At 39.3% G+C, this 52,211-nt stretch carries 37 protein-coding genes and 1 riboswitch (1 of these 38 running past the window's edge); of the genes, 10 read left to right on the top strand and 27 right to left on the bottom strand.

Annotated elements, in window-relative coordinates:
- Window positions 1-240 precede the first annotated feature (240 nt).
- From H4J61_RS15645 to H4J61_RS15635, 3 genes are read right to left on the bottom strand one after another with little or no spacing between them, the layout of a single operon-like run.
- The gene (locus H4J61_RS15645) at window positions 241-642 is read right to left on the bottom strand and encodes a hypothetical protein (protein WP_182186031.1); all 402 of its coding nucleotides are present in this window, start codon (window positions 640-642) and stop codon (window positions 241-243) included.
- A 31-nt stretch (window positions 643-673) separates the two neighbouring features.
- Window positions 674-4,462: a translocation/assembly module TamB domain-containing protein gene (locus tag H4J61_RS15640; protein WP_182186029.1), complete on the bottom strand. Its 3,789-nt coding sequence runs from the start codon at window positions 4,460-4,462 to the stop codon at window positions 674-676.
- A complete protein-coding gene (locus tag H4J61_RS15635) occupies window positions 4,459-6,228 on the bottom strand; it encodes a BamA/TamA family outer membrane protein (protein ID WP_310650070.1) in 1,770 nt (589 codons plus the stop codon). The genes H4J61_RS15640 and H4J61_RS15635 overlap by 4 nt, the downstream gene beginning before the upstream one ends.
- Window positions 6,229-6,578: 350 nt before the next feature.
- Between H4J61_RS15635 and H4J61_RS15630 the strand changes: the two genes are divergently transcribed.
- The gene (locus H4J61_RS15630) at window positions 6,579-7,739 is read left to right on the top strand and encodes a cation:proton antiporter (RefSeq protein WP_182186025.1); all 1,161 of its coding nucleotides are present in this window, start codon (window positions 6,579-6,581) and stop codon (window positions 7,737-7,739) included.
- A 71-nt stretch (window positions 7,740-7,810) separates the two neighbouring features.
- On the opposite strand, the gene H4J61_RS15625 is transcribed toward H4J61_RS15630, so the two are convergent.
- From H4J61_RS15625 to H4J61_RS15580, 10 genes are all read right to left on the bottom strand, one after another.
- The gene (locus H4J61_RS15625; protein ID WP_182137825.1) at window positions 7,811-8,887 is read right to left on the bottom strand and encodes a chemotaxis response regulator protein-glutamate methylesterase; all 1,077 of its coding nucleotides are present in this window, start codon (window positions 8,885-8,887) and stop codon (window positions 7,811-7,813) included.
- 12 nt (window positions 8,888-8,899) lie between these two features.
- On the bottom strand, window positions 8,900-9,424 hold the full coding sequence (locus H4J61_RS15620) for a chemotaxis protein CheD (RefSeq protein WP_182137824.1): 525 nt from the start codon (window positions 9,422-9,424) through the stop codon (window positions 8,900-8,902).
- 41 nt (window positions 9,425-9,465) lie between these two features.
- Window positions 9,466-10,296 carry a protein-glutamate O-methyltransferase CheR gene (locus H4J61_RS15615; RefSeq protein WP_220461287.1) on the bottom strand — a complete coding sequence of 277 codons (831 nt, stop codon included), beginning with the start codon at window positions 10,294-10,296 and terminating at the stop codon, window positions 9,466-9,468.
- A 624-nt stretch (window positions 10,297-10,920) separates the two neighbouring features.
- A complete protein-coding gene (locus H4J61_RS15610; RefSeq protein ID WP_182137823.1) occupies window positions 10,921-11,457 on the bottom strand; it encodes a chemotaxis protein CheW in 537 nt (178 codons plus the stop codon).
- A gap of 10 nt (window positions 11,458-11,467) precedes the next feature.
- Window positions 11,468-13,480 (bottom strand): methyl-accepting chemotaxis protein, encoded by a 2,013-nt coding sequence (locus H4J61_RS15605; RefSeq protein ID WP_404852071.1) that lies wholly within the window; start codon window positions 13,478-13,480, stop codon window positions 11,468-11,470.
- Between the two features lie 8 nt (window positions 13,481-13,488).
- Complete coding sequence (locus H4J61_RS15600; protein ID WP_182186020.1) at window positions 13,489-13,665, bottom strand: hypothetical protein; 177 nt, start codon at window positions 13,663-13,665, stop codon at window positions 13,489-13,491.
- A gap of 247 nt (window positions 13,666-13,912) precedes the next feature.
- Window positions 13,913-16,147, bottom strand: a complete 2,235-nt coding sequence (locus tag H4J61_RS15595) for a chemotaxis protein CheA (protein ID WP_182186018.1) — start codon at window positions 16,145-16,147, stop codon at window positions 13,913-13,915.
- An 8-nt stretch (window positions 16,148-16,155) separates the two neighbouring features.
- Window positions 16,156-16,476 carry a lipid asymmetry maintenance protein MlaB gene (locus H4J61_RS15590; RefSeq protein WP_182137819.1) on the bottom strand — a complete coding sequence of 107 codons (321 nt, stop codon included), beginning with the start codon at window positions 16,474-16,476 and terminating at the stop codon, window positions 16,156-16,158.
- 267 nt (window positions 16,477-16,743) lie between these two features.
- Window positions 16,744-17,112 carry a response regulator gene (locus H4J61_RS15585; protein ID WP_182137818.1) on the bottom strand — a complete coding sequence of 123 codons (369 nt, stop codon included), beginning with the start codon at window positions 17,110-17,112 and terminating at the stop codon, window positions 16,744-16,746.
- A gap of 31 nt (window positions 17,113-17,143) precedes the next feature.
- Window positions 17,144-18,346, bottom strand: a complete 1,203-nt coding sequence (locus H4J61_RS15580; RefSeq protein ID WP_182186015.1) for a methyl-accepting chemotaxis protein — start codon at window positions 18,344-18,346, stop codon at window positions 17,144-17,146.
- 788 nt (window positions 18,347-19,134) lie between these two features.
- On the opposite strand from H4J61_RS15580, the gene H4J61_RS15575 reads away from it, so the two are divergent.
- Complete coding sequence (locus H4J61_RS15575) at window positions 19,135-19,560, top strand: hypothetical protein (protein WP_182137816.1); 426 nt, start codon at window positions 19,135-19,137, stop codon at window positions 19,558-19,560.
- A gap of 284 nt (window positions 19,561-19,844) precedes the next feature.
- Here the strand turns inward: H4J61_RS15575 and pdsO are convergent, their stop codons facing one another.
- Complete coding sequence (pdsO, locus tag H4J61_RS15570) at window positions 19,845-20,690, bottom strand: sortase-associated OmpA-like protein PdsO (RefSeq protein WP_182186013.1); 846 nt, start codon at window positions 20,688-20,690, stop codon at window positions 19,845-19,847.
- A gap of 267 nt (window positions 20,691-20,957) precedes the next feature.
- Between pdsO and pdsR the strand changes: the two genes are divergently transcribed.
- Both pdsR and pdsS read left to right on the top strand, forming a co-directional pair.
- A complete protein-coding gene (pdsR, locus tag H4J61_RS15565; protein ID WP_182186010.1) occupies window positions 20,958-21,671 on the top strand; it encodes a proteobacterial dedicated sortase system response regulator in 714 nt (237 codons plus the stop codon).
- Window positions 21,672-21,677: 6 nt separating this feature from the next.
- Window positions 21,678-23,909 (top strand): proteobacterial dedicated sortase system histidine kinase, encoded by a 2,232-nt coding sequence (pdsS, locus tag H4J61_RS15560; RefSeq protein ID WP_259363378.1) that lies wholly within the window; start codon window positions 21,678-21,680, stop codon window positions 23,907-23,909.
- Between the two features lie 190 nt (window positions 23,910-24,099).
- Here pdsS and queE read toward each other — a convergent pair whose 3' ends face one another.
- The gene (gene queE / locus H4J61_RS15555) at window positions 24,100-24,774 is read right to left on the bottom strand and encodes a 7-carboxy-7-deazaguanine synthase QueE (protein WP_182186008.1); all 675 of its coding nucleotides are present in this window, start codon (window positions 24,772-24,774) and stop codon (window positions 24,100-24,102) included.
- 67 nt (window positions 24,775-24,841) lie between these two features.
- Here queE and queC point away from each other — a divergent pair, with 67 nt between their 5' ends.
- Entirely contained in the window at window positions 24,842-25,498 is a 657-nt protein-coding gene (queC, locus tag H4J61_RS15550; RefSeq protein ID WP_182137812.1) for a 7-cyano-7-deazaguanine synthase QueC, read from the top strand.
- A gap of 139 nt (window positions 25,499-25,637) precedes the next feature.
- On the opposite strand, the gene lysC is transcribed toward queC, so the two are convergent.
- Window positions 25,638-27,014 (bottom strand): lysine-sensitive aspartokinase 3, encoded by a 1,377-nt coding sequence (gene lysC / locus H4J61_RS15545; RefSeq protein WP_182137811.1) that lies wholly within the window; start codon window positions 27,012-27,014, stop codon window positions 25,638-25,640.
- 279 nt (window positions 27,015-27,293) lie between these two features.
- Window positions 27,294-27,486, bottom strand: a riboswitch (Lysine riboswitch).
- 277 nt (window positions 27,487-27,763) lie between these two features.
- On the opposite strand from lysC, the gene H4J61_RS15540 reads away from it, so the two are divergent.
- On the top strand, window positions 27,764-28,516 hold the full coding sequence (locus H4J61_RS15540) for an ElyC/SanA/YdcF family protein (RefSeq protein WP_182186006.1): 753 nt from the start codon (window positions 27,764-27,766) through the stop codon (window positions 28,514-28,516).
- Between the two features lie 175 nt (window positions 28,517-28,691).
- Here H4J61_RS15540 and H4J61_RS15535 read toward each other — a convergent pair whose 3' ends face one another.
- Window positions 28,692-29,450, bottom strand: coding sequence for a Nif3-like dinuclear metal center hexameric protein (locus tag H4J61_RS15535; RefSeq protein WP_182186003.1), 759 nt, complete (start codon window positions 29,448-29,450; stop codon window positions 28,692-28,694).
- A gap of 53 nt (window positions 29,451-29,503) precedes the next feature.
- Window positions 29,504-30,265, bottom strand: a complete 762-nt coding sequence (locus H4J61_RS15530; RefSeq protein ID WP_182185995.1) for a class I SAM-dependent methyltransferase — start codon at window positions 30,263-30,265, stop codon at window positions 29,504-29,506.
- Window positions 30,266-30,325: 60 nt separating this feature from the next.
- On the opposite strand from H4J61_RS15530, the gene gloB reads away from it, so the two are divergent.
- Window positions 30,326-31,135 carry a hydroxyacylglutathione hydrolase gene (gloB, locus tag H4J61_RS15525; protein ID WP_259363377.1) on the top strand — a complete coding sequence of 270 codons (810 nt, stop codon included), beginning with the start codon at window positions 30,326-30,328 and terminating at the stop codon, window positions 31,133-31,135.
- 79 nt (window positions 31,136-31,214) lie between these two features.
- Window positions 31,215-32,867: a LysM peptidoglycan-binding domain-containing protein gene (locus tag H4J61_RS15520; protein ID WP_182185992.1), complete on the top strand. Its 1,653-nt coding sequence runs from the start codon at window positions 31,215-31,217 to the stop codon at window positions 32,865-32,867.
- 171 nt (window positions 32,868-33,038) lie between these two features.
- On the opposite strand, the gene H4J61_RS15515 is transcribed toward H4J61_RS15520, so the two are convergent.
- Window positions 33,039-34,229, bottom strand: coding sequence for a hypothetical protein (locus H4J61_RS15515; protein WP_220461286.1), 1,191 nt, complete (start codon window positions 34,227-34,229; stop codon window positions 33,039-33,041).
- Between the two features lie 336 nt (window positions 34,230-34,565).
- Here H4J61_RS15515 and asnB point away from each other — a divergent pair, with 336 nt between their 5' ends.
- Both asnB and H4J61_RS15505 read left to right on the top strand, forming a co-directional pair.
- Window positions 34,566-36,230 (top strand): asparagine synthase B, encoded by a 1,665-nt coding sequence (gene asnB, locus H4J61_RS15510; RefSeq protein WP_182137805.1) that lies wholly within the window; start codon window positions 34,566-34,568, stop codon window positions 36,228-36,230.
- A gap of 185 nt (window positions 36,231-36,415) precedes the next feature.
- The gene (locus H4J61_RS15505; protein WP_182137804.1) at window positions 36,416-37,177 is read left to right on the top strand and encodes a hypothetical protein; all 762 of its coding nucleotides are present in this window, start codon (window positions 36,416-36,418) and stop codon (window positions 37,175-37,177) included.
- A gap of 141 nt (window positions 37,178-37,318) precedes the next feature.
- On the opposite strand, the gene pyrD is transcribed toward H4J61_RS15505, so the two are convergent.
- From pyrD to pepN, 8 genes are all read right to left on the bottom strand, one after another.
- Entirely contained in the window at window positions 37,319-38,332 is a 1,014-nt protein-coding gene (gene pyrD, locus H4J61_RS15500; protein WP_182185990.1) for a quinone-dependent dihydroorotate dehydrogenase, read from the bottom strand.
- A 113-nt stretch (window positions 38,333-38,445) separates the two neighbouring features.
- Entirely contained in the window at window positions 38,446-43,287 is a 4,842-nt protein-coding gene (locus H4J61_RS15495) for an NAD-glutamate dehydrogenase (protein ID WP_182185987.1), read from the bottom strand.
- A gap of 258 nt (window positions 43,288-43,545) precedes the next feature.
- On the bottom strand, window positions 43,546-45,864 hold the full coding sequence (locus tag H4J61_RS15490) for an RND family transporter (protein WP_182185985.1): 2,319 nt from the start codon (window positions 45,862-45,864) through the stop codon (window positions 43,546-43,548).
- Window positions 45,865-45,869: 5 nt separating this feature from the next.
- Window positions 45,870-46,874: a YCF48-related protein gene (locus tag H4J61_RS15485; protein WP_259363376.1), complete on the bottom strand. Its 1,005-nt coding sequence runs from the start codon at window positions 46,872-46,874 to the stop codon at window positions 45,870-45,872.
- 216 nt (window positions 46,875-47,090) lie between these two features.
- Entirely contained in the window at window positions 47,091-48,479 is a 1,389-nt protein-coding gene (locus H4J61_RS15480; protein WP_182137800.1) for a DUF1329 domain-containing protein, read from the bottom strand.
- A gap of 21 nt (window positions 48,480-48,500) precedes the next feature.
- Window positions 48,501-50,546, bottom strand: coding sequence for a DUF1302 domain-containing protein (locus H4J61_RS15475; RefSeq protein ID WP_182185982.1), 2,046 nt, complete (start codon window positions 50,544-50,546; stop codon window positions 48,501-48,503).
- Between the two features lie 306 nt (window positions 50,547-50,852).
- Window positions 50,853-51,068 (bottom strand): DUF2835 family protein, encoded by a 216-nt coding sequence (locus H4J61_RS15470; protein ID WP_182137798.1) that lies wholly within the window; start codon window positions 51,066-51,068, stop codon window positions 50,853-50,855.
- Window positions 51,069-51,076: 8 nt separating this feature from the next.
- Window positions 51,077-52,211, bottom strand: partial view of an aminopeptidase N gene (gene pepN / locus H4J61_RS15465; RefSeq protein WP_404852070.1) — the final stretch only. The gene runs 1,427 nt beyond the window's last position; the window shows 1,135 of its 2,562 coding nt (coding positions 1,428-2,562); the start codon falls outside the window, past its right edge; the stop codon is at window positions 51,077-51,079.

Below are 52,211 nucleotides of genomic sequence, written 5' to 3'. Positions count from 1 at the left end.
CAATTGCTAATCAATTTCAGATCTTATTAGACATTAATATAGTGATATGATTTTAATCAATACTCCTTAACTAGTTTTGTTGTTTTTGACTGATGAATAAGAATTATCGTTATTTATAAGTCAAATATTTTATAACTTAACTTAACTTAACTTAACGTAACTACGAAATATAAAAAATAAATCCCCAAATGCCAACAAAAACGTCCATGTAATAAGTAATGAAAACTCAAGAATACCAAGTTATAATCTAACGGCTTGTAATAATTTTCCGGTTTTTTCTTCAAAGTCATCTTCAATGCTTTGAATTTCGCTTGCTATATTTTCGCTTGATACCTTGGATTTATGTAATTTTCTTTTAGCGCGAGCCAGTACTATGCGATGATGAAAATTAAGTCGACTAAGTAATAATCGTTCTTGTATTATACCACCCAACCCGGACCAAACACCCAGTATCACAATTAAACAACCACTGCGAGAAAGCCATTCTAAACCAGCAAATTGTATTATCGATAAATACACTCCAAGCATGGCTGTTAATATCGCCAATGACCAACTGATGAATGGATGACGTTTAGGAATGCTTACAGGTGTGACTATTGCTGTTGATGTTAGCTGGGTGGAGCCTGTTGAATCTGTTGACATAAACACCTTCTTTTTAATTTAATTGCCAGTACTAATTTTTGTCTTTGTCTTTGTCTTTGTCTTTAGTGGATGAAAACTGCTTTTTATAGTTGATGTTAGCACTTATTTCATCGCCACTAATGGCTTCAAACGATATATTCGGCGATAGCTTGTATTCAATATTCCACCCCGCCTGAACGCTACTGTCAGAGTCAATACTGGTGCCGTACCCTACATTTAAACGGTCATTAATTTTCGCGGCAATATCAACACGCGTGCTATTTCCGTTATTAGCACTTTTACTGGTAAAAGCCACATCTTTGAGGCCCAGTTGCTCACCAATTTTTTGCACTAATTTGTTGGCACTCTCTACCCCTAAACTAATGGCGGCACTGGTCAGTGCATTGCCCTCTTGCTGTGATAAAGAATCTAATTTTCGGCCAGTGATCAATAATGACAATACATTTTCATCCGCCATTGTTGGCTCTGAAAATAACGTTAAACGAGGGTTATGTATTGTGCCATCGGCAATAATCCCAACCTTGATATCATCAACTATACGAACCGCTCGAAACTGAATGCTTGGATTTGCTGCCGTACCCAGAAACAATAATTGCCCCTGTTCAATAGTTAATGTTTGCTTGTAGGCTTCAAATTTACCCTCTTTTAAATCTAAGCGACCATTAAGAGTCAAAGGTTGGCCGGTAATAAGTGATGAAGATAAATTACCCTGTATTTCGCTTGATAAACCAAAACCACTGATTTTAACATTGTCTCCTGCTGATAGCGTTAGCGAGATATTATAGTCAAGTGCTGGGTCTTTTTCGGCTAGGTTTTTTTCGTCAACAATAACTTGGTCTTCTGAAACACTAATGGCAGGTTTTGGCAAAGACGCTATTTTGATATCAGCTTGGTCAACAATTAAGTTACCGTCTACAGTTAAGTGCTTGTCTTGATAATTTGCCTTTAACATGGGCGAAACAATTAATTTATTATCATTATTATTGACCAAGGTAACTTGTTGACCTTCAATCGTTAGATTTGCTTTTATCGGCATTGATAGCTTTGCTTGCCCTGCTATTGTTAGTGCTCCCTGCGGGTTTTGTAATTCGCCTAATAATGTAATACGGTCTTGTTGACTACTTAATTTTACTTTGCTGTTACGAATATCTAAGCCATATTCATCAATAACTAAATGTTCAATGCCAAGCGAACCCTCGCCGGTAAATATTGGCTCACGCCAAGTGCCTGCCAAGGTAAAGTTTTGCACTAGACTACCTTCGATTTTATCGATACGTTTTTGCCACTGCTTAAGCCATTCAAATTGCTGTAAATTAACTGACAAGTCGCCATCAAGGCGAGCTGAATCAACCAGCGGCCAGTCACTGTTAAACTGGGCCGTTATTTCATCTTCGCCAGATAATTGTATGTTCAAACGAGTAGATATTTTATCTTTTTGCCATTTACCCTGCAGCTTTAACAGCGCTACCGTTAATAAATGCTTTGATAACTGTGTGTCAGCTGGGCTGCTTTCATCTGGAGCGCTCAAGGTAATATCAGTTTGTGCTAAGTCAAAGTCGACGGTAAAGTCAGGCGTAATCGACAACAACATCTGACCTGTAGGCATCGAAATTTCAGCTGGCCACTCGGGTAAGTGTAACTGGGTATTTATTGTCTGCCATTGCGTGGTGATTGCGATAGCATTTTGCTGTTGCTGGCTAAGTATAGTCAGTTCTTGTCCGTGTATTTGAACGTCAGATGACTGCCATTTAAAGCTTGGTATCGTTACATTGGCCGAAATTCCTGCCAATTGCTGACCTTTACCTGATAACGCTAACTGACCTGTCACCATACCTTCAACTTCCTGTGGATATTGTGATGACTGAGCGAGTAGCCTGGACTGCCAATGCTTAACCTGCTGGAAAATCGGTGACATTGACCATTGTTCGAAAGTTAAATTAGCTGACCACTGCTCTGCTTGCTTATCCGCATTGATACAAAGTGTGCCGCTACCGCTAAGACATAGATTTTTTATTCGTTGATTATCAGCACTTAATTGTAATTGCTCTGTGGTTAAAACAAGTGTTTGTTGTTGGTTTTCGGCCTTAAAATCAAGGTCACTGATCTGCCATATAGCCTTTGATAAATCACTACCGATGCTAAATACTTTTGCATGTTGTTGCAGTAATTGACCATCAAAGCTTAATTTAACGCCTGTTTTTTGAGCTAATGTAGCGCTAATGAGCATGTTATGATCAGCGGGTAAACCAGAAACTTTTAAAGATGGTTGTTCAAGGCTAAACTCATTAATATTAAGGGCGTCGGCCTTAACATCGCCCTGCCAGCCTTCGCTAAAATCTAACGCCCAATGAATATTTTTACCGTCAAAGTTTGCCAGTGCAAGTTTACCTATCTTGCCTTGACTAGAAATAAACCATTGAGACTGCTGTTGTTCTACCTGCCAACTTACATTGACATCAGCCAACTCAAAGACATTGTTTAATGCTAACGAGCGACCATTAAGCTGACCTTTTAGCGAAAAGTTTTCAGTGCTTGGATTATCAAGATTAAACTCACCTTGTATTGCTGCCGTTAAATTACCCAATGTTAACTTGTTACTTTTAACCGAAGCAACACCTTGTTTAATGGCCAAATCAAGGCTCGCTAGCACTGGCCATGATTGCTTTATCGCAGGGGTGCTTTGGTCAATCGCCTCGGGCAGTGCTTGGCGCAAGGTTGTGGCGATTTGCGCGGCATTCAGCTCATTTTTTAATAACAAAGAGACGGCTGAACTCGCACGCCAATCTACTACATTAGCTAGCTCGGTATTAATGGTTAACTGTATGTCTTTAAACTCTTGCCAGCTTGTCTGTGTTTGTAAATTAGCGCTCAGCTTTGGCCAATTGAGCTCAAAGTTTGCTTTGGTTTGTTCGAGTGTAATAGCTTGACTGGCCAACTCAACTTGTTGTTTATCAGCTATTAATATGCCACGCTTTAAAAATAAGCCTTGGTTATAAAACCAATCGCTAGTCACTAACATTTGATTAGGCGATTGCAATTGTAACGTTAATTGTGATGAATCAGTAATATTGCCTTTAGATTTCACACTGACCGAAAGTTTGGCCCCCAGCACCTCAACCGCTAGCTGATGCGGCCACTTTTTTCGCATGTCAAAATAACCAGATACCGCTATCTTGTGTTCGTCAAATGTAAGCTTTAACGCACCGACGCTTGCTTTGCTACGCGCGAAGGCTAATTTTTTTAATACTAGACCGCTAACATTATACTCTGTATTAGCTGAAGCTGTGTTTGCTAAAGGGGCTCTTTCTGAAGATATGCTTGTTGCGGGGTCACTGTTTTTCGCTGGCGTTATTTTAGCGCTCATTGCCTGATAGCTAATACTAGCCATAGTCACTTGCTTCACCTTGAGCGCAATAGGTAATGTCACTGTAGCTAGCTTGGGTAAAGCCTCTGGCGAAGATGTGGTTTTTTCATCGTTAACACTCGATACCACTAAGGTACTTAAAGCAATGCTATCGCACGACACCAAACGGTCAATCAAGTGCAACCATTGGCAGTCAACCGATAACCCGGTCATCTGTACTTTGGTGCCCTCTTGTTGCCATTCAAGCTCGGCTAGCTTTAGGCGAGTATTTAATGTGCCACTGATTTTACCTAAACGTAGCTCCTGTGGTTGCAGTTGGGCAATGCGCGCAGCTAGCCACTGCAAACCTGATTCGGTCGTGTAAAGCCATGAGAGCATTAACAGCGCGATAACCATTAAGCCAGTAGCCACTAGGCTGAACCACTTTAACAGCGCTTTCTTTTTGAAGTAACTCATAAATCTGGCCCTATGGTGATATGAAAACGCCAGCCTTTATTACCATCAAGTGCTTTAGCAATATCGAGTCGAATAGCACCAATCGGTGTTACCCACCTTAGACCAGTGCCGATTGATTTATATATCTTCCAATCCCGCCAATCATTAAATGCATTGCCTTGATCGGTAAATACCGCCCAACGAAAGTCGTCATTAAATAAGTAATCAACCTCAAGACTTGACGATACAACATGCTTACCACCTAGTGAGACGTTGTTCTCCAGAGGCGACAAACTTTGATGTTTATAACCTCTGACTGAAACATCACCGCCGGCAAAAAATCGATAATTTGACGGCATAGAGCGATTAAAATCCTCGGTATCCATCCACGTAGTGCCCAAACGTGCACGTAACAATAATCGCCAGTTATTATTGAGTGACCAAATACGTTTTACTTTTTGGTCCGTTTGTAAAAATTTTATATCGGGATCGCTAAATTGCTCACCACTAAAACGAAATATACTTTGCCAACGCCAACCTGCTATAGCGGAAAAGGGATCGGTAACACTGTAATAATTGAGTTGCCATGAAGGTACAATATATTGCAAACTACGATTCACGTTAGCATCTGATTCTAACAGCTCTTGTGCCATGGCAATTGACCATTGACTAGACCAATTTGCGTTGATTTTATTGGCCAGCACAGACTCTAAGGTGAAAATTTTACTGCGACCTATTTCCTCATTTTTAATCTGATAACTTACTAGGTTTATCCATTGACTGTTGGCTTTATCTAACGGTATTTGGTATTGAAACGTTGCGTGTATATCGGCAATATCGAGCTTTACTTTATTAAAATCTATGGCGGCAATATATTGATGAGCGCTACTGTTTACTCGTCGATTTCTCCAGCTTACCCCTAGTTTTCCGCCACTGTCTGTGCCATAGCCTAACAAAGTTTTAAGTTCATATTTGTCAGTATCCAATATTGAAAGGCTAACATCGACCGTTTTTGTCAGATGGTCAACTGACTGTTCAACCACCACTGATTTAAAAAAACCAGAGCGATTTAAGGCCTGCTGACTGGCAATAATGTCGAGTTGACTATAATTGTCACCAGAGCGAATGGTTGAATAACGATGGATTAAGTCATGGGATAAAACTGTGCCCTCAATCGTCACCTTGTTAATGCTATAGCGAGCGCCACAGTTGAATACCCAATGCACATCGGCTTGAAACTGAGCCACATCAACATTTAACACACTAGATGAAAAAGTGGCGTTTAATAAACCTAACTCTTGTGCTTCGCGTTGCAACGAGGCTTTGAACTGGCTGTAATCGCCATGGTTAATAATTTTTCCTTGGGTAAATGGATGTTTAGTAATAAGTTGGGAGATTTCCTTAATTTCATTCTCACAGTTGAGCACAATATTGGTGTTGTGCCAACGCACAGGATCCTGTAAATCAATGGTGAGTATTTTGCCTTGTTTATCGTCAGCTAAGGTTAACACAGGCTGGTAATAGCCCAATGCCTGCAACGCGCTACGGGCTTTAGTCAAAATATAATTGTCTGATTGCGGAAAACCCAGCAGTGACAATGGAATGGTATTTTCGTTACTGCTCAAATTACGTAAAATATTGGTTTTTAATGCGCTTTCAACACCCATAATATTGAGATGGGTACCAACATTATCACCAGGCTCTGCTGAGTGCACTGCAAAGGCATTTGCTAACATTAAAACAGTCATTAATGTATAGAGTGGTCGATTGCGGTAAGGGGAATTCACTTGTTTCAATATTCTTCCATGGTTAATTGACTGATAAAAATCAAACATCAGCATAATAATTATGACGGCTTTGTGGCAGGAGATCATTAAATAAATATTATTTACAATAAATCATTCGAATACATCGCGCTGGTAAATTAAATGCGTTTAAACTCATGCTTTAATTGAAACTTCAACTAAAGGTTAAATTAAGGCTTAAACCAAGGCATTAACTAAGACATTGACTAAGATTTAATTGACTGGATTTTTAACCTTGTTTTACCCTGCTTTATGCAATATTTATAATGCGTAGCTCTACTTGCAAGCTTATTAACTTACCATAAACCCGATGATTGAAAAGGATACTAGCTATGCATATGGACCCATTGTTACCGCAAGCGGTTGGCGCCATTTTCTTTATATTATTGTTAGGGTTTATCTTGAGTTTTTTTCGACAGCCTCATGTGGTCGCCTATTTAATTGCTGGCATTGTTATCGGACCTTGGGGCTTTGGTTTAATTACCGACAGTGAAAGTATTTCACGCTTAGGTACGGCGGGTGTGGTTTTGCTACTATTTTTTGTTGGTATGGAAACCGATATCCATAAATTAGTCAGCAACTGGAAGTTAATTATTTTCGGCACCCTAATGCAAATTGTACTAAGTGTTGGCTGTATTTGGCTTTTAGGGCTTTGGTTTGACTGGAGCATTGCAAGAATTGTGTTAATTGGCTTTGTTATTAGTCTCAGTAGCACCGCCATAGTGATAAAGCTATTGCAAGACAACTCCATGCTATCGTCGAACCTAGGACAAAGCGTTTTAGGCATCCTGCTCGCGCAAGACTTAGCCATTATTCCGATGCTAATTATTATCGGTTTACTCGGTGCAGGAAATATCGACAATGTACAGCTAGTCAAGCAAAGCGCTGGCACTATTCTGGCGATAGCCTTGTTCAGTTTTATTTTCAGCCGTAAACAAGTGCATTTACCCCTATCAAAATGGTTAAAAGACGACCGTGAGTTGCAACTGTTTGCCGCGTTAGGTATTTGTTTTGGCCTGGCTATGTTGACTGCATGGTTTGAATTATCAACTGCTTTAGGGGCTTTTATTGCTGGTATGTTAGTAGGTGTTGCTAAAGAAACGCTTTGGGTTCATCGCACCCTAGATTCTTTCAGAGTGTTATTTGTTGCGCTTTTTTTTGTTTCTATTGGCATGCTGCTTGATATTAGCTTTTTGATAACACATTGGCTGCAAGCTACTATTTTAGTGATAGCGGCATTAATTACTAATGTTTTTATTAATGCGGTTATTTTAAAACTCTCAAAATATAGCTGGAAGGAAAGTTTATATGCTGGGGTACTATTGTCACAAATTGGTGAATTCAGTTTTGTCTTGGCCGCGGTGGGTCATCAGGCGAATATTATTAATGGATACGGTTACCAATTAGCCTTGTGTGTTATATCGCTGTCATTACTCACTAGTCCTATTTGGATTGGTATGAGCAAAAAATGGCTCAAATTTGCTCATACTTAGCTAAAGTTCGCGTTAATATTCGATAAAGATTAGCTCTTGGGGGATTAAATAATAGCTAGATAACAGCAGGATTAATTGAAAGCATTCATCATTTTTGAAATATCTTCAAGTGAGCTTATTTTCTTAACTCCTCCACGTTCAATAGCAACCGCAGGCATACCAAAAACAACACAACTTGCTTCATCCTGTGCCACTGTAAAAGCACCAAGATCAAACATTTCTTTCATACCATTAGCACCATCATCACCCATACCCGTCATGATAATACCCAGGGTTTGTTTTGCCGCTGACTGCGCTACTGAGCGAAACAACACATCTACCGAAGGCATATGCCGGCTCACTAGAGGGCCATTTTTTATTGAAACATACAATTTTCCTGCTCTATTCTCTACAATCATATGTTTGTCACCTGGTGCTATCAGCACTTTACCTGTTTCAATCATATCGCCATTTTTAGCTTCTTTCACGTAGACTTCTGAAACAGAGTTTAATCGTGTTGAAAAGGTGGCAGTAAAAGCTTTAGGCATGTGCTGCACGATAACTACGCCAGGTGTATCTTTTTTTAGTGCAGAGATAACAAACTCAAGCGCTTGAGTGCCACCAGTAGAGGCACCTATAGCGATTAACTTGTTCGATGGTGTTGACTCTACTGGTGCAAGCCTTGGTAAGATGACATCTGCTGTCTCCTTTTTTTGAACATTTATTATTGTTGTGGGCATTTTAAGCGGCATGCTTAGATTACTGAGTTTAGCTTTAGCGGCTGCTCTTATCGCATCTATAATCAACTTTTTTTGAGCACCTAGTTCCTGTTTCAGATTCGAGGTGGGTTTGCCAACAATTTCCACCGCGCCAAGACGAAGTGCTTTCATACTGGTCTCGGAGGATTTTTGAGTCAATGTAGAGCACATAACAACGGGGTAAGGATTTTCCTTCATGAGTTTTTTCAAAAATGTCAGGCCATCCATTCTAGGCATTTCAACATCGAGTATAATCACGTCAGGTCTAATTTTTTCCAATTTTTTGAGTGCAAATATGGGGTCCGAAGCTGTGTCAATAACTTCCATACCTGATGATTCATTGATAATGGCACTCAATACTTGTCGTACAATAGCCGAGTCGTCGATAACAAGCACTTTAATTTTATTCATGTGGTGTAACTCCTAATTAATTCCACTTTGTGATCTCATCGATTGCTTATGAACATCTTCAGATTGATATTTAACCCAAACATCGCCTGTACTAACATCCATAACAATTCGTCTATGTCCTTGTTCACCTACATGTACCACATTGATTTCGACTTTTCTCTTCATTAATAATTGCATTGCCTTGGCTGCATTTTTTTCGCCAATGAGGCGCTCGCTCGAATTCGCTTTTTTAGCGAACATGTTAGCACCGCCAAATATTTTCGCCTGATAATCCCTATAATTTGTTTGATGCAATTTAATCGCCATATCAAACAGTTCCATCGCCTCTTCGCCGTACCGGCCATCGAGCTCTGCAGGCTTTACTTCATTTTTTGGTCTGCTTGGCAAGACAAAATGGCACATGCCGCCAATATGTAAAACTGGATGCCAAAGACAGATAGCAATACATGACCCCAACACAGTGTGCACATGCGTACCCGGCTCAGCGAAAACAAAATCACCCGGATGAAGAAAAACTTGTCTAATGCCATGTTTCATTTTTGACCACCCTAATTTGGAATATATATAAGCATAGCTATTTATTTTTTCTGATAGACAGTTGGTGCAATCAGTTTAATAGGTAGGTCCATACCTTTGAGCGACTCAGAATGACCAATAAACAACAAACCTTTAGAGCGTAACTTTGATGTTAGACTTCGAATAATATTTTTTTTGGTTTTATTGTCAAAATAAATTAAGACGTTACGTAAAAATATAACATCAAACTCACCAACTTCAGGCAAGAGTTTAGTTAAGTTAATTTCTGCAAACCGGGTTTTTGCCCGTAATTTTTTATCTACCAATAAATAACCGTCATACTCACCCGTTCCCTTCAGACAATACTTACGCAGAAAATCTTTTGGAATCGCATCAATTCGATGACACTGATATAGCCCACTCTTTGCCTTTTTGATCATACGGCTACTTATATCTGAACCAAAAATTTCCCATTGGCCCCTAGAACCAAAAAAATCATCCAACACCATAGCAATACTATAAGCCTCTTCACCACTTGAGCTAGCAGCACTCCATAAGCGAAAATTGCGATCCTTCGGCTGGTGTTGTAGTACCAAATTCTTCAGGAGATTCAAATGTTCAGCCTCTCGAAAAAAATAAGTTTCGTTGGTGGTTAGTAAATCAATAGCCATCTGATATTCTATGCTATTTTTATTTAATAACAGCTCAATATACTGATCGAAGCTATTTAGCTGATGATGTCGTAAGCGTTTATTCAAACGAGAGCTAACTAACGTCTGCTTGCCCGACCCTAAATCTATACCAGCCTCATTGTAAATGAACTCTCTGATTGTTTGATAGGCATTAGCAGATACCTCTGGTTGCTCAAATCTTGGTGTATTCAGTTTATTCAATGTTATTTCCCAACCTTCTGATAGCAAGTCCAATCCGCAATACTATTTATTAGTGGCATTATATTTTCTCGACTCAATATTATTAGCTATGTTTTAAAAATTTGGCAGCAAGTTCCACATTTTAAAACAACCTCAACTGTCGAGCTGGCTCTTCCTTACGGTCAAGTTCGACTAACTAGTTATAAGCATACTTCCTTATTTTTTGCTCACCTACATTTCCAATGATTTCAACAAAATGACTTGCGATCAACAACGTACCGACCAAAAGTACTTTTTTTGGTATTAGAAAAAAGTCTAAAAGTCTCTTACTGAAATGCTTTTTATTATTTACATTTTTCGATTTGGCGATAAATGAGGTAAGTTTTTAACAACTATATGAATATTATCTTCCGGTACTTTTAGGTCTATGATATCAAAAATATAATCATAGCTAACTTTAAAATGAGAGCCTTTTCGCTTTACCTTAAGGCTCTTCAGTACTTGCTAACAATACTATCTAGCTATACTCTCTAACTGTACTTTGTCGTGCAAAAAAATAAACATCAAACTAAAACATGATGCCTATTTCTCTGAACAACTATAAACTTTTACGCTATACGCTTAAATAAAGTTCATTTTACTGTTTTAAAGTGTATCGCTCTTGGATGGTGTCGTCAGCTCATCGGCTATATTAGTGATGGCAGATAACTCGTTGATCGAGAGCACATGATTAACATCCAGTAAGATCATTAATTTATCATCTATTTTACCCATACCCTGAATAAAGTCAGCACGTATTTTGGCACCGAACATGGGTGCTGCTGCTATATCCGAGTCTGCCAGTTCGATCACTTCATTAACAATATCAACAACCATACCGACCTCGACACTCTCACCGTCTTGGTCCTCAATATCAATAATAATGATACTGGTGCGTTTACCAACCTCTTTGGCTTGATGTTCAAAACGCCGAGCAAGATTGATCACTGGCACGACGTTACCGCGCAGGTTAATCACGCCTGAGATAAAATCAGGCATTAGTGGCACTATGGTTAAATTGTCATATTCAATAATTTCCCGAATATGCAATATACCGACACCATATGTTTCATCGTTGAGTACAAAAGTTAGGAATTGCTGAACATTTCCCGAACTAATGCTCTCATTCGTTGGCTTTGACATATCACTTTCCTTAAAATCGTTCGAATTGTTTTTCGTCAATGACAGCGGATTCCTGATACTTGATCGATTTATGTGGTTTCAGGTTATTAGATGGTGAAGGTGCGGCACCTGCTTTAAAACCCGGAGTAGCCGAACCATTACTGTTCAACCTGAAAAAACTCATCATTTCAATCAGTGATTGCGACTGATTACGCATTTCATCGGCAGTCGCTGCGAGTTCCTCTGAGCCAGCTGCATTTTGTTGTGTTACTTGATCAAGCTGATTCATCGCACTGGTAATCTGGCTAGCACCAGCGGCCTGTTCTTCAGAGGCGGCAGTAATTTCCTGCACGAGTTCTGCAGTGCGTGAAATATCGGGCACCATTTTTTCTAGCAAACCACCCGCTTTTTCAGCAACTTTGACACTAACCCCCGTTAGTTCGCTAATTTCTGTCGCGGCTACTTGGCTTCGCTCGGCGAGCTTACGTACTTCAGCGGCAACTACTGCAAATCCCTTACCGTGTTCGCCAGCTCTTGCCGCTTCTATTGCCGCGTTGAGTGCCAGCATATTGGTCTGGTAGGCGATGTCTTCAATAATAGTGATTTTCATAGCAATATCTTTCATTGCCTGTACGGTGGCGATAACAGATTCACCCCCTTCTTTAGCCGCATTTGACGACTCAGTAGCAATGCCGTCAGTTACCCGTGCGTTTTCACTGTTTTGATTAATTGACGCACCCATTTCTTCAATCGAAGCACTGGTTTCCTCCACGCTCGCGGCCTGTTCACTAGCGCCCTCGCTTAGACTCTGTGCGGTGCCGCTGATCTGCTCAGAAGCTGCCGCCAGTGCAGTGGAACTACTATTTACTTCGCTAATAACAGAGACCAGTTTCTCGCGCATCGTAATCATTGCCGCTAATACACCAACGACTTTACCTTTGGTATGTGTCTGCTCAGATTCAAGATCACCCATAGCAATTTTTTCAGCTATTTCAAGGATAACAGGTGGCTCAGCGCCAAGTTGCGACATAATGCCACGAATAATCCATACTGCAGTACCCAAGCCTATTAGCACACCTAGCACTAATATGGTCAACATTAGGTTGCGACCTTTTTCGTAGTTCTCTGTGCTGGACGCTTTGTCTTGTTCAAGCTCCTTTTCGTTCATAACAACTATCGCAGCAATTAAGTCTGTCGCTGCATCGTTGAGCTTACGTCCTTCGCCATTAGACAACCTAGAAGCTTTGATATTGCCATTTTCCCGGCTAATGCGATAAACATCTTCATTGATATCAGTGAAGGTATTCCAAGCCTTGGTAAAGGTATCAATATAAACTCTGCTCTCGGTTGTTGCCATCTTGTTCAACTCAGTAAGTCGGGCGTTGAGAGTGGCGTTGATGTTAACAATGACCTCGGCGTACTTATCTATGCCTTGCTCTGTAGATTCCAACAACAAGCTCTTTTCGGCGCTCTGTACTTCTAGTATGTTTTGAATGATGCGCTCAGCCATTAATGTTCGGCTGACGGCGAGATTGTTACCGTCTATAATTTGCTCATCATTTTGAGCAGCTACAGCTTTCATTGCTGTTGCTGCAATTTTAAACGCTCTTTGACCGCTGTCAGCAGACAACGCCTGCCCCTTAACCGTTGAGTTCAAGCGAGAAAAATCTGTAACCTGCTCGTTGACTTTTAAATATTCATCCCAGCTACTGTCAAATTTATCCAGCATGGCTTTGCCATCATTATTTACCAGTCTGCTTAGCTCTTGACGACGTTCCTCCATTCCTACACGTCTCTCATCGACGATAGCCTTAAATTGATTCATCTCTTCAACAGTTTGCGCTAGGATGATGTTTTTCTCCGCACGCGAAACCGCGATAACGTCCTGATTGATGCGTCCGCCAAGTTTGATTTTCGTCGCCGAAACATCTGCCATCCTGTCGATACGCTCATCCATCTCCGACATGATATTGAGGGACATTGTCACCATAAATATCATCAAAATTACCAATATGCTAAACCCTGCGGTCAACTGTGCCTTCATTGTGAGTTTCATAACTTGCTCCTGGCTTTAAAGAAATAATTACCCTGCTCTTTAGCCGCAGGGTTTTGTTGTAATACCTGAACGAGTCGTTGCATGGCACTAGTTAAGTGGCCTAAACCACCTGTTTTTTTTTCAGAGGCTACGGTGATATCCGCTCGCCATTTTTCCAGCATTAAATTGTTCATCTTTTTTTCATCTTTTAATGTGATTACTTTAATGTTGAGGTATTCAGCTATTCGGCTATATTACTAATGACCGATTAGTTGATCGCTGCCAAAAAACTATTGCCAGCCGCTTGAGTTTGCTTTAATTACACACGAACAGTCCGATCTGCTCGACCTTGGCGTTTAATACCTAAAATCTTTAGATAATTGAGATTCACTTTTTTTTTGCTGTCACTAATATTTATTGCTTTAGTGCTCTTACTTCACTTTAAACAACCCGCCTTATCAGGCTTGGTACATCAATAATCATAGCAACCTCACCACTGCCTAAAATGGTGGCCCCGCTTATGCCTTTTAGATTTTGAAACACTTTACCCAGTGGCTTAATCACGGTTTGATGCTCGCCAAGTAATTCATCAACGACCAGTCCAGCTTTTTGACCGGCATATTCCACCACAACTATATTATATCTACGCCCTGGTTTATCTGGGGTGCTGTTCAAGCTATCTTCATCATTGAATATTTCAGAAAGGTGTATATATGGCATGACTTCGCCACGTAAATTGATGTACTCACCTTTCTTAGCTTGCTGCTCGTCTAGCGCGATACATTCCTCCACTAAATCGAGCGGGATGACATAAGATGACTGACCAACCTGTACTTGAAAACCGTCGATAATGGCGAGTGTTAGCGGCAAGCGAATGGTGAAACTGGTACCCTCGCCCAATTCGCTATTAACCGATATTTGTCCACGCAGAGCATCAATGTTTTTATTAACAACATCCATGCCAACACCACGCCCCGATATGTTCGTGATCTCTTTTGCGGTAGAAAATCCAGGGGCAAAAATCAGTCGGTGAATTTCAGGCAGAGTTAACTGCTGATTGGCTGAAATAATGCCATTTTCAATTGCTTTGGCGGTTAAAATTTCAGGATTTAATCCAGCACCGTCGTCGGTTATCTCAATAACAATGCTACCTGAGTCGTGGTAAGCTTCGAGTTTTACGGTGGCAGTTTCTGATTTACCATTAGCCGTTCTGATATCGGGTTTTTCGATGCCGTGGTCCAGTGAGTTTCGAATTAAATGCATCAGTGGATCACTAATTTTTTCCACTACGGTTTTGTCCAGTTCGGTGTCACCACCGACAATCTGCAGGTCAATTTTTTTACCCATATCTTTGCTGAGATCACGCACGACTCGTTTAAAACGATTAAAAGTATCCCCTATCTGAACCATACGCAGACTGAGTGTGGCATCTCGTATTTCTTCCACTAACCGAGTTAAATTCTCTACTGTTTCTAATAACTCTGCTTGCTCTGTTTGTTTTGCTTTTAGTTCGGTATGCGCACTTGAAATCACTAATTCACCAACCAAGTTAATCAGATCACCAAGTTTTTCAGCGTTTACTCGTACAGATTGTTGTTCTACTTCTTTGACTTGTTTTTGCTTATCTAATGCTGTGTCAACGTTGCTAGCATCTACGATATTTTTGTCGATTATAACGTCGTCCATTAGAGCATTAGTTATTTTATCAAGGGTTATATTTTCTTCAGTTGCTATTGTTTGTTTATCGATATCTACATTTTGATATTCAAGTGCTTTTAACAGTTCGTCTTCGGTTAGCGCACCCGATGCAACAAGAGTTTCTCCGATTGCTATATTTTCTTCAGGTAATGCATAAATGAGTTGGGTGTAATCACTTAACTTACTTCGCGGGGATAGAATTTGTAGCTGACAGTCTGCCAGTACAAATTCAAATACCTCAGCAATTGCCTCTTTTGATGCTGTTGAAGCTAGGCTTATTTCAAATCCAAGATAGCTTTCTTCTGGATTAATATCATTGAGTGAGGGTAAGTCTGTGGTCAATGTTGTCATGTTGATGATGTCACCAACAGTCTCGAGGTACCGAAAAAATGACAAAGGGTCCATACCATTGGCCAACACATTACGGTTGAATCGAATGGAGATATGCCAATAGTCATTAGTGACTTTTTCAGATTCAGGTTCAGTTAATTCAAGCGCTATTTCAGACTCCGTTAGTACCTTGAGCTCACTCTCAGCCGTGATAACTATTGATGAATTGGGTGTTTTGATATCGAGATATTGATGTAGATTTTTTAATAATTCTTCACCTGTTTCTCTTAGACTATCGCCAATGGGTACTTCCGCATTATCAAGGGCATGAGCAACTAATTGGCTGATTTGATCACGACTATCGAGTAACAGGCCCATCAAATCGTCATTGAGGAAAATTTCCTTATCTCGTAGCTGATCCATTACTGATTCGGCTACGTGAGTGAAAGCGACAACATCGTCAAAGCCAAATAAACCAGCAGAGCCTTTGATTGTGTGGATAGTGCGAAATAAGTCATTAATGAGTTCGTCATTATCTGGCTCGTCTTCAAGCTTTAATAGAATATATTCTGCTTGTTGCAAAAGCTCACTAGACTCTTCCACAAACACTTGCCGGCCTTCTGCCAGATAGTCTGTTTCGTCGTTCATATCAAAGGTTACTCCGGTTGAATCCAGTCGAAATGCGATCTAATATTTAATACGTCCATGACTTCGGCCACTGGATTTGAGATTGCATTTAAAAAAACTTGTTTGCCATCCTTGGTCGCACTCTGCTTGAGGGCCAAAAGTAATTGAATGCCACTGCTATCTATTTCTTCTACATCGGATAAATTAAGCTCAAAATGGTTGAATTCAGCGTAATAACCCTTGATTTCAGCCAGATTATTCGCTGCACAATAGATGGTCATATCTGGACTGGCATCTAATACACAGATGCCTTTTTTTTGATTTGAGTCTTCACGTTTGGTAAATGACATGATTAAATTATCCTCGTTTTTAATACGCTTGATGTTGTAAAAATCAACAACTACATACCTGTAGTATTAATTTCTGTTACTGCTGACAAATTAATTTGACGGTCATTATCAGTTTTCAAATGAGGATATGGTTTGTTATTCTGTTCCATCAGATTATAAATCGACATTTCATCTTAAATGGATATTAAGGTAGGCCTATTGATTTTACTGTTATCACCAAAATTTAATCCTGCTAACTATAGCATTGCCTATTATTAGGTTATTCAGTTAGGGTAAAATCAACTTTGATACTGCATTTAACAATATCGGTGGTTGAAAAGGTTTCACCAACCAAGCTTTTGCCCCTGCAGCACGACCTTGCATTTTCTTTTCATCGCCGGCCTCTGTTGTTAACATCATCATCGGAGTAAATTTATAAGCCGGTAATTTTTTTGCTTCTTGAACTAAGGTTATGCCATCCATATTAGGCATATTGACATCAGTGATTAATAAATGAATTTTCACTCCATTTAGTTTTTTTAAAGCCTCAACACCATCCGCAGCGTCAATCACATCAAAACCTTGTGATTCTAATGTCAATCGGACAACCTTTCTAATTGATGCTGAATCATCAACGATCATTATTGTTTTTGCCATAAACTTGCTCCTCGTAATTATTTTCTTATGATTAAAAAAACGTTAAGTCGTCACCTTTTGACTCTTGCCCTGGTGTTTTTTGTTCGCCGGCAACTGTTGCTTGATGATTAGCTAACTCTTCTGGCACCGTATATCGCAGTGCCATTTTTTCAAGTATGTCATTTGTTTGAATTAAGTCTGCACTTCGCTCTGTTTTTGGTACTGCCTGATTAGCCAATAACAACTCATTAAAATCATATAAATTATGCTCTGCATGTTCAAGAATTTGGGTAACTCTATCTTGAAACTGTAAAGCTGTTATTACATGATAAACCTCACTTTGAATTTGCTCGGAGGCATCGGCCAGTGTTTGTGACTTATCCTTAAAAGCATACAAAGTGTTTTCAATATCAGTTAATACCTTTTCAATGTGCTCTGAGCTACTTTCAATCGTTTTACTGTAAACTTGAGTTGTTGTTTTGGATGAAGTCAAGGTACTTGCCATCGCGGTATTGATATCGTCAAGGGTTTTATTCATTCGACTACCTGTACTAGCAGAGGAACTGGCCAGTTTTTTTATTTCATCCGCAACTACTGCAAATCCTCGCCCATGTTCACCTGCTCTTGCGGCTTCAATAGCGGCATTTAGGGCCAATAAATTAATATTGTCAGCAACGTTTCGAACATCATTGGCCATGCTTTCAAGCTCGGCCGTATAAGAAGATAATTTTTCTACTTCTTGGAATATCGTTTTCTCATTACTGTTAAGATTACAGAGGTCATTAATAACGCCATTCAAGATGGTTTTTGTACTTGTCAACAGCGTGCCAATGACGGCGTCATCATCACTTTTACGTTGGTCATCAAGTAAAAGGCTTATTTTTTTCGTTATAGCTAAAAACCTATCAGTGAGACTTAGCACTTCATGTTCAACGTGCTCTTTGGATGTTTTAATCTGTTTAGAAACAACGGGAAGCACTTCTCCCATGAGTTCTTCTAGTGCATCTATATAAGACTGAGTTTGCTGAAGAAAGTTATTGTTAGCTTGTTGGTGAGAGGATGCAAGTTTCGCTTGAGCCAATTGCAACTTGCTAAATAGAAGATAACCAACAAGAAGACTTAATCCAAACGTACAGCAGAATATAAATAAAGATAAGGTAATTGCTATATCTGTAAAAAATATAAGCAGAAGCGAACCTACAACAGGGATACTGCTGGGCATGATATAAAAAAAAGCTTTATCTATATTATTCAATAACACGGTTCCTTTGATTGTTGACTAAAAACATAAGACGATACAAGTGGGCAAAAATAAATACAAATGGATGCGCATTGACATAAATGGATACAAATTGAAATAAATAGATACAAATTGAAATAAATAGATACAAATTGAAATAATCAGGCATTCTACAACATAAAGCTATATAAAGTCACATAAAGCCATATGAATTTACTTTAAATTTACCTTTAAACTACATGGAGTTACCCATAGGTTATTGAGGGGTTATTTATAAGTTACTAAAAAGTTATCACTTGCCTGGCATCAAACTTTCACGTCTAAATTTTTTAAACATACTATTGAGCCAGAATTCTAGATAAGAACTAAACTATTCCCTCACGCTATTGTTAAGGTTTTTCGACTAAATAGATTTGGCAGTTTATATGGTGGGCAAGTGAATAAAATCTCACCTTTATGGGGCTGAATAAATGCTATTTTCTACTGACAAAGCTATATTAGGGCGAGTCGAGTATAAAAGAAATTTTATTGTCACAACACCAGATAAAACCTAGGTAGGTGATTTAAGCTATATTTGGACAGGAGAAGGCTATTATATTTATGCTCCATAGTTGATTTATATGCTCCTAAGGTAATATTCAAGCAATAAAACCAAAGGTTTTTTTAACACTGCTATTGCTTAATATTATAGTCGCCATTTAAATGCCTCTCGGTAATTAAAAAATCATAATGTTGAAATTTAAGCTTGATTACTCGGTCTTTAACCTTGTTACCACCACTTTTATTTAATTTGAGGAATTTATATGTCGACAGCCGATCCCCTAGCTAACAAAAACTTACAAAGCAACTTGCAATGGTCATTACTATTTTTACGGGTTGGTGTGTTTATTGTGATGTTTATTTGGACGCTAGACAAGTTTGTTAATCCAGCACATAGTATTAAAATTTTTGAACATTTTTATAAAATCAGCGGCTTTAATGACATCATGGCTTATGGTTTAGGCGCACTACAATTAATATTGGTTTTCGCGTTTTTATTTGGCATTAAAAAACGCCTCAGTTACGGTTTGATTTTTCTGATGCATGCGGGTTCAACATTATCAGCTTACGCGCAGTATATGGATGCTTTTAATAATTTATTATTCTTCGCCGCATGGCCTATGCTAGCTGCTTGTGCAGCGCTATATTTACTTCGAGATGCTGATACTAAGTTTACTTTAGGCAAGTAGCCAACTGTTAATAAGCGACTAATAAATACTTAATAAACACCGAGTAAATTGTGCCAAGTAAAGCATGCCTAATAGCGCTTTACCTGCTCACTTTACAGAGTAAAGGTTAAGTTAAAGCTTAAAACCAAAAGCCAAGGCAGCACACCTTGGATTTTTACTGGTTTTTATTGAAACAGTTAACAGATAAACGGGTTAACGGTTGTTTTTACACCTAGTTTAGTTATTTTTAGACTAGGTTTTTCTTAGCTTAGATTGCCGTCTATACCAGGTTAAAATGCACAGTGTTAAAAGTTCTTGGCCGTTTGTGAGTTTTCTTGTTGAGTGGCATCATTGGCTAATGCGGTGTTTTTTAACTTGATAACCACACGACGATCATAAAAACTCACCTCTTTATTTACTGATGCCACCACAGATTGCTGTTCACCAAAAGCAAATAAGCTAATGCGATCAGCCTTTACGCCCTGGTCAATCAGTGCATTTTTAACCGCATTAATACGTGCTAATGAAAGTGCTTGGTTTAGCGCATCACTGCCTTGTTTATCGGTATAGCCAGAAAGATCTAAGGTTAAATTAGGTGATTGTTGCACAATGCGCGCTAAGCTTTCTATCTGCTCTTGATAATGTGACTTAATTTCACTTGAGCCGGTAGAGAACTGTAAACTCATTAATAAGTTTTGTGCTTGTAGGTTACTCGCCGCTTGATAGTTTTGCTCTAACGCTAACAACTCCATTTGATAGCTTTGCTCTGCTTGCTCAATTTGTCGTTGGTAGCGAGCTAGCGATACTTCATTACTTTTTTTCTCTGCACTGTAGGCGGTTGACAAGCTTTCAATTTCATCCGTGGCATTGATGTTTTTTGCAATCATATTACCGGCTACCCCAGTGATAAAGGCGCCAATAGGTCCGCCTAAAATAGCACCAATAACCATGCCTGTGCCGAAGCCAATTTCTTCCTTCAATTGTGCTGAACTCTCTTGCTCTATTTTGTCTTGCGCTGTTTCTTCATATGAAGTTGCAAAGACGGGGCTGACCGTTAAGGCCGATATTAAAGCAACGTTAATCAATGTTTTGGCTCGAGAAGTTTTACTTACACTTGGGTTATTTGCTGTGGTTAATTGTCTTGTCATCATGGTGTCTCTCATTAATAGTGTCGGTGATAAATAGTCGATGGATACTTGCTAACTAAACACTTAATTAGCTTGCTTGTTTTTGATGGTGTTATTAAAGCGTAGAAAAACGACGACTAAAGGGCGCAAATATGGCAATTCAGTGAGCAAATGTGGCAACATTATGGCAATGTCAACAATTAGCAGCATCGATGGCGTTTATTCGATATTATTAAACTAGGTTTTTATGCAGATATTTACGCACAACGAGATAAAGGATAAACAACAATCATGTCGAAACGGATTGCTATTGTTGAAGATGATGCCGCCATTAGAGAAAACTATGCTGATGTATTGCGCCTACAAGGTTACCAAGTACAAACCTACGCTAATAAGGCCAGCGCTATGCAAGCGTTTAATCTACGCTTACCTCATTTAGCCATTTTGGATATTGGCCTTGAACATGAATATGATGCTGGCTTTGAGTTATGCCAATGGTTACGGTCAAAGTCGACAACCTTACCGATTGTTTTTTTAACCGCGCGTGATAGTGATGTTGATACCGTATCTGGCTTGCGTATTGGTGCTGATGATTATCTCACCAAAGATATTAGCTTACCGCACTTGTCTGCCCGAATTGCCGCACTATTTCGTCGCCAAGACGCCTTAGGCAAACCACAACAAGCAGATTATATGCTCACTATCGGGCCATTAACCGTCGATAGTCAGCGCATGAGCATTCAATGGCAAGAGCACAATGTTGATTTAACCATTACCGAGTTTTGGATGTTATACGCATTAGCTAAGCATCCCGGCCATGTGAAAAACCGTAGCCAGTTAATGCAAGACTCAAACATCTATGTTGATGACTCAACCATTACGTCGCATATCAAGCGCATGCGTAAAAAATTTAGCCATATCGATAGCGACTTTAATTGTATTGAAACGGTTTATGGTATGGGTTATCGCTGGAACCAAAGCGCCAAAGAAACCTCAGGTAACTAAACTAAAATGACAATGAAATGGCGATTTGGCTTAAGAAGTAAGCTGCTATTATTATCGAGCTTTCTATTTACCATTCCATGGTTTGGTTATCAGTATGTTTGGGAAATGGAAAAATATCTCCGCTATGGTCAAGAGCAAACCATAATAGGCACTGCCAGAGCACTTGCTACCGCCATGCATGAGCGAGCAAACTTGTTTAATAATCAAGCCAGCTTTTTACCTAGCGTTGAAAAAGGCAAAGACCTATATAGTTACGGTTTATCCGCGCCCATTCAACTCGACGGCTTAAATCAAGACTGGCCCGACTTTGCCAACAAAGCGCATTTTTATCAGCAAAATAACCAACTTTATAGCCAACTAACGCCTGAGCAATTATCAATAAATTTTACCGCTGCGGTTGGCACTTATGGTCAGTATTTGTATTTATACTTTGGGGTAATTGACGACAAGGTTATATATCGTGACAGCAATGCCCGCAGCATTATTAATAATGACCACTTAGAGCTTGCTTTTATTAATCCACAAGGTGTTTTCAGTCGCTTTATTATCAGCAATAAAACCACTGGCTGGATAGATGCTTATCGTATTACCGATATTGAAGCCGATATTCCTGTGCCTGCTAGACAAATTCAAGGACATTGGCGAAATACCGCGCAAGGTTATAACGTTGAAGTACGCGTGCCATTAACTGAGTTTAACGACAATATTGCTTTTGCGGTGCACGATGTGGATAGCCCCTTAGGTAGCATTCAAGCGTCGCTAGGCTCAGCAGACCCAAGTTCTGCCGAGACATTAGGCACTATTTTAGTACCCTCACCCGAAATTGAGCGCATTGTTAAAGGCATGAGTTATACCAATTCTAGCATTTGGGTGGTTGACCAACATCATAGGGTATTAGCCACCACAGGTAATATAAAAAAAGCCAGCGGTGTCTGGAATAAGCGCGTTAACATTAACAATGAACGCCTTGATAATACTGATGATAATTTTATATTAGCGGCTTGGCATAGCGTTGAAAACAAGATACTGAAACCCTTATATGAAAAAATACTGACGCAACCGCCCAGTAATTTTATCGACCAACTTTATGACTCAGAAAACCTGACAGGCAAACATATCGAAAGTGCTTTAACGGGTGAGCCTATGTCGCAGTGGCGTTTAAGTACAGATCAACAAGCGGTGGTATTGTCAGCCGCTTACCCCATATTTATTAATAAACAGGTAAAAGGTGCAGTGATTGTTGAAGAAACCACTAATGGCATTCGCACCTTAAGAAATCAGGCACTTGAAAAGCTTTTTAGTTCTATTCTGGCCATTATGTTATTGGGCGCGTTGGCCTTCTTTTTGTTTGCTTCGCGGATATCAAATCGCATCAGAACCTTAAGTAATCAAGCAGAAATGGCGATTGACGAACATGGTCGTATTAGTGGCAATGTTGATACCTCAAATACCAATGACGAAATTGGTGATTTGTCGCGTAGTTTCTCAACTGCGGTTAATCGCCTGAGTCAATATAATCACTATTTAGAAAATATGTCGTCACGTTTATCACACGAATTGCGCACGCCTATTGCCGTGGTGCGAACCTCGTTAGAAACCTTAGCCATGCAGCAACAAAGTATCAGGGCAACAACACGAGATACTAATGATACAAGGCAAGCACCCGCGCTTGAAAATCCCTATTTAGTGCGCGCTCAACATGGTATTGAGCGCTTAAGCTTAATTTTAACCAATATGAATGAAGCGACCCGAATAGAGCAAATGTTACAAAACACCGACAAAAGTGCCTTTGACTTAGGGCAGGTGTTTAACGGTTGCATGCAAGGTTATCGCTTGATTTACCCTGATATTGATTTTTCATTTAATGATATAACACCAGGAAAGCATCCGCTTTTAGGTTCACCAGAACATATCGCGCAGTTATTAGATAAAGTGATTGCCAATGCCGTAGAGTTTTCTGACGATAATAAAATTACCGCCAGCGTCGCACGTAATAATCAACAGGTGACGCTAACCATCAGCAATAAAGGTGAGCTATTGCCTGAACAAATGAGTGAACAACTGTTTGACTCTATGGTGTCGATCAGGAAAAAACACAATAATGAGCAGCCTCATTTAGGCTTAGGTTTGTATATTGCGCGCTTAATTTGTCAATTTCATCACGGCACAATAAAAGCCGTAAACCAGCAAAATCAGCTCGGCGTTGAGGTTATTATTACCTTACCATTAACAAAATAATGTTAATGGCTTAAGCTAGGCTGTGTTGACTATGAAAATTACACTTAACCTTGTATCTTGCATTGCTGCACCTCTAATGATTGCACTTCTAGCATTGCCCTTTCAGCATTGCCCTTTCAGCATTGCAGTAAGTTTGGATCATGACAAGCTAGCGCAGTGCAGCATTTGCTATGACAGCTATGACAAAATACTATTCAATACCAATGTATTTGTGTACTTGCACTGATAAGCGCCAGTTATTTTTAATACAAGCGGCAATAGCAAGCTCGGTGGCACGTTTTTTTTGGCTAATAGGTTGTAAATAAATCTGCTTTTTTTCGACTTGATGCGTGGCTAATAAGGCTTTTAGGTCATCAATATGTTGCTCGGTGGCCACCGGATGTTTAATTTCATTTGCCCTTTGCATCGCGCTAGCTAAAATTTTGTAACCGCCACGCATATTCACTTTGGGTGACACAGTAACCCAGCATTGCTCAGAGACTCTAATTTCAAAGGTGCCTGAGGTTTCTACCTGACAGCTATAACCTTGCGCTTCAAAATATAAACACAAGGCGGTTAAATCTTCCATGCAAGGTTCGCCACCGGTAATAACAATATGTTTAGCGTTAAAGCCCTGCTTATTAAAGATTGCAGCAATATCATCTAAGGATAAATTTGACCATTGTTCAGTCTCTTCTACCTTACTTAACAGTTGCTTACTGGTTATTTCTAACTCAGGATGAATGTCCCAGGTATGTTTAGTATCACACCAAGAACAACCGACAGGACAACCCTGTAAACGCAGGAAAATTGACGGTTGGCCGGTAAACGAGCCTTCGCCTTGCAGAGTTTCAAACAATTCATTTATTTTATAACGTGTGGTCATTTCTTTAATGCTTAGATAATTTCTAGTAGAATGCGCAAGTTTATTATACCCCAAGAGATCTGTAAATATGAGTAGTAAAGTCGTAGTAATTTTTTCTGGTGGCATGGATTCATTCACCGTACTGCACCGCGCTTTAAAAGACGGCAAAGAAGTCTATGCCTTAACCTTTGATTATGGCCAAAAACACGTGAAAGAAATTGCCTGTGCCAGTAAAGTTTGTCAACAACTGGGGGTTGCTCATAAGGTTATTGATATTTCATCCATTAATCAGTTATTAGCGGGATCGTCTTTGACCGATGATATCGACATTCCTGAAGGTCATTACGAAGCCGAAAGTATGAAGTCAACGGTTGTACCTAATCGTAATATGATTTTACTGTCGTTAGCTGTGGGTTATGCGGTCTCAGTAGAAGCCGCGCAAGTATATTATGGCGCTCATTCGGGTGATCATGCTATTTATCCTGATTGTCGACCTGAATTTGTCATGAAAATGAATGAGGTTTGTCAAATCGCGAATTATCAAGCGGTTGAAATTTTCAGTCCTTACTTAACGAACAGTAAATCCGATATATTAACTGATGGTTTAAAGATGGGTTTGCGTTACGATGACACTTGGACTTGTTATAATGGCCGAGCACAAGCCTGCGGTAAATGCGGTGCATGTCAAGAGCGCCTAGAAGCCTTTGCTGACAATAATGTGACCGACCCTTTAACATACGAATAAGCTTATTTATAAAAGCCAGCCAAATTAAATGCAAAAAGGGACAGTACAATGTCCCTTTTTAAGCGCTATTTTTTAGTGCTTATTTTGATAATAATGACTGTTTATGGTTTAAACAATCATTTTATTTACTGACATCAGCTTAGTCGGTAAACAAGGTACTATGTAAACGTTCAACCACTTGGTTAGCATCGGCTTCTGGCACGAGAAAACACAGATTATGATTGCTTGCGCCATGACAAATCATGCGAATATTAAAATCATTTATCTTATCAAAAATACTGCTGCCAACCCCTTTAGTGCCATGAATTTTATTACCGATCACCGCAATTAAACTCAAACCATGCTCAACACTGACTTCACAAAGTTGTTCTAACTCTTCTACCACGGCTTGAGTTAACAAGGCTTGTGTTGAACCATAAGGATTGTCAAAGGTTAGCGCGACACTAATTTCACTGGTGGTAATTAAATCAACACTTAATTGGTGTTTGGCTAATACGGTAAAAACTTTCGCTAGGAAACCACTGGCATGCAGCATTTGTGGACTTTTTACTGTCACTAAGGTTTGCTCGCGTCGCAGCGCAATCGAACGATAAGTAGGATTAGAGTCAACTTGGCGCTGTATTTTGGTGCCACCTGCATTAGGTTCTTTACTTGAACCCACAAAAACAGGAATATCTTGCCGCATAGCTGGAATAAGTGTCGCTGGATGAAGAATTTTCGCGCCAAAGGTGGCCATTTCGGCCGCTTCACCGAAACTAATTTCATTAATCGAACGCGCTTGATCTGTTATCCGTGGGTCGGTAGTAAAAATACCCACCACGTCAGTCCAAATGCTTAAATTACTGGCTTGAACAGCTTCAGCTAACAACGCGGCGCTGTAGTCAGAGCCTCCGCGACCTAAGGTGGTAGTATTACCCTGTGGATCACAGCCAATAAAACCTTGCGTAACAATAACTTGTTCATTAAGTAAGGGATAAAGTAGTGCTTTAGTATTGGCGGCCAATTCGGTTAAATCAACTTGCGCTTTACCATATAAACTATCAGTTTTCATGACTTGGCGAACATCAAAATAATGACCATTCACATCGACGAGTTGTAACACTTGTGCAAAAATTCGTGAACTGAATTGTTCACCAAAACTCAGGATTTCATCACTGGTTTTTGTGCTGTATTGCTTTGCTTGTTGCTCAGCACAGGCGCGTAACGCATTTAATAAGCCTGATATTTCTTGATCAATAGCTTGATGATTATCAAAATGCTGGGTTATGGCAAATTGAATATCAGCAATATGGGTAATAATTTGTTGTTGTTCACTTATCGAAACGTCTGCTTGGCTTAAACGCACTAAGTGATTAGTAACACCAGCACTGGCTGATACCACCACTAAACGGTTAGTGCTATTATTTTTAATAATATCCGCGCAGCGTAACATCGCATGAAAATCAGCAACACTGGTGCCGCCAAACTTTGCAACGGTAATATTTTCAGTATTGGTATGATCTATAATTACAGACATGCAGATTCTCCATGAGTTTGAGATTGAATAGTTAAACATTCGAGTCTATCGCAAGATGTATATTTAGATAACAATATATATTTAAATAACAATGTGCCAACACTAGTGCGATTAAGGCTGGTAAGATGGGATATTAACATAAAAATTCTTCCTAAACGCCTGCATTGCTAAAGGTACTTCATTAAACATAGCAAATATAACAGGCAAATAACTAACAGGAAGAGCATGACTGAGCGTAGAGCGAATTAGGTTAAAAACCCGTTATTCAGGCGGTACTATTCAGCCAGAAGCTCTCCACCCTATGCTAAAAAAACTGGTGTTTTTCTAGCGGTGACAGCCCTAAGGATTCAGCCCTAGCGACCGAATATGATATGCCCCCATATCAATATTCTCGGCAATTGTCCCCCTCAGTAACAGTCAAAGGAATGGGTCCTCATGTTACCTACCTAGCAATTGCGCCTCTTCTGGTGCGAAAATCTTTCTATTTCTGCACTACTTAATTCATAACACCATCATACTTGATAGATAAGGGTATTATAAAAGTGGAGTAAAAATTCTAATTTTCAGCGCAGTCATTAGACCCTATCTAAGCGTAAATATCAACAGACTTTTAGACGTCCAAATAAAATAATTTGTCACCATTAGCTACGGCTTTAAATAGCTACTGCTTCAAAGTCTTATAATTGTTATGCTTAAGTATCTTGAAAACTTATCACCCTATTCGTATAGCCTATTTTGGACTGAGTAACATGGATCTATTTTTACTAAAAAAAATTATCAGCTTAATGATTATGCCACTGAGCATAATTATCTTACTGTTAATTATCGCCATTATTTTTTATCGTTTAAAACCAAAATTGAGTTTTACGGCGTTATTTACCGCAACCACTTTATTATTTCTGAGTACCTTTCCACCTTTATCCGATAACATCATGGCGGCATTAGAAGATAATTATCCCGCATTTACCCGCAGTAATAAGCCGGTTGATTATATTATTATTTTGGGCGGTGTTCACACCAGCGTAAAGGGTTTGCCCGCGACCAGTGAGTTAAAGTCTAGTTCACTAGAAAGGTTAGTTGAGGCTGTTCGTATCTACCGCCTACACCCCGAAGCACAAATAATTACCTCAGGTTTTGCCGATGGCGATGTTAGTTCAAACGCAGAAAAAGTTAAGCAAGCAGCGATATTATTAGGTGTGCCAAAAAATAAAATATTGACTGAAAATTTCCCTCAAGATACCGAAGAAGAAGCGCAACTTATCGCACCACGCGTGTTAAATAAAAATGTCGTACTCGTCACTAGTGCCAATCATTTACCCAGAGCCATGGCCTATTTCCAACGCTACGGCGTCAATCCAATCCCTGCACCGGCAAGCCCATGGGTTAAAAGCAATGGACTTACTCCATGGTCTTATTACGTACCTAATGCTAAAAAATTACAACAAACTACTACGGTTTGGTACGAAACCCTCGGGCGTATTGTGCAATGGTTTAAAGGCTAATAGCTGACAAACTAAAAGCAGCAGCAATTTGTACAACACGACTTAATGACCAAAAAGCCTTGTGCAGTAAAAATTTACATAAGGCTAGTTCATTACCAAGTACAATCGTGCATGAACAGCAGTCTTGTACTTGGTGCTATATTTTTCCGCTATATTGGTATTAATAATCTGCCGCTTAGGCTGGGTTATCAATATCAATAAACTTAGCCTCTAATGGTAAATGTTGATTAAAATGTTCGGCTAATGCTTTAGCGCCATAGCGCTCGGTGGCATGATGGCCAGCGCAATAAAAATGAATATCCATCTCGCGCGCAACATGAGTAGTTTGCTCAGATACTTCACCACTGATAAACGCGTCTATGCCGTGTTCAGCCGCTAACTCAATATAGCCTTGCCCGCCACCACTGCACCAAGCAACGGTTTTAATCGCTTTATTTGATGGCGGTGCTATGTGTAAGCAAGTGCGGTTGAGCTTTTCATTAATGCGTTGCTCAAGTGCTTGTGGGCTAAGTTCACTAGTAAAGTCTCCACGTACAGCAACACTCAAGGCGTTACCCTCTTCCAATGGCGCGACATTATTGATTGAAAATAATTTCGCTAATTGTGCGTTATTACCTAAGCTTGGATGAATATCTAAGGGTAAATGATAGGCAAATAAACTGATGTCATTTGCCAGTAACGCCTTAATGCGTTTATGTTTCATACCGCGGATGACATAACTTTCATTTTTCCAAAAAAAGCCATGGTGTACGACTAACGCATCGGCTTTTTCAGCAATCGCTTGTTCGATTAACGCTTGTGTAGCGGTAACACCCGTGATGACCTTACTGACCTTGTCTCGCCCCTGAATTTGTAGACCATTTGGACAAAAGTCTTTAATTTGTTCAGGCTTTAATAAGTTGTTTAAATAGCTTTCGAATTCATGAAGTTGCATTAATTAATTCTGACCTTAAATATTGAGTTATTATATTTAGTACTGCTTTACCATTACTGATTTGATTTTTTACTGGTTTTTCTTGATGAATTCATCGTTGGCACCTTCACGGGTTCAAAGTGTGGCCTGAGTTGCCATTTGGGTTTGATCGGCGTTAAAGGTAATACGCGCTTTTTCGCCACAATGACATAAACAGAGCCTAAACTTGGAAAATAACGTGCCGCTATATTATGCCAATAGTTACAAAAAAGTCCCTGAGTGAGTTGCCCAGATAATGACGAATGCAAAAACCGTTTATCTAGTTGGATCTCAAATCCCATTAAGTGCAGCCAATCTTTCACTCGCATAGGTGAAAATAACCTTTCATTCCAAGGCGTTTGCTTACGCCTATAAGGAATAAATTGATTAAGACCCACTAAACTAAAAGGATTAAATCCAGTGATCACTAAATAGCCATTAGGAATTAATACCCGGTTGGCTTCACGCACCACATGATGAGGGTCTAACGAAAACTCCAAAGCATGGGCCAATACGCAGACATCAACGCTGTGCTTTTGTAAGGGTAAATCATCAATTTCAGCAATAACATCACTATTTTCCAGCTGGTTTGTTAAGGTTAATTGATGCTTAATCGGGCTATCTACACTCGATATTTCACCACTTAAAGCGCCAATTTTTAGCATATGATAGCCAAAAAACTTTGGCCACCAAGGGGCTAACGCTTGATTAATATTGGCAACTATCAAGTCACCATTAGGTAAGTTTTGCCAAGATTTTGGATAATCAGGGTGCCTAAACGCGAGTGCTGGCTTCATTATATTAAACTGTCGAAAAAGTAAGTATAATCATATCTTCAGTATACTCAGGAGCCACACATGCAGCAAACCCAAAGCAGCACTAATATGAAAGTTTCCATGATAAAGGCCTTTTCAGATAATTATATCTGGGCTATTTCGTCGAACTTAGGTCACAACATGGCCTTAGTTGACCCAGGTGACGCCAATGTTTGTATCGAATTTATTGAACAACAAAAACTGCAACTGTCGAGTATATTAATCACTCACCATCACGCTGATCACGTGGGTGGTATTAAAAAACTTGTTGATTATTGTAAAAGTAAGCAATGGCCATTAACCATTTACGGCCCTGAAAGTGAAAACATTCCACACTGTGATGTCGCGCTTAACGAAAGCGCTAAGGTGGCGTTAACTGATTTAGACCTTGAATTTGATGTCATTGATCTTCCAGGTCATACCAGTGGCCATATAGCTTATTTATCACAAGACAATTTATTTTGTGGTGATACTTTGTTTTCAGGTGGCTGTGGTCGCCTTTTCGAAGGCACGCCGAGCCAAATGCTCTGCTCATTAGAAAAGCTAAGCGCTTTACCTGAGCGCACTCAGGTCTATTGTGCTCATGAATATACTCAAGCTAACCTTATTTTTGCTCTAAGTGTTGAACCCGATAATACCGAGTTGGTAGATTATTATAATCAAGTAATACAAAAGCGCGAACAAGACATTGCCACTATCCCAACATCAATCATGCTTGAAAGGAAAATCAATCCATTTCTACGCTGTAACGAGTCTAGCTTGATGACAAGCGCGGCTGAGTTCAGTGGTGAAAAGGTTAATGATAAATTACAAACCTTTACCATTATCCGCGCATGGAAAGACAATTTTTAAGGCGTTTTTATTGCGCAAATCTTGAATAACCGCCCTAAATAAGTGACACTGGCGGCTAGTAAATTTAAATAGACCTTGCATGAAGAATATAACCCTATCTATCGCAACCGTACTGCTATTGTCCGGTTGCCAATCAGTTTTAAACCAAAATCAATCAAATAACCTTGAAACTAATAATGATATTCAAGTACTTATCGATGTTGCCTCTTCGGCAGAGATCAATCAAGCGCTGCTGGTTGATGAAGCTATTGACGTTATTCATCCCATTGCCGACGGTGATATAGATCTGGGCAATGACTTAAAAGAAAGCTATTTGTCAAATGATGTTTGGCAACGAATTCGCAGCAAGCTTGAATTTTCGATACCCGAAGATCCTCGTGTTGTTAGCCAACGAAATTGGTTTATAAAGCACCCTGACTATCTAAACCGCGTAGCTAAACGCGCTGAGCCATTTTTGTATTACATCGTTGAAGCATTAGAAGCGAACGATATACCCATTGAAATTGCCTTATTACCCATAGTTGAAAGCGCTTTTGACCCTTTTGCTTACTCTCATGGTCGTGCATCAGGTATGTGGCAATTTATTCCCGGCACAGGCAAACGCTTCGGCATGAAGCAAAATTGGTGGTTTGACGGACGACGTGACATAGTTGCTTCAACCCAAGGTGCTATTAACTATTTAAAATATTTAAACAAATTTTTTGATGGTGATTGGATGCTAGCGCTCGCCGCTTACAACTCAGGTGAGGGACGAGTAAGACGTGCGGTTAGAAAAAATAAAAAGAAAAACCTACCTACAGATTTTTGGTCTTTAGATTTACCAAAAGAAACTCGTGCTTATGTCCCTAAATTATTAGCGTTAGCTGACATTGTAAAACGTAGCGAAGAATTTAAAATTAAACTGCACGTAATTGATAATAGCTCGGTGATCAGTCAAGTCGATATTGGTTCACAGCTTGATTTAGCCAAAGCAGCGCAATTAGCTGACTTGACATTAACAGAGTTGCAGCGACTCAACCCAGGTTTTAATCGTTGGGCAACCGACCCTGACGGCCCACATTATTTATTGTTACCCAACCACAAAATAGAAAACTTTAAGCAAGGCCTTGCCAAATTGAGCGCAAAAGAACGTCTAGCTTGGCAACGCTATAAAATTAAAAACGGTGACAACCTAGGTGAAATAGCACAAAAATTTAATACTGAAATAGCGTTAATAAAACAAGTTAATAACATTAAAGGCAATCAGATCAGAGCGGGAAAATTTTTATTAATTCCTGTTGCTACCGCCTCGTTAGACAGTTATTTACTCTCACAAAATCAACGTTTGGCAAAAACACAAAACAAAGTATTGGCCGGTGAAAAGCGCATTCATATAGTAAAATCTGGTGATACCTTGTGGGATATCAGCCGCGCCTATCGTGTTTCAACCCGCAGTCTCGCAAAATGGAATGGTATGGCGCCAAGAGACACTATTAAACCTGGACAAAAACTGGTTATTTGGCAAAAAACAGCGGTTAAAACACTGGCTTTAGATGCTATGACACCAAACGAAAAAGCGATAATGCGTAACATTCATTATCGTGTACGCAAAGGTGACTCTTTTGCCCGTATCGCCGACAAGTTTAATGTCAAGATAAAAGATATTGAACGTTGGAATAGCCTTAATCGTGATAAATACTTACAACCGGGACAAATGTTAAAGCTGTCGGTAGATGTGACGAATAATATTTAACACCTTAATTATTGATAATATTATCACCAATAAATTTAGTCGTGGCAGATAGTTGCGAAGAGAAAAATTAAAAAACGCTAACTGAGTTAGCGTTTTTTTGTCCTGAAATAAAGCATCAGTGGTTGGTCATATTAATGCGTTTATAATATTAACGCGTTTATAACTAAACGATTATAAACCGGCGACACCTTGAGTAATAATGTTTTTCGTTTGCTTAACAATATCCATCAATGCTTGTTGATTGAAGGCTTTAATTTTCGGGGTATGGATATGACCTACCGGTAAAGTTGAATAATATTGGTCACGTAATAAGATACTACGATAAGATATTTCATTAGAAAGGTAACCACCACCTGAGCCGCTAACCGAAGTTTGCTTAACAATATCTGCCAGTGATTGGCCCTTAAATGTACCACCTAATAAAGTCGATATGGTGCGATTGTCGTTAACTTGATATTTACCTGCACCCTTTAACATTGCCAATATAGGTAAGCTAAATTCGACAAATTCAGGTCCCTGCAAAGCGGCGGTTTTAAACTTGGGTATTAATGGCTTATTTTTCGTAGCACCTGTCAATATATTAAGGTTATCAGGCGCGTTAGCGCTGCGTCTTAACGCCGGGTAACGCTCTAAATCAAAATTCTCTCTGCCCATGCTTACGGTTAATACCATATCAACAGATTTATTGGCGATATAAGGGCTGAGTAATTCTTCTATCATGCCTTGGTCAAAATCTGCAAAACGTACTGGCACAATTAACACTTCAATTTCCGCACTTTGCCCTTCAATGCTGACCACTAAATCATCCAAGGCGAGTGCAACTACTCCCGATGGATTACTTTGATCGATATGTCTATCTAGAAAAAAGGGATCAAAACCAGTAAGCAGTATTTTTTTATCGGCTTTTTTATCAAACTTAACATCCAGTTGACCACGAGATAATAACTCCAGTGTCCATAACAACTTGCGTTGTTGATTAGGAAACAAGGTCGTAAATGCTTTGGTAGAGCGTAACGCTTTGCTCATTTGTAAGCGCGCCCAATATAACGGCCGATCGTCGTAGTCGTTCAATTGGTTAAATGACTTTTTCGCCTCTAACCATAGCCCTTTACCGTGACGAATAGTTAATTGTGTTAACACGGTATAGCTAGTTGCTCGGTTTAGTTGACTAGCAAATTTTTCAGCTTGTGCGCTTAATCTTGTCGAAACATCTGGCATTGCTTTAAGCGCGTTATCAAGACGTAATTCTTCAACCGTTAATGCAGCGTAGTTAATTTCTTGGCTACTAATAGATAAACTTAGACCAAACGAGATGGCGACAACAAAGATCTTTAGGGTTATTTTATTTACAGTTTTTAACATTTATTGCTCTTACTTATGATTGAAATTAAAATAAAACGGCTAATTTATCTATACTTATCATTGATATATTAATGCATCTACTTTTTTAACACGAGCGATTAATGTTACACAAAAAACCGCTTTTACACCTTATTGTGTCATTAGAGTAAAAATACTATTGATTGTTTATCAAATACTGTAAGGTGTCACACAACAGCAATATTGCTGAACGATAAGTTTCTGTAAACACTATCATGTTTACCTAGAGATAATATCGCATAATACGCTTGAATAAACTTGTTAGAGCGCATTCACCACACAATTTGTCATTAATAAATATAAAGGGGTAGCACTTCAATGTGTTCGATATTTTGTATATTAGATATTAAAACGGGTGCAGACGCACTTCGTCCAAAAGCTTTAGAATATTCTCGCTTACTTCGTCATCGTGGTCCAGATTGGTCTGGTATCTACAACAATGACCACGCAATTTTAGTGCACGAACGTCTGTCAATTGTTGACACTGAACATGGCGCTCAACCATTATATAACAGTGACAAATCAAAAGTTTTAGCGGTCAATGGTGAGATTTATAATCATAAAGCATTAGCCAGCCAACATACGCCTGACTATGATTTTCAAACCGCCTCGGATTGTGAAATTATCATTCCAATGTTTGAAAAATTTGGCACTGACTTTGTCGATAAGCTTCAAGGTATGTTTGCCTTTTGTCTATATAACGAGCAAGACAATAGTTATCTAATTGCCCGTGATCACATGGGAATTATTCCACTTTATACCGGTTATGACGCTGAAGGTAACTTCTATGTTGCCTCAGAAATGAAAGCGTTAATGCCAATTTGTAAAACGGTAGCAGAGTTCCCTCCAGGTCATATTTTAGATAGCAGAGTCGGTAAAGTTGAAAGATATTACCAACGCAACTGGCAAAAATATTCAGCGATAAAAGATAACAACACCAGTAAAGAAAAAATACGCGAAGCATTAGAAGAATCAGTTAAAAGCCATTTGATGACTGACGTACCTTACGGCGTATTACTTTCTGGCGGTTTAGACTCATCATTAATTTCTGCCATTACGCAAAAATTTGCCGCTAGACGTATCGAAGAAAATGATTTGTCTGAAGCATGGTGGCCTAAAGTGCATTCTTTTGCCTGCGGCTTAGCTGGCTCGCCAGATTTAATTGCCGCTAAAACCGTTGCTGAGAGCATAGGTACAATACACCATAGTATTATATTTACCGAACAAGAAGGTATCGACGCACTTAAAGAAGTGATCTATCACTTAGAAACTTATGATGTAACCACGATTCGTGCCTCTACACCTATGTATTTAATGGCGAGAAAAATAAAAGCCATGGGCATTAAAATGGTACTTTCTGGTGAAGGTGCTGATGAAATATTTGGTGGTTATTTATATTTCCACAAAGCGCCAAATGCGGAAGAGTTTCATAACGAATTGTTGCGCAAGCTTGATAAATTACATATGTTTGATTGTCTACGTGCGAATAAATCTATGTCAGCGTGGGGCATTGAAGCACGCGTACCCTTCTTAGATAAAAACTTTATGGATGTTGCCATGCGCATTAATCCAGAAGATAAAATGTGCGGTAATGGCAAGATGGAGAAAGCTATTTTACGCTCATCTTTTGAAGGTTACTTGCCAAAAGAGATCTTATGGCGTCAAAAAGAGCAATTTTCTGATGGTGTGGGTTATTCTTGGATTGATGGTCTAAAGCAACATGTTGAAGCACAAGTTAGCGACCAACAACTAGCGAGCGCAGAATTTAAGTTCCCCGTGAATACACCCGATACTAAAGAAGCTTATTTTTATCGTTGTATTTTCGAAGAAAACTTTCCGCTAGCATCCGCAGCAGATTGTGTACCTGGCGGAAAATCAGTCGCTTGTAGTACACCAGAAGCGTTAGCTTGGGATGAAAGTTTCGCTAACATGGCCGATCCTTCAGGACGTGCTGTGCAAAGTGTGCATAATGACAGTTATTAGTCTTAGCTAACTAAGAAATTTTAAGCCTAAAATTAAAAACCGACTATTAAAGTCGGTTTTTTTGTACAATATTTACTAAATATTATACAGTTACTCTCAACTTATACTCTTAACTTAGTATATGGCCAAATAAATCAATTCATTAATCCAATGGGTATTACAGCCATTGTTAGTAGGAAGCTATCTTGTCAAACCGTGTAGAACCTGAAATTCCAACGATTAATATCGATCAAGATCAAGTTAAGATGGCTCGTGAACCTGTAGCTAAAGCACACAAGTCAGAGCAAGTGAACTCTGCAACTAATACACCCAAAACATTAACTGCAGCGCAAACATTATTAATCTTAATACCTTATTTTGCTCTAGCGGGTACTGGCTGGTATTTTTATCAACAGCAAGTGAGTGTAAACAATACCTTAGCGTCGAGCTCTGCGCGAATTCAACAGCTAGAAAACCAACTCTCAGCTACCGGTGAAGAAATCGGTGAGTCAACCATTGCTTTAAAGGTTAAGTTAGAAGCGGTTAGTGAAAAAACAGAATTATTATTATCTGAAATGGATAAACTCTGGGCTTCAGCTTGGCGGAGAAATCAAGAAGAAATTAAAGCCTTAAATTCAAAAAGTATCAACATGGCTCAACAGCAAGATAAAAACACCGGTTCAGTTAGCCAGCAAAATAACGCACTTAATGATTTAAAAGATAAGATTACCGCCACCGAGTTTTCAATTAATGCTGTTTCTGAGCAAATGGTTACTGCCAGTAGCTTAAAAGAGCAATTTAAAAAACTATCTACACAGCTCAATACCTTAGATGCCAATGCAAAAAGTCGTGATAAGCAGCAAATGTTTACCGCCACTAGTATCAATCAGTTTGATACTAGCCTGCAATTACTCGTAGAGCGAATGGAACGTTTAGAGGCTATATTAGCGAGTAAGTCTGGACCCTAAATTTAACTCACCCTATATAAGTGGGCATTGAATTATAAGTGGAGATTGAACCACAAAAAAGGCCATCAACTGAAATCAGTTGATGGCCTTTTTATATTTTTTGCTTTTGCAATAAATTTGCTCGCGTAAGGCTGAGAAATTTTACTTCAGTGTTTGCACGATTTCTTTTATCAATTCTGGCCCTTGATATATAAAGCCAGTATAGACTTGGACTAACTTTGCCCCTGCCGCAAATTTTTCTTGAGCGTCTGCGCCCGACGCTATACCGCCAACACCAATAATCGGCAGCTTGTTATCAAGTGCTTTTGCTAGTAATTGAATAACTTCAGTACTTTTTTCTTTTACCGGTGCGCCACTTAATCCGCCCTGTTCATTACCAAAGGGTAAATGTGACACTTTATCACGTGCTAAGGTGGTATTTGTGGCAATTACGCCATCAATATTGTTGGCAATTAAGCACTCGGCAATAGACTTTATTTCTTCGGCATTTAAATCTGGCGCTATTTTTACCGCAACAGGCACGTACTTACCATATTGCTCTGCTAACGCAGTTTGTTCAGCTTTTAATGCTGATAGTAGTTCATTAAGTGCATCGCCATATTGTAGCGAGCGTAAACCTGGGGTATTAGGTGATGATATATTAACCGCAATGTAAGTAGCATAGTCATAAACTTTACGCATACAGTGAATATAATCATCTTTAGCATTTTCATCTGGCGTATCTTTATTTTTACCAATATTAATACCCAAAACACCGCGGTACTTAGCTTTAATTACTTGGTCAACGAGATAATCAACACCTTTATTATTAAAACCCATGCGGTTAATAATAGCGTTTGCTTCTGGTAATCTGAAAATTCGTGGCTTGTCATTACCTGGTTGAGGTCGTGGCGTTACTGTTCCCACTTCAACAAAGCCAAAACCTAAAGCTTCAAAGGCTTTAATGCACTCGCCATTTTTATCTAACCCTGCCGCTAAACCGACTGGATTAGGAAACTTAATGCCCATAACCTCTACCGGTTTATTGGCTATGGTTTGCTTATAAAGTAAATTAAGCGGCGAAGCGCCTGTTGCTTTAAAGCCTTTAATCGTTAATTCGTGAATTGCTTCTGCATCGAATTTAAAAAACACTTTACGAATAGCTGAGTAAAACATAATACCTCTTTAATTATATATAATACTAAATTGCCATGCGAGAAACTAACATCAATCGCTAAACATAAACTTGATGACAAAAAAATCCCCGCTCATGGCGGGGATCTTAACACTTATTTCACGGGGTCGCAGTTCAAACTTAACAACATTAATTCTCGCAACGCAACTGAGAACTTGGCAAACTCATGAGTTTGCCCAACTCTAAAGTTAGCCAAAATATGCTGCCAGCGCTCAAGTGGTTGGGCATTATCTACAAACCATTTATCCAACATGGCGTCAATATCGGTCGAGTTTTTATTACCACTTAATATCACCGAAGTTAATGAACGTTGTTGCCAATCAAGTTCTTCTCTAAATGACGACCTTGCCAGCGCTTGCCAGTGGTTCGATACCGGTTGCGTGGTAATTTGATCTAAGAACCAATGTAAGTCTAATCTGGCACCCAGTTTAAAGTAAAGATCGGTCGCTAATTCAGTTGGCACGGCTTCAGATTTTGCAATTTCTGCAATATCCATTACCGAGAACAAGGTGCTCAGTAATGAAATTCTTAATGCCACAGACTCAGGCGCCCCAGCTTTAATCAAATCATTTTCTACGCGTTTAATTTGCGCTGCTTCATCTTCAATCATATAACTAGTAATATTGCTTGAAAGTTTAGCAAATGTGGCATGATAAAATTCAATTGATTGAGCGATGTTCATTGACTTAGAGCGATGACGAAGGAACCAACGTGTCGCACGGCGTACGGTTCTGCGTAACTGAAATAGCATTTCTGTTTGGATAGAGGTAGAAATTTTATTATCTAAATCACTGATCTGCGTCCAAATGTCTGATAACTCAAACACCGCACTCGCCATACTATAGCAATTAGCAATTTCAGACGTTGTTGCCCCAGTTTCTTCTTTCATACGGTGAACAAAATTAAAGCCCATATCGTTACCAATATTATTGGCTAACTTAGTCGCTATAATTTCAGCTCGTAGGGGATGATCTTGCATTTGCGCACTGTAATTATCTTGCAGCTTTTTTGGAAAGGCTTTAATGAGTAAGCTTTGGTGAAATTCGTTGTCGCTAATCTCAGGACAAACCAGCTCTTCTTTTAGTACCATTTTACTATAGGCAAGTAAAACGGAAAGCTCAGGGCGTGTTAACCCTTTACCTAAAGATAAACGCTCGGCAATTTCTTCATCACTTGGAATAAATTCTAACGCTCTAACTAATTTACCCGAACGCTCTAACTCAGTAATAAATTGTGCTTGTTCTTTCAGCTGCTTAACACCACGTAACTCTGTGATTGACAAAGAGTGAGTTTGGCGATAGCAATCATCTATCACGATATCACCCACTTCTTCGGTCATGTCAGCAAGAATTTTATTACGCTGCTTAACCGTTAAGTCACCATTTTGAACTAAACCATTGAGTAATATTTTGATGTTAACTTCGTTATCTGAGCAATCAACGCCACCGGCATTATCAACAAAATCAGCATTAAGACGACCGCCTTTAGCGGCAAATTCAATTCGACCTAACTGCGTTAAGCCTAAATTACCGCCTTCACCTACTACTTTCGCTTCTAGATCTTGGCCATTGATGCGTAATGAGTCGTTAGCACGGTCACCCACTTCTAGGTGAGATTCTTTTGAGCCTTTAACGTAAGTACCAATGCCACCATTCCATAACAAATCAACCTTCATTTTTAATAAAGCTTGAATTAAGTCATTAGGTGCCATGGTTTGCTTTTGCGTACCAATCATTTTCTTAATTTGCGGCGTCAACTTTATTGACTTAGCAGAGCGATTGAATAATCCCCCTCCTTCCGAAACCAGTGACATATCAAAATCTTCCCATGAACAACCTGGAAGATTAAATAAACGCTCACGCTCAACATAAGTAGTCGCTGCATCTGGCGTTGGGTCAATAAAGATATGTAAGTGGTTAAATGCGACTTGTAGTCGGATGTGTTTTGATAATAACATGCCATTACCAAAAACATCACCAGCCATATCGCCAATACCAACGACAGTAAAATCAGTAGTTTGACAATCAATATCCATTTCTCGAAAGTGACGTTTAACTGATTCCCATGCACCTTTAGCGGTTATTCCCATGCCTTTATGGTCGTAGCCAACACTGCCACCTGAGGCAAACGCGTCGCCTAACCAAAAATTAAATTCATCAGAAATACTATTGGCAATATCCGAAAATGTAGCGGTACCTTTATCAGCGGCAACAACTAAATAAGGGTCATCTTCATCGTGACGCACAACATTTAATGGCGGGACTATTTCACCGTTAATAATATTGTCGGTAATATCAAGTAAACCACGAATGAAGGTACGATAGCACTCTTTACCCGCTTCAAAAATTTCATTTCTGTTACCGCTTGGTAGTTGCTTACAAACAAAACCACCTTTTGCACCCACAGGGACAATAACGGTATTTTTAACTTGTTGGGCTTTCACCAAACCTAGTACTTCAGTGCGGAAATCTTCGCGACGGTCAGACCAACGTAAACCACCACGAGCAACTTTACCACCGCGTAAGTGCACACCTTCTACTTGCGGAGAGTAAACAAATATTTCAAATTTAGGTAAAGGCAAAGGTACGTCGGTAATTAGCGCTGGTAAAATCTTGAATGAAATATAAGACTTCTCACCCGTAACAGGATGTGGCTGAAAATAGTTAGTACGAATAGTGGCATTAATCATCTCAACAAAGCGGCGAATAATACGGTCATCATCTAAGCTAGCAACACTGTCTAGAGAGGACTCTATGCTAGTGTGCACCTTCTCTATCAATTTCTCATTTAACTTTTTAGCTGGTGAGAAGCGTAAGTTAAACAGTCTAATTAATAACTTGGCAATACTCGGATAACGAGCAAAAGTATTTTCAGTGTAATTTTGGCTAAAGGTACCACCAATTTGACGCTCATATTTAGCATAGGCACGGATAATTGATACTTCACGACCGCCTAATTCAGCGCCTAAGATTAAACGGTTAAATCCGTCGTCTTCTAACTGCCCTGACCACACTTTTGCAAAAGCGTCTTGGAATAAGCTTTGAACAATCTCTAAGTTGAACTTACCTTTGCCCGTAAGTAACATTGAGAAGTCTAAAATCCAATAGACTTCACCGCTTTCTGATTTTACGGCATACGGACTTTCGCCGATAACACGTAAACCAAAGTTTTCCAACATAGGTAGAACATCAGATAAATGTAATGGCTCACCCGAATGGAATAACTTTAATTTTACAGAGCGGCTGTTAGCGTCTTCTTCTTGTGGTTGATAAAACAACATTTCAAGTTTGTTATCAGCAGATAAAGCTTCAAACTTTTCAATATCGACAATAGCTGTGCCCGGTAAAACTTCATCTTTATAGGCTTGTGGGAAGCTAGTATATTTTCTACTTAACGCTTTGCCTTTGGCTTCGCCTTTATGCGAGTTTAATGAATCAGCTAAATTATCATCCCAACTGCGTGCAGCATGGTTTAAATTCTTTTCAATTTCTTTCACATTAATGTCTGCTTTTGTCGAGTTAACTCTAACGATATAGTGCGTACGAGCTTGTGCGGACTCTGAGAAGTAAGTGGTGAATTCTACTTCTTCATTGCTACCTAATGCTTCTTGTAACAATTTTTGAGTATTAACACGTAGTGCCGTGTTGTAACGCTCGCGTGGTACATAAACCATACAAGAGTAAAAGCGGTTGAAGGCATCACGGCGCATAAACAAGCCTGAATAATCACGCTCTTGCATTTGAAATATACCGATGACATTTTTCAATAATTCAGCGGGTGAACTTTGTAAAATCTCATCTCTTGGGTAAGTTTCAAGTATGTTGATTAATGCTTTATAAGCATGGGTGCCTTGAGCAAAACCGGAATTGTTACATGTAGCCAAAACTTTAGATTTGATTAACGGTAAATCTAAAGCGCTATTGGTATAATAAGCCGAACCAAATAAGCCAACAAAGCGCTCTTCACCAATAACATTGCCTTTATTGTCAAAACGTTTCACACCAATATAGTCAAGATGAGCGGGACGATGTACGCGCGACTTAGCATTGGTTTTTGTTAAAACAAGTAAGTTATTGCCTAACGCTATTTCTCGGGCTGATTCGCTCAGCTCAGACATCAGGCGCTCTTTGCTGCCGCCATACTGGTTCATTAAGCCTAAACTCGTGCTAATATCAGCCGAAAGCGCTATGTCGCCTTCTAATGTCTTCACTTGGTAAGCGCGATAACCTAATAAGGTAAAGTTATCGGCTAACATCCATTCTAAAAGGCTCACGCTATCGCGGTGCTCTTCTTTAGAACAAGGTAAAACAGCCTGTTTAACTTCCTCAATAACACTACGCAGACGTGCCTGCATAGGTTGCCAATCGTTTACTGTCACCGCAATATCACTGACCACTGAATGTAATTCTTTGGCGATATTTTCTAATACTTTAGCGTCAATTTGACGATCAATTTCGATAAAAAATACTGTTTCAACAGACGTTGACTTAAATGATTGGTCGACAGAGGAAGAAAGTTTAATGATATTTTTGCTTTTGCCACGAATAATTTTTATTGGCGAATTTAGCATTAAATGTGGTGTTAGGTTTAATCGACTTAAGGCAATACGCACAGAGTCGACTAAAAATGGCATATCACGGACAATTATTTCGATAATGGTATGGCTAGATTTCCAACCGTTTTTTGAAACCTGTGGATTAAAAACTTTAATCACTGGCTTATCATCTTGAGAATCGTTCAACGTATTCCACAGACTTAGCGTGGCACCGTACATGTCACTATCATTTCTATGATCTAAATCTAACGTGGAAATGTTTTTATAAAGCAACTCAGAAAATTGATTTACAAGGGGAGCTGTTGCCGATGGAACTTTTTTTTGTATTAACTCTGCTACGTTCGAGAGTATCACTGAAGGTAAACCGTCTACTAACGTCATGCCTTTTCCCTTTTTGGATAAAACGCTTAAAAAAATTATTATTTTTAGTCTGTCTTAGACTACAAATTATAACAGCGATCTTATTAATAAACATAGGGAAATGCGAGGACTATTTTAGATGCATTACTTTAAAAACTGTACATTTATCTGTCTCTGATACTGACATTTTCTATTTATTCATTAGTTATAAATAGAAAATGACCTTTCGGTCATTTTCTTGTTTATTTATGCATAATTATTTTTTAAATTAATTAGCATTTATTTTCGTTGTGGCCATAAAAATGCCGCTATAGCTGGTAATACCAGTACGGCAGCAATCATATTAACTAAAAACATAAAGGTTAATAGTATTCCCATATCAACTTGAAATTTTAAATCAGAGAAAAACCAGGTTGAAACACCTATGGCTAAAGTCACTCCGGTGATTAGTACCGCACTGCCTCGCTCTTTAAGCGCGTCAAAATAAGCACTTTGAACCGTAGCACCATTGCGCAGCTTAACACTCATAGTAGAGAGGATATAAATACCGTAATCAACACCTATACCTACGCCTAAGGCGATAACGGGTAACGTTGATACCGTTAAGCCAATATCAAGTGCTGTCATCAACCATTGTGCAAGCGTTGATACGACGTAAAGTGGCACAACGACAGCGATTGTTGCTCTTAAACTTCTAAAGCTTAACAAACATAAAATAATCACCGCTCCATAAACATAAAGCATCATAGGGATCTGGGCAGCTTCTACCGCTTCATTAGTCGCCGCCATTACGCCAACAGGACCAGAGGCAAGTTTAAACGATAAATTATCATTACCTAGTTCGCTAGCTGCAAGTTTTGCCGCATCAACCACACGATTAATTGTTTCGGCTTTATGATCTGTTAAAAACAAAATCACCGGCATGGCGCTACAATCGCTATTGAGTAAACCACTAGAGGATGGCACGCGTGCAATTGATTGCACCAAGGTTTGTGTATTACGAGATAGCACACGCCATTTCGGATTACCTTCGTTGTAGCCCGCATTCACAATTTTTGCGATGGACGCTAAACTTACCGCTGACTGCACGCCTGGAATGTTTTCCATGCGCCACTGAAATCTATCAATAGTGTTCATATGATTATAGTAAGTACAAGCGTCTGCCGTGGTTTCAACAATCACTGACATATAATCGACACTAATGGCATATTTATCGGTAATTAAAAAGGTATCTTGGTTATAACGTGACTTTTCATGCAGTGAGGGTGCACCGGCATGTAACTCCCCTATCTTCATATTTTGGGCTTCTTGGTAACCCACAATATAAAGTACAGCCGTACAAGCTAGTATAATCAACGCGACCTTACGTGTCGCAAATAACGACATAAAGTGCCATATACCATCGATCGCAGAACCCTCTTTAGCTTGCTGATTTTCTTTACTTTTTGGCACATGCATGTAAGAAACTAACAGCGGTAACAAGACCAAATTAGTTAAAATAATCATGGCGACACCCAGTGACGCAGTAATGGCAAGCTCGCGAATAATGCCAATATCAATGGATAACAACGTCATAAAGCCCACAGTATCTGACAACAGTGCGATACCACCTGGCACTAATAGCACACGGAAACTCAGTTGCGCCGCTTCTTTGCTAGTTTTTCCCGTATTAACCAATTTAGAAACAGAGTTAATCATTTGCACACCATGACTAACCCCGATTGCAAAGACTAAAAAGGGCACCAAAATCGACATAGGGTCTAAGCCAAACCCGAGCGTTGATAACATACCTAGTTGCCATACAACGGCAATCAATGAACATGAAATAGGTAAAATAGTTAAAGCAATTGAGCGACAAAACCAAAATACCATTAACGTTGTAATAGCGATGGCAATAGCAAAAAAGGTTACAACCCCTTTTGCTCCTTGTGCAACATCACCCACCATTTTGGTAAAGCCAATAATATGAATTGAGATATTGTCTTTTTCAAACTTACCCCGAATTTCATCTTCCAATTGACCAGCAAGTACAATGCTATCTAACTTCTCACCCGTATTTGGATCAATTTCCATTAACGAGGCTTTCACCATAGAACAACTGTAATCATCAGCAACAATACTACCAACAATGCCCGCTTTTTCTATATTACCTTTTACAATAGCTAAACCCGCGGCATCTGATTGAAAACTGGCAGGTATTACTGGCCCACCGGCAAAACCATCTTCAACGATTTCAACAAATCGTGTACTAGGTGAAAATAAAGATTTCACCTGAATTCTGTCAACACCCGGTATAAAAAATAGCTGGTCATGTACGCCTTTTAAGGCGGTAAAAAACTCAGAATTAAAAATATCCCCACTGCTATCACACACTGAAATCAATACGTTATTTGCACCACCAAAATTCTCCCTATGCTCGAGATAGGTTTTCATATAAGTGTGGTTAAGTGGGATATGCTTGGTGAAGGCTGCATCAAGCTTAATTTGTGTTGCTTGAAACAACAAAAATATACTGGTCAGAGCAAAAAATACCAGTACGGCTAATCGACGACGAAAAAGTGTTGCTTCGACAACATTAATAATAGAGTTAAATTTCATGACAGTTACTTAGTTACGTTAATGGTTTTGATACCAACATCAGAGACGGCGATAATTTTATTTTCATACCAAACCCCCGCTATAAGTGCTTTACCATCTTTTTGAAGATGTTTGGTAAATGTAGCACCATCATCACGACTTTCTAATAAGACGCCGTTATTACCCAAGATAAAAACCCGTTGATCGTCACTAAGCACAATAGCACTTAACAAGGCGGTAACGTCGCTATCAATTGCTTGCCATGGCGTACCATTACGTAAACTACGAAAGATATGACCTCGTAAACCCACAACCAGTAAGTTGCCTTCCTGTGTGCGTTTTATATCGTAAAATGAACCTGGATATATCTCATCAAGTTTTTCCCAACTCGCGCCAAAATCATTACTTTTTGCAATTAAACCCATTTCACCCGCTAAATATAACGTACGACCATCGGCAACAACGCGATTAAAATGCGGTAATATACTGCTTTGCACATCTAAATACGCTTCTTCATCTTGTAGTTTTAATTCGGCTAAATACGTTTGGTCCTCTGGGTAAAGCAATTCATTATGATGCTCTATAACCCAATGCTCGCCACCGTCATTTGTACGATAAAACAAACCATAGGAGCCAATAGCAATACCGTTATCTTTATCTAAAAACAACACATCCAACAAGGGCTTTTCTACTTGTGGTAGATGCTGTTGTATTTGCCAAGAAAGACCACCATCTTTTGACGATAATATAGTGGCGTCATGGCCGACCGCCCAACCGTTGTCTTCATCGGTAAAATAAACCGCGGTTAATGTTACTTGTACAGGCACTTGTGCTTGCTGCCATTGCACACCATCTGTTGAAAGTAAAATGTGACCACGCTCACCAACAACCACTAATTTTGATTGATTAATTACCGTAATATCAAGCAAGAGTGATTTACTCGCCAGTGGAGCAATTACCGAGTCGAGTGTTTGCGCATTAATAATAGGGATAGTAAGAAAACTGAGTAAAATAACGAGAAGACGCATCATTAACTATATTAGCTCCATTCATTTGGACTGTAGAGGCCATAAGCCTCAAATTAGGTATATTAAGGAGAAAATGGGCTTTAGCAATGCCCATCGATACCAAGATATCCACCGTCTTTAGCTTAGCTAATAAACGGTGGAATAAAAATTAAATAACTATTTGAAAACTTTAAAACAAAAACGGCTAGCACTCGCCAGCCGTTTTATCAAGGTTATTACTTATCTGCGACCTTCACGACGTAATGCTGAAGACGTAAAGTCAACATCATTTAAATCGGCTGAAAAGTCATACATACTGGCTTCGTTATCTAAACCCATCGCAATATAACGACGAGATTGTAGATCATGAAACACTTCTAAAGTTGACCATTGCGTTGGTACTTCATAGTAATTAATACCATGGGCAACACCCACTCGGTATAGTTCATCACGGTTATCATAAATATCAGTAACCGCTACTTGCCAGCTATCTTCGTCAATATAAAACACGCGTTTTTTATAAGTATGACGTGTATCTGATTTTAAGTTAGCCTCGACTACCCAAACACGATGTTTCTCGTAACGTACTAATTCAGGATTAATATGACCCGGTTGTAAAATTTGATCATATTTTAAATCATCACTATGCAAACGATAATCATTATATGGAATTAACAACTCTTGCTTGCCTTTTAATGTCCAATTATAGCGATTCGGTGCGCCGTTAAACATATCAAAGTCATCTGTTGTTCTTAAACCATCTGACGCTGTACCTGGTGCGTCATAAGCAACATTAGGTGCACGACGAACACGACGTTGGCCGGTATTATAGGTCCAAGCTTGGCGAGGTGTTTTTATTTGATCCATAGTTTCATGAACCAATAAAGCAGTACCTGCTAAACGTGCGGGCTCAGTCACTTTTTGTTTAAACTTAAATAAAATATTGGTTTTTTGAAGCTCTTCAGCTTTAACACCCTTAACGCCATAGGGTATAAGTAACTGATCATCAAATCCCATGTAGGTATAATCGCCTGACGCCGTTGGCGCTGCTTGACCACCTTCACGAGTCAATTTTTCACCACGATAGCGTAAAATATGATTCCAAATAGCTTCTAAACCATCACTTGGTACTGGAAATGGGATACCAATTGCCGCTTGAATAATACCATTTCCGCCTTCAACTAGTTCAGTTCTAGTGGCATTTTCCACAGTCGCCTGATAAACATGCTCAGGATATGATGCTGAACGACGAGATTGATAAACACTCATCTTGTAAGTATCAGGATAAGTTTCAAATAACTTAATTTGGCCTGGCGTTAATAAATTTTTATATTGCGCAAGGTTCTTAGCTGTAATGGTATACATTGCCTTGTCATCAGCAAATGGGTCTAGATGATGATCACCCACTTTATAGCCCGCAGGTGCTGATGTAATTCCACCTGTCCACGCTGGAATAGAACCATCTGCGTTAGCTGCACGAACAGCACCAAAGGGCGTTAATTCTTTTTGTAACTTAGCTGCATCTTGCTCGCTAATTTTTGCAGTAGCGCTGGTTGATGCTAATGCTACGGTTACCGCTATTGATACTAGCGTTACCTTTTTAAAGGTATTTTTAAAAATATTTCTCATGAAAGTAATCCTCCTACAGCCTTAAATTGAATACTTGATGTTAAAAGATACGTAATCGCGATCTTCCAATTGGTTCGTAGTGCCTACACCACCAAAAAAGCTGTTGTAGCTAAAATCAGCAGACCAACGGCTTTGGTAATCGAACCCCAAACCTAATGACACTGACTTTCTATCTTCAACAAACAAGAATAAAGGATCCGGTGTAATACCATTCACATCATGTGAAAAGACAACTTTTGGTGAAACGTTAATGCCGGCAAACACGTTGGTATAATCCAATTTACCTACAAAGCGATAACCCCATGCAAAAGCACTTGGGAATGGGTTGGTTTCAACGCCGTCTTGTAGCGCTAGTTCTAGACCTTCTTTACCTGCAACACCACCATTTCGGCTAGTGCCTGGGCCATTTAGACGTAAAACATCTTGCTCTGGCATATCACGAATATCAATACCACCCACTTCAAGCAAGGTCACAAATTGACTGGCGCCAAGCGTTGGTCCCCATAAATGGGTTAAAGTCATTTGTGCTTGTATTGTGTCAGATAAAATATAGCCATTAGCACGTGTGCCACCAGCGAAAGTAGGCATTTGCGAAATACCATCAAGCTCATCACGCCCTAAATTATTCGCTAATTGTTGTGGCATAGCCGCAAATAACAATTCAACGTCATCTATTTGCAACGGTTCATCTTGACGGAAGGTCACTTCACCGGCAACCGATGTTGTGCCAATAGCGGTATTAAAGCTTAAAGCATACAGTTTTATATCTTCAATATAATCCAGTTCAACACGAGAAAAAGCCTGTAAATCCGTATAGTTATCTTGTGTGATTTCAGTCGACGCTAACATACCAACATCATGAGCTAAAGCTGCGCCGGTAAAGTCAGCGGTAATACCTGAAAATACTGGACGTCTGCTATGATAATTCATGTGATACAAGCTAACTTCTGTATCATTTAACGCCGGTAAATACCAAGAAAGGCGCAAACCGTATTGACCGCCATCTTCTGGATCGTTTTCAGCGCCGTCTTCACGTAAGGTTAATTTCGTTGGGAAACCACCCACATAAGCACCAGCAGCGTCAGCAAGAGCAACATTGCCACTTAATATTTGCGCTCTTAAGCCATTTAAATTGTTAATTAATGAGTCAAGATCCATATCTGGATTACTAGCAAAGTTTAATTGCACATTATTATAGTGGCCACCATCACCGGCAAAATCATTAGTTGAAAAATAACTCCCTGGTGCAGGTAAAACAGTTTTTTCCCAGCTATATTGATAAAACATTTCAACGTTAAAAGTTTCTGTAACCCCTAGCGATGCCCATACGGCGCCAAAAGGAATAAAGGCTTCTTTTAACTCTGCGCCAGGTGCTTTTAAGCGGGCAATATCTACAGGGTTAAGTTCACTAATACCGTGAGAGATTAAGGTACTTTCGCCCCAACTAATCACCTGTTGACCAACACGGACAGAAAACGGCATTGCACCGAGTTCAAAATCACCATAAACAAAAGCATCCAACATGCGAACATCACGACATACTTGGTCTTTCGCTTCATTATCACGGCATGGATCATTAACCTTACCAGAACTTGGATTTGTCCAAGCTCTATCGCCGTCGACCATTTCAAAATCATAAAAATACATAGCGCGACCAAAAAAACCTAAGTTTTCATAACGCACACCAAGCTCATGTGTCCCTTTAATTAATTTTGAAAAGCTTTCGCCCGAATTAAAATTTAAATTAGCGTTATCGCCATTGGTCGAATAACTTCCAGCCCCGTCCCATACAGTAGCCGCACTCGGATTAGCATTTAGTATTGGATGATATTGGCTAAAATCAAAACCATTATTAACGTTATTAGATTTACCAACGTTGTCATTCCAATTACGGTCTTCTACTCGCCAGCTTGTACCTGCTGAAAATGTAGAGTCAAAAGTAATGTCGAAGTTTCCTAACTCAAAGATTTTTGCTTGAACATTAACATTAGCTAATGTTATCAAAGCGGCAGCTATACTCAAAGCCAGTGGCTTTTTGTAAAAACCGTTGCGAAGGTTCTGTTTCATTTCCTATCTCCCCAGATGTGATTTTGCATTTTATTTTTATATGCTACGTACATGGTATAAAACAATAATTACATCATTTTGACCCAGTGGCAAGTGCTAAAGTCTTTGTTAAAGCCCTTTATATTCAAGACTTGAATCAGGTCATCTGATGAGAACAAAAAGGCGTTTAAAACGCTTGTTTTAAACACCTAATCTTAATAAGCTGTAATCCTCAAATAGTGAACAGAAATAACCGCCGACATACAACCTGCTAATAGCGACACTTATTTCAAATGGTCCGACCACTGTTTAAAGCAAAAACTCTAATCATGATACTTTATCTAATGATAAAAACTTATTGTTAAGTGTTTGCAAGCAAAAGCGCCCTTTAATGCCATTTCTAGTTAAATAAACTCGTAAATGCATCGCCGGAAATTCAACCTTTACTCTCTGCTCGGTCATAACAATAATGGATTTAATTCGCCCTTGATAATAAGGTAAGTATTCTTGGCTCGTTATATTCAAGCTAAAATAGTACTTCATGCTTTTTCCTAATGCGCTAACGCAGCATCAAGTTTTTCTTTTAAATCTTTTGAAAGATTTACTTGCTTAGCCAATTGTTCGAGCTTGGTTTTTATCATGGTTTGTCTGTACTGATCAAACGACTTAAATTGAATAAGCGGCGTAATTAATCGCGACGCCACTTGTGGATTAATATCGTTAAGCAGAATTAATTGTTCAATTAAAAACTGATAACCTCGGCCACTAGCACAATGAAAATAACGAGGATTGCTAGCCGTAAAAGCACCAATAAGGGCACGAACTCTATTTGGATTCTTTAAGCTAAATAAAGGATGTGCAATAAGTGCCGCTAAATTTTCATAGATAGCCTCCTCATTAACACCTGCTTGTATCGCAAACCATTTATCCATGACTAATGCTGTGTCAGACCATTTATGCTCAAAATCTAACATCATATTACCAAAGTTTTCATGACTATTTTTCGCCGCACAGTTAAGCACAGCTAAAGTGTCGGTCATATTATTTGACTGCTGAAACTGCTTGGTTAATAAAGCTTCTTGGCTACTAAGCGTGCTCAAGTAAGATAGGCAAATATTTTTTAATGCCCGTTTACCGATAGCAATACCGTCACTTGCATAATCAGCTTGTATATTTTGCTGATACTGCTGTAAAAAAAATGGTGCTAGTTCTTTTGCTAAAACATGCTTAACACTATCAATGGCGTCAAGTAGAGCGATAGGGTCAACTTCTTCAATATTATCAACTAATTCACTAAAGCTCGGTAATGTTAATTGCTCAGCTTTAAAAGCGGCTGAAATATCGGCGGTTAATATGGTTTTAAAGGCTTGGTATAAATGTTCAGGTAAACTCAACGTCGGTTGCAGCATCAGCTGAGTGATATAGGTTGTTAAGAGTTTTTGCCCTGCATCCCAGCGACAAAAATCATCGTTAGCACGGGTCATAATACATTGTAGGTCTTGATCCGATTGTGAAAATTGGCTTTTAACCGGTGCAGAAAACTCCGTTAATAAAGCCAACACAGGTTTCTGGCTAAAAGCTTTAAAAGTCCATGTTTGCTTTTGCTCGGTTAATTGTAGTAACTGCGACTGATTTGGCTGATCATCATTAGCAATTAATTCAATACCAACAGGAATATGCAAGGCA

Origin of the sequence: Colwellia sp. MB3u-4, assembly GCF_014077065.1 — a bacterium.
GTDB lineage: Bacteria > Pseudomonadota > Gammaproteobacteria > Enterobacterales > Alteromonadaceae > Cognaticolwellia.
Note: the sequence above shows the minus strand (reverse complement) of the source record. Positions and strands in the feature narration are given on the sequence as shown.

Bases quoted from the DNA above. Each gene is read 5' to 3' on its own strand.
- H4J61_RS15590 (WP_182137819.1), bottom strand. From the start codon at position 16,476: ATGTCATTTACCAAACGTGAAGACTCAAATCAAAAAAAAGGCATCTGT.
- H4J61_RS15575 (WP_182137816.1), top strand. From the start codon at position 19,135: ATGTCGACAGCCGATCCCCTAGCTAACAAAAACTTACAAAGCAACTTG.
- H4J61_RS15645 (WP_182186031.1), bottom strand. From the start codon at position 642: ATGTCAACAGATTCAACAGGCTCCACCCAGCTAACATCAACAGCAATA.
- H4J61_RS15535 (WP_182186003.1), bottom strand. From the start codon at position 29,450: ATGCAACTTCATGAATTCGAAAGCTATTTAAACAACTTATTAAAGCCT.
- lysC (WP_182137811.1), bottom strand. From the start codon at position 27,014: ATGTCTGTAATTATAGATCATACCAATACTGAAAATATTACCGTTGCA.
- H4J61_RS15495 (WP_182185987.1), bottom strand. From the start codon at position 43,287: ATGACGTTAGTAGACGGTTTACCTTCAGTGATACTCTCGAACGTAGCA.
- pdsS (WP_259363378.1), top strand. From the start codon at position 21,678: ATGACAATGAAATGGCGATTTGGCTTAAGAAGTAAGCTGCTATTATTA.
- H4J61_RS15600 (WP_182186020.1), bottom strand. From the start codon at position 13,665: ATGAACAATTTAATGCTGGAAAAATGGCGAGCGGATATCACCGTAGCC.
- H4J61_RS15630 (WP_182186025.1), top strand. From the start codon at position 6,579: ATGCATATGGACCCATTGTTACCGCAAGCGGTTGGCGCCATTTTCTTT.
- H4J61_RS15515 (WP_220461286.1), bottom strand. From the start codon at position 34,229: ATGTTAAAAACTGTAAATAAAATAACCCTAAAGATCTTTGTTGTCGCC.
- H4J61_RS15625 (WP_182137825.1), bottom strand. From the start codon at position 8,887: ATGAATAAAATTAAAGTGCTTGTTATCGACGACTCGGCTATTGTACGA.
- pdsO (WP_182186013.1), bottom strand. From the start codon at position 20,690: ATGATGACAAGACAATTAACCACAGCAAATAACCCAAGTGTAAGTAAA.
- H4J61_RS15595 (WP_182186018.1), bottom strand. From the start codon at position 16,147: ATGAACGACGAAACAGACTATCTGGCAGAAGGCCGGCAAGTGTTTGTG.
- H4J61_RS15520 (WP_182185992.1), top strand. From the start codon at position 31,215: ATGAAGAATATAACCCTATCTATCGCAACCGTACTGCTATTGTCCGGT.
- H4J61_RS15540 (WP_182186006.1), top strand. From the start codon at position 27,764: ATGGATCTATTTTTACTAAAAAAAATTATCAGCTTAATGATTATGCCA.
- H4J61_RS15585 (WP_182137818.1), bottom strand. From the start codon at position 17,112: ATGGCAAAAACAATAATGATCGTTGATGATTCAGCATCAATTAGAAAG.
- gloB (WP_259363377.1), top strand. From the start codon at position 30,326: ATGCAGCAAACCCAAAGCAGCACTAATATGAAAGTTTCCATGATAAAG.
- pdsR (WP_182186010.1), top strand. From the start codon at position 20,958: ATGTCGAAACGGATTGCTATTGTTGAAGATGATGCCGCCATTAGAGAA.
- H4J61_RS15610 (WP_182137823.1), bottom strand. From the start codon at position 11,457: ATGTCAAAGCCAACGAATGAGAGCATTAGTTCGGGAAATGTTCAGCAA.
- queE (WP_182186008.1), bottom strand. From the start codon at position 24,774: ATGACCACACGTTATAAAATAAATGAATTGTTTGAAACTCTGCAAGGC.
- H4J61_RS15640 (WP_182186029.1), bottom strand. From the start codon at position 4,462: ATGAGTTACTTCAAAAAGAAAGCGCTGTTAAAGTGGTTCAGCCTAGTG.
- H4J61_RS15470 (WP_182137798.1), bottom strand. From the start codon at position 51,068: ATGAAGTACTATTTTAGCTTGAATATAACGAGCCAAGAATACTTACCT.
- asnB (WP_182137805.1), top strand. From the start codon at position 34,566: ATGTGTTCGATATTTTGTATATTAGATATTAAAACGGGTGCAGACGCA.
- H4J61_RS15620 (WP_182137824.1), bottom strand. From the start codon at position 9,424: ATGAAACATGGCATTAGACAAGTTTTTCTTCATCCGGGTGATTTTGTT.
- pyrD (WP_182185990.1), bottom strand. From the start codon at position 38,332: ATGTTTTACTCAGCTATTCGTAAAGTGTTTTTTAAATTCGATGCAGAA.
- H4J61_RS15480 (WP_182137800.1), bottom strand. From the start codon at position 48,479: ATGAGAAATATTTTTAAAAATACCTTTAAAAAGGTAACGCTAGTATCA.
- H4J61_RS15605 (WP_404852071.1), bottom strand. From the start codon at position 13,480: ATGAAGGCACAGTTGACCGCAGGGTTTAGCATATTGGTAATTTTGATG.
- queC (WP_182137812.1), top strand. From the start codon at position 24,842: ATGAGTAGTAAAGTCGTAGTAATTTTTTCTGGTGGCATGGATTCATTC.
- H4J61_RS15490 (WP_182185985.1), bottom strand. From the start codon at position 45,864: ATGAAATTTAACTCTATTATTAATGTTGTCGAAGCAACACTTTTTCGT.
- H4J61_RS15530 (WP_182185995.1), bottom strand. From the start codon at position 30,265: ATGAAGCCAGCACTCGCGTTTAGGCACCCTGATTATCCAAAATCTTGG.
- H4J61_RS15475 (WP_182185982.1), bottom strand. From the start codon at position 50,546: ATGAAACAGAACCTTCGCAACGGTTTTTACAAAAAGCCACTGGCTTTG.
- H4J61_RS15485 (WP_259363376.1), bottom strand. From the start codon at position 46,874: ATGATGCGTCTTCTCGTTATTTTACTCAGTTTTCTTACTATCCCTATT.